The organism is Methylobacterium sp. JK268, from assembly GCF_054052225.1.
This window is the reverse complement of the sequence record NZ_JBSVZN010000037.1, coordinates 1-56945: the sequence shown is the minus strand read 5'-3', so window position 1 is coordinate 56945 and position 56945 is coordinate 1. Positions and strand designations below refer to the sequence as shown.

Below are 56945 nucleotides of genomic sequence, written 5' to 3'. Positions count from 1 at the left end.
GCCTGCGCAGCGGCGCATGTTCCCGGGCGTGGAGTCGCGCGGGATGGGCGATTACGGGTCAGCGGAGAACGCTGCCCGACCGAACGGTGCCGGCGCCTACGCCGCGTCCGTGAAGATGGCCCACGCCGCCAACACCACGAACGCCTACGACAACCGCCGCACGATCACGAGCTCCAGCGAGACGAGTATCGGCACGATCAACGTGCACACCCGGGCGACGGACGCCAGCGGGATCGCGCGGGATCTGGAGCCGGCGCTGCGGCGGGGCGGGCACGCCAACGCGGCGCAGTACGGGATGGCGTGAGGGTGCGCTCACAGCAGAGGCTGCAAACCCCCTGAGGTTGGTCGAACAGACCTACCTACTACCGCTCCGCGGCTTGGGGGGCGTAGGCGGCTTCGGTGGAGGCTTTGGGGTTGGTTTAGAGTCGGTTCCGATCCGGCTGCCGTCTTTCGTCCCAGTCGGGCGATCTTTGGGTTGAAATTCTAGAGGAGGGTGCATGCCCGATATCGTCCGCGTACTTCAGAGCGCCGATACTGCCACGCTGGATGAGATCCGACGAGGCTCCGAAGCGCACCTCGCCGCACAACTCACAGTCGCTCTCGCGGGCAACCAGCGCGCAATGACTTTCTTCGGCTTTCTCGCTGCCGCCTCTGCGGTTATCGCTGGAGCAAGCGTTACTGCAATCGCAACAGTGTCGCCGCTGGCGCCTCTTGGGTACGGCGGCTTGATTGTTGTGGTTGGCTTCCTGATCTCAATGGCAATGGCCAACTTGGCTGCACTGCCAGATGCATTTGAATATGTCGGCAACACACCGTCATCTTGGCTCGATGACATTACAGGTGAGAAATCTCTTAGTTTATCTCGTGCCGAAATGCTAGCACAAGATGATCGTTGCATCGCGCATAACCATTCGGTGCTGAAAAGAAGTGCGAGGTTCACTAAATTCGCGATGTGGACGGCTTGGTCAAGTCTCGCATCCGGATTATGTGCGTCTGTATTTGCTTATGGCCTCACCCACGCCTGAAGTTCAATGAGGGCAGCTTGTTTTTACCTTGTTCTGCCACTCATGTATCCTCCGAGGAACGTTAGCGATGACACCACAAGACCACCAAGTGTTTTTATCAAATCAGCATCTTGCAATTGACTTGTATGCGGCACAAAAGCAACCAAGATAATCCCTGTCATGCTCATCAGAACGATGGCCGCAGCAATATACACCGGTGCATGGTCTCTGTCACCAAATAAAGTACCTAATAAACCGAGTTGTTGACTTTGCCATTTCAAGTCATTATCAGTCTTTGGAGTATTGGGAACACCGCCAGGGTTATTTTTAGGCGTTATGGCCATGTCACTTGGCCTTTCTTGTGACAGTAATTGCTGCAATTTTTGTATAAAGATCTATTTTTCCAGCGAATGCTACAGCGCAGTCAAAATAATATTCGTATTGGTCGTCGCTGGCAAAGTTGAAATTAGGGCCTGTTGCCCCAAAACCAAACGGTGTAAAGAACACCTCAAAATACAATTCAATATTATTTTCGGGACCGCTTGAAGACCAAGAGCGTGTAGGCTTATTAGTTTCGATGGGAATAATATTAATGTTCACGCGATATTCAGCGTCCCGCTCAAATGGATATAAACTGATAGCAGCATCCATATGCGATACAATCACACCAGAATAAACAATCTCCCGACTACCTATATTAATTTTCAAATTCGCCATCGCGCATTTCCTCAACGTATAACCGATTTTCCGCGCACAATCGCCTGGTTAAATTCGTTGAAAGGACGCCAACCTCAAGGGCTCGACTCTGATCAGCTATACCCTCATTTCAGGTAGCCCTTGGCCTTGAGGTGCTCGGCAACCGCCTCGCGAATTGCTTCCGGGCGGGAGGGCTTCGGCTCAGGGTGATCAGCGATCCAAGCATCAAGAGGCATGAGGTGCTCAGGCGGCATCCGCAAGTGCACCGACGTCGCGTCGGTCCGCGGTCGCCCCCTGCCTCTTTTTTCGGTACGTGATATTGACGACGCCATGATTATCACGTACCTGAAAAAGCGTCGGGCCGCAACGGTGCTGCGAACACCGCGCGGCCCTGACCACAACCGCTGTAGGACCGATCATGGCTACCCTCACCCCTACACCACCGGCCCGCGCCGGTGAACGCTCCCGCTCGCCCTCCGCACAGGTGGAGCCCGTCACGGGCGCGATCCGCGCCGTCCGGGCCGACGAGTTGGCGGAGGCCCGCGACGCCCTCGCCGACCTTCGCGCCGCGCTGGCGGAGTACTTCGCGAGCATCGGCGACCCAATCGACTTCGACGCCCCGATCCCCACCGCCCTGCCCATCGTGCGCAAGGCCATTGCTGACCGGATCGAGGCCGACATCGCGCTCCTCGACCTCCTCGACGGCGACCCCGACCGCGAGGACGGCGGCGACCTGGAGCCGAGCCTGTGCGGCCTCACGGTGTCGTGGCCGAGCCCGGAGGATCGCGAGATGGGCGACGACAACGGCATCGCCGACGAGGGCGGCCTGTTCGAGCAGTTGAAACGGCACGCCGCGCGCGGCGGCCGTGCGCCGGGATGGACGGCATGAGCGCGCCCGCTTCCCGCCGCGGCATCCTCCGCGGCCTCGCCACGCTGCCGCTCATTGGCGGCGGCGTGACGCTCATCGGCCGACCCACGGCCGCCGCCGTACCCGTCACGGGCGGCATGCTGGCGACGTACACCGCCTGGCTGCACTTCGAGCTGCGCGCCGCGTCGGAGGCCTTCAGCGCCCCCTACGCGCCACACGCAAAAGGGTTCATTCCCTGTATGAACCCGGGCGCCTTGTGGCACGACTTCGGCGACTGGGAGGGGGAGAAGCAGCGCGCGCGGCTGCGGGCTCCGGTGATCCTCTCGGCCGCGGGCGTGCCGCTCACCAGCCGCGAGGCGGACTGGATGTGGGGAGGGCTGGCCGGATGAAGGACAGTCCCCTCTCTGCCGCTCAGGACATGGAGCCGAGCTTCCTGCGCATCGCGGCGCTCGCGCAGATGCTGGTGTGCTGCGGGACACCGTCGACAGTGCCGCCGCCCGAAGCGGTCGCGACGGTGGGCGCCGTCATCGCGGAGACGGCTGACGCCCTCCGCGAGGAGTGGCGGGCGCTGGTGGCACAGCTGGGAGGCCTCCCATGACCCTGCTGCGAATCCTTCTCGCCCGCTGGGCGCTCCGGGCGGGGCGCCGCGACATGGAGCGCTCCAACCGGATCTGGGCGCGGGCGGAGCGGCGGATCGCCTGGGCGGGCGAGATGCTGGAGGTCGCTCAGCGGGGGAGGGCCTAGCCCGATTCCACCGCATTCCACGACGGCTTATTGGCCATTCGTTGGACAGGAGAGAACCGCAAATCGGCTAAGTCATTGAGGCGGTTGGCGCACCCGACACGATTCGAACGTGTGACCTTTGCCTTCGGAGGGCAACGCTCTATCCAGCTGAGCTACGGGTGCTGACCGCGGCCCCTCAGTAGCGCAGGTCGGGGTGGGGCGCAACGGGGTTCGGACCGTCGGACTCACGCGAAGCGGGCTCCACGCGCAGGCCTCGAGCCAGCGCCGCCCCGCCCGCGGCCTCATCCCAGACCATCGTCCCCGCCCCGACGGCCCGCGCCCGACCAGCAGACCCCGCGATCGCGCCCCGCGGCGACGCGCCCTCCAGGCTCCGCCCCCACACCGCCCCAAGATCTCCCGCCCCGGCGACCCGGGCGGAGCCCGTCCCGCCATGATCTCGCCCAATCCGGAGCCTCCGCGACGCAGTAGCCGCCGAAGCTCGACCAATGTAACCTGCGTCCGTGCCGCAGGCGGCGGCGCGGTTTGGCGAGCATCCACGGTGTGCCGGGAGAGAACGCGCCCCCTTCAGGTTCGGCCGGCGGCCAAGGCGCGCCGCCGCATGGCCGGCCGGGCGCGGTGACCGCATGCGGCGGCGCGATCTCCTCGGCGGCGGCCTCGCCGCCCTGGCGTGGCCCTCCGCGGCCCGGGCGCAGCTGGCCGCGCGCCCCTGCGCGGTCGGGTTCCTCACGCCCATCGGCCTCGAAGCGCCGACGACCCCCCGGGGCAGCCTGCTCGTGCGCGCGCTCGAGACCCGCGGCTACGTCCTCGGCCGCACCCTGAGCCTCGTCGCCCGCGCCGCCGAGGGCCGGCTCGATCGCCTGCCCGCCCTGGCGGACGAACTGGCGGCCGCGAAGGTCGACGCCATCGTGACGATCGGCTTCCCGGCCGCCCTCGCGGCGAAGCAGACCGGCGTGCCGACCGTGGTCGCGGTCGGGGCCGGCGATCCGGTCGCGACCGGGCTCGTCGCCAGCCTCGCCCGCCCCGGCGGCACCGTGACGGGCATCTCCGACAACGATGTCGACCTCTCGGTCAAGCGGCTGGAACTGCTGCGCGACCTGCGCCCGGCGCTCCGCCGCTTCGCGATCCTCTACAACGCCGACGACCTCGGCATGACGCTGCGCTACCGGGTCTGCGCGGCGACGGCCGAGCGACTCGGCCTCGGCGTCGAGGCCCTCGGGGTGCGCGAGCCGGACGACTTCGCCTCCGCCTTCCGCGGCATGGACGAGCGCCCGCCCGAGGCCATCCTGATGGTCACGGACGCGCTCACCAACCTCAACCGGACGCGCGTCTTCGCCTATGCCCGCGCGCACCGGATCCCGGCCATCTACGAGCAGCGCCCCTTCGTGCGCGAGGGCGGGCTGATGGCCTACGGCTCGGACGAGACCGAGGCCTTCGACCGCGTCGCCGGGATGATCGACCGCATCGTCAACGGCGAATCCCCCGCCGACCTGCCCTTCGAGCAGCCGACCCGCTTCACCTTCGTGATCAACCTCGCGGTGGCGGCCGCCATCGGCGTGACCGTGCCGCCCACGCTGCTCGCCCGGGCCGACGAGGTCATCGAGTGAGCGGGGCGGCCACGGCCCCCCTGGCCGCCGAGGCGGCCGCGTCGCGCGCGCCGGCCCGGGCCGCGCGCCGGATCCCGCTCGCCGTCAAGCTCGCCATCGCCCTCGTCGGGCTCGTCACGGTGGTGCTCCTCGTCGACGGCGCCGTGAACCTCCTCCTCAACTTCGACGAGGCGAAGCGCACGGTGGTGCGCGTGCAGCAGGAGAAGGCCCGCGCCGCCGCCGAGCGCATCGACGGCTTCGTCTCGGAGATCGAGGGCCAGATCGGCTGGACCACCCGGGCGGAGTGGCGCCGCGTGCCGGTGGAGCAGCAGCGCTACGACTTCATCCGCCTCCTGCGGCAGGCGCCCGCCATCACGGAGGCGGTCTACATCGATCCGGCGGGCCGCGAGCAGCTCAAGGTCTCGCGGCTGGAGCCGGACGCGATCGGGAGCGGGCGCGACCTCTCGGGGGATCCGCGCTTCGTGCGGGCGGTCGCGGACGGGCTCTGGCTCGGCCCCGTCACCTTCCGGCGGGGCTCGGAACCCTACATGACCATCGCGGTCGCCCATGCGGGCCGGACCCCCGGCGTCACCGTGGCGGAGGTCAACCTCAAGCTCGTCTGGGACGTCATCTCGGCGATCCGGATCGGCGAGCGGGGCTACGCCTTCGTGGTGACCGACACGGGCCGGCTCATCGCCCATCCCGACCTCAGCCTGGTCCTGCGGGACACGGACCTCTCGGGCGCGCCGCAGGTGGCGCGGGCGCTGGCCGCCCGGGGTGCGCCGGCCGGCGGCACCACCTCCGAGATCACCACCGACATGCAGGGGCGGGAGGTGCTGAGCGCCCACGCGCCCATCGCCCGCGTCGGCTGGATCGTGTTCGTCCAATCCCCCCTCGGCGAGGCCTTGGCGCCCGTCTACGCGGCGCTCACCCGGTCGCTGATGCTGCTCGGCCTCGGCCTCCTCCTCGCCACCGTGGCCGGCACCTTCCTGGCGCGCCGGATGGTGGTGCCGATCCGCCGCCTGCAGGAGGGCGCCGAGCGGCTCGGCGGCGGCGACCTCTCGCAGCGCCTCGCCATCCGCACCGGCGACGAGATCGAGACGCTCGCCGACCGCTTCAACGTCATGGCGAACCGGCTCCAGGAGAGCTACGCCACCCTCGAGGCCAAGGTCGCGGAGCGCACGCGCGACCTCAACGAGAGCCTGGAGCAGCAGACGGCCACCGCGGAGGTGCTGCAGACCATCAGCCGCTCGGCCTTCGACCTGGAGGCCGTCCTGGGCACGCTCGCGACCTCCTCGGCCCAGCTCTGCGCGGCGGACCAGGGCATCCTGTTCCTCCGCGACGGCGACCTGTTCCACCCGCGCGCCACCTTCGGGGCCACCCCCGGGCTGCTCGACCAGCTGCGCGCCAACCCGCGGCGGACCGGCGACCGGACGACGATCGCCGCGCGGGTCGCGCAGTCGGGGCGCATCGAGCACGTCCCCGACAAGCGGCTCGATCCGGGCTACGCGCCGCCCGCGGGCGAGACGGCGCTCAGCGACACGCGCACCCTGCTCGGCGTGCCGCTCCTGCGGCAGGGATCGGTCGAGGGCGTGCTCGTGCTCATGCGCGTCGCCTGCCACCCCTTCACGCCGCGCCAGATCGAGCTGGCCCAGACCTTCGCCGACCAGGCGATGATCGCGATCGAGAACGCCCGGCTGTTCGACGAGGTGCGGGCGCGGACGCGCGACCTCACGGACGCGCTGGAGCAGCAGACCGCCACGAGCGAGGTGCTGCAGACGATCAGCCGCTCGGCCTTCGATCTCCCGGCGATCCTGACCACGCTGCTGCACTCGGCGACGCGGCTCTGCCGGATCGAGACCTCGGCGCTCTACCTGCTGCGCGAGGGCTGCCTCCACCTCGAAGCCTCGACCGTCAACCGCCCGGAATGGGTGGAGTACAAGCGCGCCCATCCCCAGCCGCTCAGCCGGGACGTGCCGAGCAGCCGCGCCGCCGTGAAGGGCGAGATCGACCACGTGCCCGACATCCTGGCCGACCCGGAGCTCACCAGCGCCCCGGACCTGCACCGCATCGGCGGCTACCGGGCCACGCTCAACGTCCCGCTGATGCGGGAGGGGGCGGTGATCGGCGTCCTGAGCCTCGCCCGGAACGCGCCGGGCGCCTTCGCCGAGCGGCAGATCGCCCTCGCCAAGACCTTCGCCGACCAGGCGGTCATCGCCATCGAGAACGCCCGGCTGTTCGAGGAGGTGCAGGCGCGCACCCGCGAGGTGTCGGAATCGCTGCGCCAGCAGACCGCCACCGCCGAGGCGCTGCAGGTGATCAGCCAGTCGGCCTTCGACCTGGAGACGGTCCTCGCCACGCTCATCCGCTCGGCCACGGACCTGTGCAAGGTGAGGAGCGGCATGATCTTCGTGCGCGAGGGCGGGGTCTGCCTCCTCGGCGCGGCGATCGGCATCGAGGCGGCGACGGAGCGGTTCTTCCGGGAGACGCCCCGCACCCCGGGCCGGGGCTCCATCGTGCCCCGCGTGATGCTGTCGGGGGCGGTGGAGCAGATCCCCGACATCCTGGCCGACGAGGAATTCGCGCTGGCGCACGTCAACGACGACTTTCGCGGGCTCCTCGGGGTGCCGCTGATGCGGGACGGCGAGGTCAAGGGCGTCTTCGTGCTGATGCGGCCCGAGGCCGGCCTGTTCTCGGACCGCCAGGTCGAGCTGGTGCGCACCTTCGCCGACCAGGCCGTGATCGCGATGCAGAACGCCCGGCTCCTGTCCGAACTGCAGGAGCGCACGCGCGACCTCCAGGCCTCCCTCGACGACCTGCGGGCGACCCAGGACCGCCTCGTGCAGTCCGAGAAGCTCGCCTCGCTGGGCCAGCTCACCGCCGGCATCGCGCACGAGATCAAGAACCCGCTCAACTTCGTGAACAATTTCGCGGCCCTGTCGGCGGAGCTGATCGACGAGCTGAACGCGGCGCTGGCCCCGGCCGCCCTCGACGGCCCGGTCCGCGAGGAGGTGGACGAACTGACCGGCCTGCTGCGCGGCAACCTGGAGAAGGTGGTCCAGCACGGCCGGCGCGCCGACTCGATCGTCAAGAACATGCTGCTGCATTCCCGCGAGGGCTCGGGCGAGCACCGGCTCGTCGACGTCAACGCCCTCGTGGAGGAGAGCCTGAACCTCGCCTATCACGGCGCCCGGGCGGAGAAGCCGGGCTTCACCGTGACGCTCGCGCGCGACCTCGATCCCGGCGCCGGCAGCGCGGACCTCTACCCGCAGGAGATCACGCGGGTGCTCCTGAACCTGATCGCGAACGGGTTCTACGCCGTGGCCAAGCGCGCCGCGCAGGCGGCGGAGGCCGGCTACGAGCCGCGCCTCCTCGCGGCGACCCGCGACCACGGCGACCGGGTCGAGATCCTGATCCGCGACAACGGGACGGGCATCCCCGACGCGGTGCGGGCGAAGATGTTCAACCCCTTCTTCACGACGAAGCCCGCCGGCGAGGGCACCGGGCTCGGCCTGTCGCTCAGCCACGACATCGTGGTGAAGCAACACGGCGGCACCATCGAGGTCGAGACCGAGCCGGGGGCCTTCACGGCCTTCCGAATCGTCCTGCCCCGCGGCGGACCCGCCCACCCGAGGAGCCCCGCATGAGCGTCCTGATCCTCGTCGTCGACGACGAGCCCGACGTGGCCGACCTGTTCCGGCAGCAGTTCCGGCGCGAATTGCGCGCGGGCCGCTTCGCGCTGACCTTCGCGCACTCGGCCGACGAGGCGCTGGAGCGCCTGCGCGCCCCGGGCGAGGAGACTCTCATCCTGATCTTCTCGGACATCAACATGCCGGGCATGACCGGCCTCGAACTCCTGCCGCAGGTGCGCAGCGCCCGGCCCGACGTGCCGGTGATCATGATCACCGCCTACGGGGACGCCGAGACGCGCCGGCGGGCGGCGGAGGGCGGGGCGGCGGGCCTGCTCACCAAGCCGATCGACTTCGCGGCCCTCCGGGCGGAGGTCGACCGGCGCCTGGCGGAACTCGGCCGGGCCGCATGAGCACCGAGACCGCACCGACCCGGGTCCTCGTCGTCGACGACGAGCCCGACCTCGAGACCCTGATCCTGCAGAAGTTCCGCCGCCGCATCCGCGAGGGGACCGTTGCCTTCCTGTTCGCCCGCGACGGCCTGGACGCGCTGGCCCTGCTCGCCGACCATCCCGACGTCGACCTCGTCGTCTCCGACATCAACATGCCGCGCATGGACGGGCTGACGCTCCTGGCGCGGCTCCAGGAGGCGGACGACAAGCTCTCGACCGTGATCGTCTCGGCCTACGGCGACATGGCCAACATCCGCACGGCGATGAACCGCGGCGCCTTCGACTTCCTCACCAAGCCGATCGACTTCTCCGACTTCGAGACCACCCTCGACCGGACCGTGCTCCACGTCCGCGCCCTGCGCGAGGCGCGCCGACGGCAGGTCGCGGCCGAGCGGGCGCATGCCAGCCTGTCGCGCTACTTCTCGCCGAACCTCGCCGAGCGGCTGGCCGCGGATGCCTCGGCCCTGGTGGCGGGCGGGCACCGGCGCGACGTGGCCTCCCTGTTCACCGACATCGCCGGCTTCACCACCCTCGTCGAGAGCCTCGATCCCGCCCTCCTCACCGAACTCCTGAACGGCTACCTCGCCGAGATGACCGGCATCGTCTTCGCGCACGAGGGCACGGTGGCGAAGATCGTCGGCGACGCGATCCACGTCCTGTTCGGGGCGCCGGGCGAGCAGCCGGACCACGCCGCGCGGGCGGTGGCCTGCGCGCTCGCCCTCGACGCCGCCGCCGAGGCCTTCCGCACCCGCTGGATGGCGCGCGGCGCGGCGCTGGGGGTGACCCGCATCGGCGTCCATGCCGGGCCGGCCATCGTCGGCAATTTCGGCGGCGGCCGCTTCTTCGACTACACGGCCTACGGGGACACCATCAACACGGCGGCGCGGCTCGAGGCCGCCAACAAGGCCCTCGGGACGCGGCTCTGCGTGAGCGCGGCGGTGGCCGAGCGGGTCCCGGCGTTCCGCGGCAGGCCCATCGGCGACCTCGTGCTGCGCGGCAAGGCGGAGGCCCTGCGCGCCTTCGAGCCGCTCACCGAGGCGGCCTTCGCGGATCCCGGGACCGCGCGTTACCGCGAGGCGTTCGAGAAGCTCGCGGCGGGCGATCCGGGCGCCCTGCCGGCCTTCGCGTCGCTCGTCGGGCTCAACGCCGACGATCACCTCGCGAGCTTCCACCTGCGGCGGCTCCTCAACGGCGGGGCGGGGACGCGGATCGACCTGCGCGCCCCCTGACCGGCGGACGCGCGCCGCCGCACCTCGCCGAAGGAGGCCCGGCCCCCTATGCTGACGGGACCGACCCCCGAGACGGCTGACAGCGACGTGCCCCTGACCCAGATCACCCATCACGACCTCGACGGCTACGGCGCCTCCACGGTCGCCGCCGCCCTCGCGGCGCCCGAGCGCGTCGTGCACGTGCCGCGCTACGCGGATGTCGGGCCGGTGGTGGATGCGGAGCTGAAGCGGCTCGGCCGGGCGCCCGCCGCCGAGACCCTGCTCGTCACCGATCTCGGGCTGGAGGAGGCCTCGATCGCCTTCCTGCGCCGGTTCGCGGCCCTGAACCGGCGGCGCGGGCCGGACGCGGCGCATCGCCTGGTCGTGCTCGACCACCACGCCTCCTCGGTCGAGCAGCTCCGGCGCCAGGGCGTGGAGCCCGAGGCCGAGCCCGGCGCGCCGGGCCTGCTGCGGTTCGGCTTCGACGACCCGAACCTCGTCGTGCTGATCGACGAGGGCGCGAGCGCCACCCGCATGACCCTCCGGCACCGCGCCCTCTTCGCCGACGGCGCGGGGGAGCCCGCCCGCGCGGACGACCTCGCCGTGCTCGTCGACGCGGTGGACGCGCTCGACCTGTGGCGCAAGGACGACCCGCTCTTCGCGGCCGGGCTCGCCCTCGACGAGGCGTTCTGGGACAACGTCGCCACCCTGGTGCCGGCCGGCCACCCGGATCACGACCGAGTCGTCTCCGGCCTGCTGCTGGAGGCCGCCGCCGCCATCCGGGCCGGCGCGACGCCCGCCGCGCTCGAACGCGCGGTCCCGGAGATCCGGCGGCGGATCGTCGACGACCTCCTGCGGGCCGACCCTGAGGACGACCCCGCCCTGACCTCCCGGATGCGCGTGGCCCGCCTGCTCGCCCGGTCCGACGCGCTGTTCCACGCCCTCCCGGACGGCACGCTGCTCTCCTTCGGCCTCGATCCCGGCACGTTCCAGCGCGTCTCCGACCTGATCATGGCCGCCGGGCGGGCCGCCCGGGTGGTGAACGCCCAGCGCACCGGCACGCTGTCCTTCCGCTCGATCGACGGCACGGCGCTCGCGGGGGCGCGGCTGTTCCGCGGCGGGGGTCATCCGGACGCCGCCGGGGGCAAGCTGCCGAGCGGATCGGCCTTCTCGCTCCCGGACGCGGTGAGCCAGATCGAACCGCTGCTGAGCCCGCCCGCGCCGGCGGACAGCCCCTTCGCGGCTTTGCGGAACTGGAAGGGCTGAGCCCAGTCCCAAGCAGCGCGGCGACCCCTCCGGCCGGCATGATGCCCTTACGGCAGATCGAAGTCAGCGTCATCGATCAGATGCGCAACGATAAGGGGCCACGCATTCAACGTCAGGACATCGATTGTAAGCCGGCATATTCGTTCGGATTACAGGCGAGCACTGGAGATGTTCAGAAAGCGTTAGTGAGGCGCATGGTTTGAAGTGGGAGAGACGCCCCAGAGCCGAAGCCGGTCATGCGCGACACCTTTCCCCCTGCCGCGGCGAACAAGGATCGCCAGGGATCCGTTGCCACGCTGGCCGCCCGCTGGTGGGCGGCGCGCCCGAACGGCGCGACGCTGCCGCCCTACGAGGAGATCGCGCTCGGCAATCTCGGGCGCTTCGCCGACCGGACCGCCATCCTCCGCCGGGAGGAGGAGGTGGCGATCGTGCGCAGCGCCCCCGGTTTCGACGCGTGGTTCCACGACGAGGCCGAGGATGGCGGACGCGCCGAGCGCAGCGATTGCCGCCGGGTCGTGGACAACGCCGTGGCCCGCGCCCTCGACCGGGGGGAACCCGACCTGCAGACCGCGAGCCGCGTCGAGCGCGGCATCGTGGAGGTCTTCGACATCCTCGCGCTGCCGCTCCGAACGAGCTGGGGCTTCCCGGTCGTGCTCGTCTACGTCGGCGATTCCCTCGGCCGGTCGAGCCTGGTCGAGAAGGTCTACCAGTCGACCCGCGAGGGCATGCTCGCCCTGGCGCCGGTGCGCGACGCGGCCAACCGCGTGCTCGATCTCCAGATCGTCAGCCTCAATGCCGGGGCCGGGCGGCTGATCGGGGCCGGCACCGCCGCGCTGCTGTGGCGCGCGCTGTCGTCCCTGCGGCTCGGCCGCCACGCCGAGCGGATCATGGCCGGCTTGCTCGCGGTGCTGGAGAACGGGCAGGAGGCGGATTTCGAACTCGACTACAGCGACACGCCCGCCGCCGCGGCCGCCCACCTGAAGGTGTCGGCCACCGCCGCCGGCGACCTCGTCATCGTCACCCTGGTGGACATCTCGGAGGTCAAATCCCGCGAGGCCTCGTTCCGGATGATGTTCCAGGCGAACCCGGTGCCCATGTGGGTCCTGGACGCGCAGACGCTGCGCTTCCTCGACGTCAATGAGGCGGCGGTGGCGCATTACGGCTATGCGCGCCAGACCTTCCTCGCCATGACCGCCCTCGACCTGCGGCCGGAGGAGGAGCGCGAGGCGCTGCGGGCGGCGATCGGCCGGCCGGGGGCGGTCTATAACGGGGAGCGCGCCTGGGCGCATCTGCGCGCCGACGGCTCCCGGATCCTGGTGCTGCCCTATAGCCGGCCGCTCACCGTCGCCGAGCGCCCGGCCGTCCTCATCGCCGCGATCGACATCACCGCCCGGCACGAGGCGGAGGCGGAGGCGCGCCGCATCGGCGCCTTCCTCGACACGATCGTGGAGAACATTCCGGCGATGCTGTTCGTCAAGGACGCCGCCGACGACCGCTTCGTCCTGATGAACCGCGCCGGCGAGGACCTCCTGGGGATCGCCCGGGCCGACCTGATCGGCCGCCGCGCCGACGAGGCGGGCGTTCCTGCGCTGGCGGAGGATCCCGCCCGGCCCGCGCCCCCGATGGCCGCGGTGACGGTCGGGGCGGTGACGGTCGAGGAGAGGGTCATCGAGACGCGCCGCAACGGCGCCCGCACCGTCCACCTGAGGACCCTCGGGGTTCCCGCCGAGGATGGCGGGCGGGGCTTCCTGATCGGGATCGCCGAGGACATCACGGAGCGCCGCGCCATCGAGGCGCGCATCGCCCACATGGCCCACCACGACGCCCTCACCGACCTGCCGAACCGCCTCCTGTTCTGCGAGCGGCTCGACGCGGCCCTCGCCGGACCCCGGCGCGCGGGCGCCGCGGCGGCCGTCCTGTGCCTCGACCTCGACCAGTTCAAGCACGTCAACGACACCCTCGGCCACCCGGCGGGCGACGAGCTCCTCCGGCAGGTCGCCGCCCGCCTGCGCGAGGCCCTGCGCGAGGGCGACACGGTGGCGCGCTTCGGCGGCGACGAGTTCGCGGTGCTGCTCGCCGCGCCCGTCCAGCCCGAGGAGGCCGGGGCCACCGCGTCCCGCATCATCCGCGCCCTGGCCGATCCCTTCACGGTCCACGGGCAGGACCTCGCGATCGGGACCAGCATGGGCGTGGTCCTGGCGCCCGGGGACGGCGACACGACCGACATCCTCCTGCGCAACGCCGACCTCGCCCTCTACCGGGCCAAGGCGGAGGGGAGGGGGACCTTCCGGTTCTTCGAGCCGGAGATGAACGCCCGGCTGCAGGCGCGGCGGAGCCTGGAGCGGGACCTGCGCCAGACCTTCCAGGACGGCGGGCTCGACCTCCACTACCAGCCGCTGTTCTCCGCCTCCGCCGATCGCCTGAGCGGCTGCGAGGCGCTCCTGCGCTGGCTGCACCCGGAGCGGGGCTTCGTCTCGCCCGCCGAGTTCGTGCCCCTCGCCGAGGAGAGCGGCCTCATCGTGCCGATCGGCGACTGGGTGCTGCGGCGGGCCTGCGCCGAGGCCGCGACCTGGCCGGACCCGATCAAGGTCGCGGTCAACCTCTCGCCCGTGCAGTTCCGCGGCCGCCAGCTGGTGAGCAGCGTCGTCTCGGCGCTGGCCGCCTCGGGCCTGCGGCCGGACCGGCTCGAACTGGAGATCACCGAATCGATCCTGCTCGCCGACAGCGAGGCGAATCTCAGCGTCCTGCACCAGCTGCGCGACCTGGGCGTGCGGATCGCCCTCGACGATTTCGGCACCGGCTACGCCTCGCTGAGCTACCTGCGCACCTTCCCGTTCGACAAGATCAAGATCGACCAGTCCTTCGTGCGCGAATTGCGCGACAACCGCCACTGCCAGGCGATCGTCCAGGCCGTCACGGGCCTCGGCAGCTCGCTCGGCATCGCCACCGTCGCGGAGGGCGTCGAGACCGCCGACCAGCTCGCCTGCCTGCGCGACCGCGGCTGCGACGAGGTTCAGGGCTACCTGTTCAGCCGGCCGCTCCCGTCCGGCGAGCTGCGCGCCCTGCTGCACCAGCGGGCCGGGCGCAGGACGCAGGCCGCCTGACGAGGCCCGCCGTCAGCGGGTCCCGGCGACGCCCGCCAGGACCGCCAGCCCGACGACCAGCCACGTGACGTAGTCGCCGATCAGGCCGCTGTGCAGGGCGTTGAGCAGCCGCGTCGGCCCGGTCGGCGCGCGCCGGATCCCGCGCGCGACCAGGGCGGGAAGGTGCTCCCGGAACAGGTCGAAGGCCGCGACCGCGAGGGCGAGGGCCACCCCGGCCCAGGCGATCACGCCCGGTCCCTCCGGCAGCGACGCGGCGGCGCCCCGATGCGTGAAGAGCGGCAGGACCGCGGTGGCCCGGCGCACGAGGCTCCCCGCCGGCGCCAGCAGGTCGAGCCCGAGCAGCAGGGCGCAGGGCGCCAGCATCAGCCAGAGGGGGCGGTTCGCCTTCTCCTGCTCGTCCTCGCTCGGGGCCTGCGCCTCGTCGCCCGGATCCGGCCCCCAGCCGAGGAAGATCCGCCCCGCTGCGCGCAGCACCGCCGCGCCGGTGAGGGCGGCGCCGAGGAGAGCCGCCGTCGCCGCGAGGTCGTGGCCGCCTGCCGCGAGTGCCCCGTGCAGCAGGCGCGTGCCGCGATCCATCAGGCCGAGCGGCAGCCCGGCGAGCAGCAGCCCGCCCGCCGCCATGGCGAGGCCGGCCGGGGCGATCCCGCGCCCGAGGCCCCGCAGGTCGATCTCGTCGATGCTGGCGCGGGTGGCGAGCAGGATGCCCGCGACCATGAACAGCGCGCCCTTCACCAGCCCGTGGCCGACGAGGTAGACGAGGAGCCCGGCCGTGCCCCCCGGCGCGAGGGCGCCGAGGCCGGCGAGCATGATCCCCGAATGCGCGATGGTCGAGAAGGCGAGCATCCGCTTGAGGTGGCGCTGGAGCAGCGCCATCCAGCCGCCGACGAGGGCGGTCGCGGCCCCCGCCGGGATCGCGAAGGCGGCGAGCGCGGCGCGCAGGGGCTCGGCGCCGCCGAACACCACGTGGGCGAGCTTGGCGAGGCCGAACAGCCCGAGCGGCACCATCGCGCCCGAGAAGATCACCGAGACCGGGCTCGGCGCCACCGCGTGCGCGTCCGCGAGCCAGAACTGGAACGGCACCACCGCGGCCTTGATCATCAGCGCCGCGGCGACGAGGCAGAAGGCCCCCGCCACCACCGGGTCGCCCTGCGCTCCCGCCACCGCCCGGCCGAGATCCTCGAAGTCCAGCGCCCCGGCGCGGGCGTAGATCAGCCCGATGCCGCCGAGCATCAGGAAGCCCGCGAGGCTGTTGGTGACGGTGAAGTTCAGCGCCCCCGCGATGGCGGATTCGTCGAGCCGGTAGGCGGTCAGCGCGAAGGCCGCGACGCTCATCACCTCGAACCAGACGAACAGGTTGAACAGGTCGCGGGTGAAGCAGAACCCGACCATCGCGGCGAGGAACAGCAGCATCAGGACGTGGAAGTGTCCGTGCGTCTCCTCGAAGAAGCCCCAGGCGAAGACGAAGCTCGCGGCGAACAGGACGCCGATGAAGGCCGCCACGGATCCGCTCGCCGGATCGACCGAGAAGCCGATGCCGAGGGCGTGTCCCTCGCGCGGGACCCAGCCGCCGAACCACGCGACCAGCGGGCCGGCGCCGGCCCGCGACGCGGCGAGCGCGCAGAGCCCGGCGACGGCGAGCGCGGTCAGCCCCGCCAGGATGTCGGGCAGGCGCCGGGGCAGGTGGTGGGCGGTGGCGAGGAGGGCGGCGCCGACCACGAGGGGCAGCGCCACCGGCAGCGAGACCAGGGCGGCATCCGGCAGGGCGGCGAGCGGTCCCGGCATCAGGACCGCGCCCCCGGATCGGGGTTCGGGCCCTTGTTGTGCATTGGCCGCAGGGCCTGCGGGTCGAGGGTGCCGGTGCGCTTGTGGATCTGCAGCGCCAGGATCAGCATCAGGGCGGTGAGCGTCGCCCCGACCACGATGTCGGTGAGGACGAGGGCCTGCACCACCGGGTCCACCGCCTTCGTGCCCGGCGGGTGGTCGTAGAAGATCGGCGCGATCGCGTCGAACCGGTAGCCGACCGCGAGGAGCAGGACGTAGGTCGCGGACTGGCAGACCGAGAGGCAGCCGACGAGGTGGATGGCGTGGCGGCTCGTGACGATGCCGTAGATCCCGATGCCGAACAGCCACGCGGCGACCCAGAAGGGGAGGGTGCTCATGGTTCCTCCGCGGGCGCGTCGGGCTGATCATCGGCGGGATTCTTCGGGGCGCGGGTCTCCTCCATGAATTCGAGGAAGAGCTGCGTGAAGCCGCCGGCCACCGCCGCAGCGACCCCGAGATTCTCCACGAGCATCAGCCCGCCGGAGAACAGGTCGCGGAAGCTGCCGAGCGGCAGGCGATTCTCCATGAACCCTAAGCCGAACAGCATCGGGACGAGGCCGCAGAGCGCGAAGAGCAGCGCGCCGCCGCCCTCCAGGGCGTCGAGCCAGGCGCTGCGGACGCTGTCGCGCCAGCCCGCGTAGCCCTCGCCGCAATAGGTGAGGAGCGTCGCCGAGGCGAGGATCACCCCGCCCTGGAAGCCGCCGCCCGGGGTCACCGTCGCGTGGAGCACGACGTAGAGGCCGTAGACGGCGGTGAGCGGGCCGGCGATCCGGCAGGCGAGCACCACCGCCTCGGCGCGGCCCGCCTGCGGCCGGCCCGGCAGCCGGATGGCCTTGTCGGCGATGCTCTCGCCGCGCCGCCCGCGCAGCAGCACCACGCTGCCCGTGATGGCGGCGAGCAGCATGAATTCCTCGCCGAGCGTGTCGAGGCCGCGGATGTCGAAATTGACCGCGCTCACCATGTTGGCGACGTGCCGCTCGGCCGGCGCGATGGCGTTGATCCGCAGGCCGTATTCGGCGGTCTCGGCGCCGAAGGGCGGCAGCGCCCCGATCACCCGCGCGACGGGCAGCGCGAGCGCCAGGGCGGCGAGACCCAGGACGACGAGGCGCAGGCGCGGGCTCACGGCTCCTCCTCCGGCTCCGCCTGTTTGGGGACGCGCACGACGCTGAGCGCGATGAAGAACAGGAGCGGCACCGCCGCCGTGCCGACCGCGAGTTCCGACAGGGCGACGTCCGGCGCCTGCAGGGCGGTGAACAGCAGGGTGAGCGCGAGCCCGTTGAGGGCGAGCGGCACGATCTGGCGGCGCGGGTCGCGGGTGAGGACCACGGCGGTGCCGGTCACGGCCGCCAGGAGGAGCAGGAGGACGAGGATCGCGCTCACGCGGAGGGTCCCTCGCGCAGCAGGAGGGCGCGGCCGCTCGCGTGGGAGAGCACGGCGCCCCACAGGATCTGGAGCCCGACGAGGAGCAGCACCTTGAGGGAACGGCTCGAGACCCCGTCCGCGAGGAGCGCGGCGGCCGCCACCGGAAGCCCGGCCGCGACGCCGACGAAGGTCACGGCGTGCAGCCGGTCGAGGGCGCGGGGCAGCCGCAGCGCCCCGAGGCCGCCGAGCCACGCGGCCGCGACCGCCAGCGCGAGGAGCGTGCCGATGCCGATATCGAGGAGAGTCACAGCCAGCGCTCCAGGAACAGGCTGAACAGCAGGGTCCCGGGAAGGCCGAGGAGCACCAGGGTCAGGGCGAGGTCGGTGTTCGACGGCTGGTCGGTCGCGAAGGTGAGGAGCACCAGCGCCAGGACCGCGATCGAGGAGGCGACCTGGACAGCGGCGAAGCGCTGCCCGAGATCCCCGCGCAGGGCCGCCAGGACGGCGAGGCCGAGCGCCGGCAGCAGGGCCGCCGTGGCGATCGCCCAGACGCTCACGGGGCGGCCTCCGGATCGAGGACGTGCAGGGTCACGGCGTCGCGCGTCGGATCGAGCCGCAGCACGAAGGTCCGGGGCGCGAGCGAGGCCGCCACCGTGCCGACCGCGCGCTCGCCCGCCGCCGCCGCCGCCGGATCGGCCAGGGAGAAGCGCGACACGGCGGCGGCGGGACCCGGGACGACGCGCCCGCGCAGGTCGCCGCGCCGTGCCGCACGGGCGAGCGCCCGCGCGACGGCGGCGGTCTCCCCCGGCAGGCCGGCCAGCGCGTGCCCGAAGCGGCCGAGGGCGGCGGAGACCGGCGGCCGAATCGGGCCGAGACCGCGGGTTCCGGTCTGGTGGCTCCACAGGGCGCCGAGAGCCCCGCAGACCAGGGAAGCGCCGATCTCCGTCGCGCCGAGCGTGCCGGCGAACAGGAGGTAGGCCGCGGTCAGCCCGAGCCAGAGGAGCGCGTATCGGATCATGGATCGGCCGGCCCGCGTCGATGGTGCCGATCAAGCGCCGCGCGGCCAGGGTGGTTCCGGCCGCCCTGCGCCCGACGGCGCTCCCGTCCGGCTGCCGTCGACTCCGGAGGGCCGTGTTGCCGAACCCAACGATGATGGTCGCGCGGCCGTGCACGGCTTCGATTCCGGAGCGAATGTTCATCCGCCCGTGCTATCGGACGCCGTCGGGGCGCGACGCGACGCGAGGCCCGCCGGTCCACCGCGGACGGGGCTCCCGCCGGAGGGATGAATGGGCGACGGCAGAGGGATTCGGTGGCGGGCCAGCCTGCTCCTCCTCGGCCTCGCCGCGCCGGCGGCCCGGGCGGACGATCTCTCCGCGCTGTTCGAGCCGGGCACGGTCCTGTCGGTCGGTGCCCTGGCCGGCGTCGCACCGCGCTTCCAGGGCGCCCGAAGCCTCGGTCCCTGGGGCGTGCCCGTCCTGTCCTTCCGGAGGGGCGGCGAGGCGCCCGCGTGGTGGTCGCCGGACGACGCTCTCGACGCCGCGCTGATCGAGGCCGGGCCGGTGGAGGCGGGCGCGGCGCTCGATCTCCGGGACGGACGCTCCCGCCGCGACACGCGCCCGCTGGGCCTGCCCCCCCTCCCGGCGACGGTCGGGCTCGGGGCCTTCGCGGATGTCTGGCTGGTTCCGGAGCGGCTGCGGCTGCGGGCCGAGGTGACCCAGGGCGTCCGCCCCCATGACGGGATCGTGGCGAAGCTCGGATCGGACCTCGTGGGCCGCTTCGGGCGCGTCACCCTGAGCGGCGGCCCGCGGCTCGTTCTCGCCGACGCGGCGGCCCAGCGCCTGGATTTCGGCGTCGGACCCGGCGGTGTCCTCCCGGTCCACCGCCCATCGGCGGGCGTGCGGGCGGCGGGTGCCGCTGCCGCCATCGGCTACGAGGCCTCCGACGCGTGGCAGGTGATCGCCTACGCGCGCTACGACCGGCTCCTCGGCGCCGCCGCGGCGAGCCCGATCGTGCGCCGGCTCGGCACCGCCGACGGCCTTACGGTCGGGATCGGAACGGTCTATTCCTTCCGGGTCGCGCCGTGATCCGGCCCCGGGCCCCATCCCGGACGAAGGGTCACACGTCGGGTCCCGCCATGCCGGTCGGGCGGCCGGGGCAGGGCGGGGATTTACAAGCGGGCAACATCTCGCTCCTGCCACAGATCGGGTGTAAGGCTGCGCCCCGGGGAACCAAGGCGGGGGCTGTGCGTTGACGAGAGTTTTGCTGACGGGTGCGACCGGGTTCCTCGGGGCGGCCGTGCTCCACCAGGCCCTGCGGGGCGACGACGGCGCGGAATGGGTCTGCCTCGTGCGCTGCAGCAGCGTCGAGCAGGGCCACCAGCGGATCGCGGCGCGCCTCTCCCGCTTCACAGATTCGTTCACGGCGCACCGCCTCGCCCGCAAGGTCGTCGTGGTGCCGGGGGATTTCACCCGGGCCGACGAGGAGTGCGACCCGCGGCTCGACGACGTGACCCATATCCTCCACCTCGCGGCGGACACCTCCTATCGCGGCGACGAGCGGGTGTTCCGCACCAACCACCTCGGCACCCTGGCCCTGGCGCGGCGCGCCCGCGCCATGCCGGGGCTGCGCCGCTTCCTGCACGTCGGCACCGCGATGAGCTGCGGCGCCGACGCGCCGCGCCTCGTGCGGGAGGAGGCGCCGCGCCCGGAGGACCGCCACCTCGTGGCGTACACGGCCTCGAAGGCCGCGGCCGAGACCTCGCTCGCCGCCGACTTCGCGGACCTGCCGCTGGTGGTGGCGCGCCCCTCGATCGTCGTCGGCCACACCAGCCTCGGCGCCGCCCCGAGTTCGAGCATCCTCTGGCTGGTGCGGGCGGCCGACCGGCTCCGGCTCCTGCCGGCGGAGACACCGACGGGCATCGACATCGTGCCGGTGGACTGGGCGGCCTCCGCACTGCTCGCGCTCCTGCGCAAGCCGCACCTCGCGCACAGCCTCTACCACGTCTCGGCGGGGGAGGACTCGCTGACGCGCTGGCCCGACCTCTTCCGGGCCTTCGAGGAGGCCGATCCGGCGGGCGGACCGCGGCACGTGGACCGCTTCCCCTTCGCCGACCGGGCGGTCCTGCGGGACCGCTTCGCCGCCACCTTCGGGCTGGACGGCCCGCTGAAGCTCGCCATGCTGCGCGCCACGCGGGCCTACTACATGTTCTGTGCCCTGGACCTCACCTTCGCGAACGACCGGCTGCGGGCCGAGGGGATCGCCGCGCCGCCCTCCCTGCCGGACTATCTCGCGACCTGCCTCGCCACCTCCGGCGACATCGTCGAGCAGTTCGTCGACGACCTGGAGATGTTCGCGGCGGCGCCGGTGCCCGATCCGCTGCCGCTGAGCGCGACCGCGTGACCGCGTATCTCACGCTGGCGGTGGCGATCCTGGCCGAGATCACCGCGACGCTCGCCCTCAAGGCGGCCGACGGCCTCACGCGGCCCGGTCCGACCCTCGTGATGGCTTTGGGCTACGGCACCGCCCTGTGGCTGATGTCGACCAGCATGGACGTGCTGCCGATCGGCGTCGTCTACGCGATCTGGTCGGGCGTCGGGATGATCGGCGCGGCGCTCGGCGGCGCCGCCCTGTTCGACGAGCCGGTCACCCCGGCGACGCTCCTCGGGATCGGGGTGATCACCGCCGGGATCACGATCCTGGCGATGGCCCACGCACGGGCCTGACGCGCCATCCGCGCGGCGGAGTCTGGCGGCTGAAACCAGGAGACGCCTTCACCTCGTGTCAAGCTGACCTTTTCCGGACGAGAGCAGCGACAGCGGAAGGAGATCCGGAAACCAGCACGGGAATCGCCGCGAAGCGGCTCCGAATGTCAGCAGCGGTGTTGAAAAGCGGACGCTTCGACGCGTCTTGCGCTGGTTTCCGGGTCGCATTCCGCTGACGCTGCATGCGCCCTGAAAAGGGGGAGCTTGAAGCGAGCCCGCTTGCCGTCTGACGGCCCGGCGAGCCGGTTCCTCCGAGACCCGCGCCGTCACCCCGCCGGCCGCTCCGGCGCGCCGCCGGCCAGGAACGGCGTCACGACCTCCAGGAACCCCTCCGGATCCTGGAGCTGCGGGACGTGCGCGCAGCCCGCCAGCATCATCAGCCGCGCGTCGGGCAGCCCCCGGGCCAGTTCCTCCGCCATGGCGGGGGGCGTCGCCTCGTCCTCCTCGCCCACCAGCACCAGCGCCGGAGCGGTCACGCCCGCGAGATCCGGCCGCAGGTCGAGGCCCGCCAGCGCCTCGCAGGCGGCGCGGAACACCACCGGGTCGGTGCGCAGGAAGGCAGCGCGGCGGTCCGCCATCAGGGGCGCGTTCGCGGCCTGGAAGGCCGGCGCGAACAGGCGCCGCATCGCCGTGTCGGTGAGGGCCGGCAGGCCCTTCTCTCCCGAGACCGCCGCCATGGTCCGGAAGGCTTGCCGCCCCGGCTCCGAGAAGCAGGCGCCGCAATCGGCCAGCACCAGCCGCGCGGCGAGGCCGGGATGCCGGATCGCCGCCTGCAGCGCCACGAAGCCGCCGTAGCCGTTGCCGAGCAGGGTCGGCGCCTCTCCTCCAAGGTCGCGGACCGCCTCCGCCACCCGGTCGGCCACCGCGGGCAGGCCGCCCTCCACGGGCGTCGAGCCGCCGAAGCCCGGCAGATCGAGGACCACCACGCGGAACCGGGCCGCGAGGGGCTCGCGGATCCGGTCGAAGCTCGCCGCGTCCGACAGGAGCGAGTGCAGCAGGACGAGGGGCGGACCCGCCCCGGCCACCTCCGCCGAGACCCGTCCGTCCGCCAGTGAGATCCGCATCGCGCCCTCCCTCCGACCCCGCGAGGCCGCTGAAAACCCGTTGACGTGATATTTCACGGCTGCGATGTTGGCGCAACCTGAACGAGTCACAGCCGTGCTTCTCCGCGACACGCTCTACGAGGCCATCCGGGCCGAGATCCTCACGTGCCGCATGCCGCCGGGCGCGGACGTGCGCGAGCAGGAACTGGCGGAGCGCTTCGCGGTCAGCCGCCAGCCGGTGCGCGAGGCGCTGCTGCGGCTGGAGCGCGAGCGACTTGTCACGGTTCATGCGCGCCAGGGATATCAGGTGAACCCGATCTCCGTGGCGGATGCCCGCGACCTGCTGGGCTTCCGCCTCGTCGTCGAGCCCGCCTGCGCGGGCGAGGCGGCCGAGAACGCTCCCGCCGTCCTGCTGGCCGGCCTCGACGCGTTCCGGGCGCTGCCGGAGGACGGCGACTTCATCGCCTACAACCGCGCCTTCCACACGGCGCTCGCCGAGGCCTCGGGCAACCGGCGCATGGCCGCGGCGGCCCGCGACCTGATCGAGCAGGCCGACCGCCTGGTGCGGGTCAGCCTCGCGAATATCCGCGGCCGTGACCCGGCGCAGCTCGTCGCCGAGCACGCCGTCATCGTGGACGCCGTGCAGCGGCGCGATGCCCGCGCCGCCCGGCGCCTCGTGCGCGACCATGTCGCCCGGGCGGAGCGGCGCATCATCCCGGCGCTCGAGCGCAGCGCCGTCGTTCTGTAAGGGAGTCTACGCCGTGAACATGGTCTCCAGACCGGACCTCGCCGTCGAGACGCGGGGCAACTTCGTCGACGGGCGCGAGGTCGAGGCGGGCGACGGCACGCTGATCGACGTGCGCAACCCGGCCACCGGCGCCATCATCGCCCGGATCCCGAACTCGACCGCCGCCGATGTCGACCGGGCGATGCGGAGCGCGCGGGCGGCCTTCGAATCCCGCGAATGGGGCGGGGTGGACGTCCGCGCCCGGGCGAGGCTCGTCAACCGCCTCGCCGACGCCTTCGAGGCCAATCTCGACACGCTCTACCGCCTGGAGACCCTCAACAACGGCCGCCCGGTCAACGAGACCCGGGCGCAGCTCGCGCGGCTGCCCGACTTCTTCCGCTACTTCGCGGGCCTCGCCCTGTCGCGGCGCGACGCGGTGATCCCGGTCGAGGGCAGCTACCTCAACTACACACGGCGCACGCCGATCGGCGTGGTGGCGAACTGCACGCCCTTCAACCACCCGCTGATGATCCTGTGCAAGTCGCTGGCGGCGGTGCTCGCCTCGGGCTGCACCACGGTGGTCAAGCCCTCCGAGTACACGCCGCTCACCACCCTCAAGCTCGCCCAGATCTTCACGGAGGCCGGGCTGCCGCACGGCGTGTTCAACATCGTGCTCGGCCTCGGCCCGACCACCGGCCGCTTCCTGTCCGAGCATCCCGACATCGACAAGCTCGTGCTGACCGGCGGCACCGAGGCGGGCCGGATCGCCGGCAGCGCCGCCGCGAAGGTCTTCGCCCACCAGACCATGGAGCTCGGCGGCAAGACGCCCGTGATGGTCTTCGACGATTTCGACCTCGACCAGGCGGTGAACTACGCGGCCTTCGGCGCCTTCATCGGCGCCGGCCAGACCTGCGTCTGCGCGAGCCGCCACCTCGTCCAGGACACGATCTACGACGCGTTCGTGGAGAAGCTCGCCGCCAAGGCCAAGGGCATCCGGGTCGGCGACCCCTTCGACCCCGCGACGCAGCTCGGGCCGGTGATCTCGGCCAAGCAGCGCGACCGCGTGCTCGCCTATGCCGGCTACGGCCGCGACGAGGGCGCCCGGGCGGTGGCGGGCGGGCAGGCGGCCCGGGTCCCGGGCCACGAGGAGGGCTTCTTCGTCGAGCCGACCGTGTTCGCGGACGTGCGCGCCGACATGCGCATCTTCCAGGAGGAGGTGTTCGGGCCCTTCACCAGCGTGACACCGTTCCGCGACGAGGCCGAGGCCCTGCGGCTCGCCAACGACTCGCCCTTCGGCCTCGCGGCGGCGGTGCGCACCCGCGACGTCGCTCGCGCCCACCGGGTCGCCGCCGCCGTGAAGGCCGGGATCGTCTGGATCAACGACCACCACCGCCTCGACCCGGCCTCGCCGTGGGGTGGGGTCGGCGACAGCGGGCTCGGCCGCGAGTGCGGGACGGAGAGCTTCGACGACCACTTCCACACGAAGAGCATCATGGTGGCGACGCACGACACGCCCTTCGACTGGTACCGCGACACGGCCGGCCAGCGCCGCCTGAACTGACCGCCCGACGACCCGGAGGGCGCGACACCCCGCGGCAGACGGGGCGCCCTCCGACACAGGCCCGCCATCCCCGGAGGAAACGCCATGACCACGCCCGTCAACGCGGGAGGCCGGCTCGACCGGCTGCCGATCGGCCCGTTCCACTATCGGATCATGTGGCTGATCGGCATCGGGATGTTCTTCGACGGCTTCGACATCTACATCGCCGCGACGGTTTTGGGCGCGACGCTCAAGAGCGGCTTCTCGACCCTGCCGGAGAACGCCCTGTTCGTCTCGGCGACCTTCGTCGGGATGATGCTGGGCTCGTTCCTGACCGGCTTCCTCGGGGACCGCTACGGCCGGCGCTTCACCTACCAGGCGAACCTGCTGATCTTCGGCCTCGCGGCGATCGGGGCGGCCTTCGCGCCGAGCATGGCGGTGCTGATCGGCCTGCGCTTCCTGATGGGGGTCGGGCTCGGGGCCGAGAACGTAGTCGGCTACTCGACCATGACGGAGTTCGTCCCGGCCCGCTCGCGGGGGCGCTGGCTCGGCCTGATGGCGGTGTTCGTGGTGACCGGCCTGCCGGTCGCCTCGCTGGTCGGCTATGGGGTGATCCCGCTCTTCGGATGGCGGGCGATGTTCGTGCTCGGGGGCCTGGGCGCGCTCGCCGTCTGGTACCTGCGCAAGCGCCTGCCGGAATCGCCCCGCTGGCTGGAGGCGGTTGGGCGCGGCGCGGAGGCCGAGGCGCTGCTGCGCGAGATCGAGGCCGAGGCCGCCCGCGGCGGCCCGCTGCCCGCCCCGTCGCCCGTCGCTGCGGCGCCGCAGGTCGCCTTCGCGACCCTGTTCCGGCCGCCGCTGCTCGGCCGGCTGGTGGTCGGCTGCCTGTGCCTGATCGTGATCAACACGCTGCTCTACGGCTTCGTGACCTGGCTGCCGACCTTCTTCATCAAGCAGGGCCTCTCCGTCGCGACCTCCTTCGGCTACTCGCTGCTGATGGGGCTCGGCGCCCCGGTCGGCAGCGCCATCGGGGCGCTCACGGCGGACCGCTGGGGCCGCAAGCCGACCATCGCCGGGGCCTCGGCGGCGGCGATCCTGTTCGGCCTCCTCTACCCGATGACCTCCGACCCGGTGCTGCTGCCGCTCGTCGGCTTCGGGCTCACGGTGCCGATCTACGTGCTGGTGGCGCTGCTGTTCGGGATCTACATCCCGGAGCTGTTCCCGACCGAGGTGCGGCTGCGCGCCTCCGGCCTCTGCAACACCTTCGGCCGCGGCGCGACGATCGTCACACCGTTCATCGTGGTGGCGCTGTTCCAGACCTACGGGATCGGCGGCGTCATGGCGCTGATGATCGGGCTCCTTGCGCTCCAGATCGTCACGGTGCTGGCGCTCGGCGTCGAGCCGAGCCGCCAGAGCCTGGAGGAGATGAAGCCCCGCGAGGTCGGCGGCCCGGAGGGGCCCGTGGCGGCGGTGTCGCGGGGAGTGGCGTAGGGGGCCGGCCGATCCCCGCCACGATCAGCGACGTGGCGCATTCATCATGTGCCACGCCCTCTTTTCCCGGACGAGAGCAGCGATAGCGGAGGGAGATCCGAAAAAGGGTGGGGATCCGGCGGCATTCCGGCACCCTCACACCTCCACTTCGGCCCCCACCTCCATCACCTGCCGGGTCGGGACGCAGAAGTAGCTCGCGGTCTCCTCGGCGTTGCGCTGCATCAGCGCGAAGATCTCCTCCCGCCAGCCCGACAGGCCCGGATGCTGCTCGGAGGGGACCACGGTCTCGTGGCTGATGAAGTAGGTGAGCCGGTCCGGGTCGATACCGGGGAGCTGGCCCGCCGCCACCGCGGCCCGCAGGGCCTGCGGGACATGCGTGCCGTCCATGAAGCCGTAGCGCAGGATGATGCGGGTGACGTCCGCGGTGATCGGGACGACCTCGAAATGCTCGGCGGGGGGCACCCGCGGGACGTCGAGCGTGTGGATCGTCACCAGCAGCACCCGCTCGTGCAGCACTTTGAGGTGGTGCACGAAGTTCATCAGCGGCAGCGGCATGCCGTCCTGGCTTGAGGTCAGGAAGGCGGCCGTGCCGGGAATGCGCGGGATGTGCTTGGCCTCGATCCGGCGCAGGAATTCCTGCTCGGGCAGCCGCGTCTGCACCCGCGCCTCCTCCATCAGGATCGTGCCGCGCCGCCACGTCAGCATCAGGAAGGCGACGCCGGCGGCGAGCAGGAGCGGGAACCAGCCCCCTTCGAGGAGCTTGAGGCTGTTCGCGCCGAAGAAGGTGAGGTCGATGAGGAGGAAGGTCCCGTTGGCCGCGAGCACGAGCAGCGGGTTGAAGCCCCAGCGCAGGGCGATGAGCGCCGCCAGCACCGTGGTGATCACCATGAGCAGCGACACCGCGATGCCGTAGGCGCCCGCCAGCGCGTCCGAGGAGCCGAAGGCCAGCACCGCCCCGAGGGTGGCCACGGCGAGGAGCCAGTTCACGATCGGGATGTAGATCTGCCCGACCTCGTGGCTCGACGTGTGGACGATGCGCATGCGCGGGAAGAAGCCGAGCTGGATCGCCTGCTGGGTGAGCGAGAAGGCCCCCGAGATGATCGCCTGCGAGGCGATGACGGTGGCGAGCGTCGCGAAGGCGACCAGCGGGTAATGCGCCCAGGCCGGGGCGAGCTGGAAGAACGGGTTGTCGGCGGCCGCGGGGTCCTGCAGCAGCAGCGCGCCCTGGCCGAGATAGTTCAGGACGAGGGCCGGCAGCACCACGGAGAACCACGCGAGGCGGATCGGTCCGCAGCCGAAATGGCCCATATCGGCGTACATCGCCTCGCCGCCGGTGACGGCCAGGAAGGCCGCGCCCAGCATGGCGAAGCTGACCGGCAGGCCGGCGGTCACGAGGAAGTGGGCGGCGTGGTAGGGGTTGAGCGCCGCCAGGATGCGCGGGTCGCCGAGGATGCCGCCGATCCCCGTGAGGGCGATCGCCGCGAACCACAGCAGCATGACCGGGCCGAAGATGCGGCCGATGAAGCCGGTGCCCCGGCGCTGGACCGTGAACAGGCCGATCAGGATCACCACGGTGATCGGCACCACGAAGGGCGTCACGGAGGGCGCGTCGACCTTGAGGCCCTCCACGGCGCTGAGCACCGAGATCGCCGGGGTGATGGCCCCGTCGCCGTAGAGGAGCGCCGCACCGATCAGGCCGACGACGAGCAGCGTCGCCCGCCAGGAGCGGGGCGGGGCGTGGCGGGCGCCGAGCAGCGCCAGCATGGCGACGATGCCGCCCTCGCCCTTGTTGTCGGCCCGCATGATCAGGATGGCGTATTTCACCGCCACGATCAGCACGAGCGCCCAGATGATCAGCGAGACCGAGCCGATCACCGCCTCGGCCTGCGGGGCGCCCCCGGAGGACGCCGCCTTGATCGTCTCCTTGAGGGCGTAGAGCGGGCTCGTGCCGATGTCCCCGTAGACGATGCCGAGGGCGCCGAGGGCGAGCGCGGCCGAGAAGCGGGGATGGGCGTGACTGGATTCCAAGGTCGCTTCCATTTCCGCCTCCCGTAAGGACGGCCGCCGCACCGTTCCGGTGCAATCGAGAACGGCGTAGGCTGTCTTCGGATCCGGGTGGAGGGGGGCAACGAGAATGATTGTTGATCGTGTTGCCGAAAACGCAGGATCGGGCGGCCGGTGAGCGGTGCGCGTCCGCAGCAACCCGTCTTCTCCGCGGATCTGCGGCCTCACCCGCCCGGTCGGGCGCATCCCCTCTCCCCGCGTGCGGGGAGAGGGGGATTCCGCGCCTCATCCGGCGATCGCGGCAACCGGACCCCGCCGAAGGGGGCGCGCGGCGGCCCTACCGCAGGGCCGCCGTCTCCTGCACCTCGCCGTCCGGCGAGAGGCTGACCGTGTCGCCCTCGCGGCGGAGCACGATCGCCCGGGCGGCGGTCCCCTCCTGGCGGGGCGTCGAGACGACGAGGCTCTGACCGTCGGTGAGAACGCCCTCGAACCGCACCGCCGCCGCCGCCGCCCGGGGAGCGAGCGTCACCACCACGCGGTAGCCGGCGGGCTCCGCCGTGTAATAGGCCACGCCCGCGAGCGGGCCGAGATCGAGGCTGCGGGCGGCGGCCGGCTTGACCGGCTCGGCCCGCGCCGGGACGAGGGGCGAGAGCGCGGCCGCAGCCGCGACGAGGATCGTGCGAAGCGTCAACATGGGGAGACCTGTCGGGTTGGCGGGGTTCCTGCCCCGCGTCTGGACCCCATATGCGCTGCGCTGCAGCATGGATCAAACAGATCGCATTGATAATGACTATTGATCACATCGATTTGGCGCGGATCGATCTCAACCTCCTCGTCGCCCTCGACGCGCTGCTCGCCGAGCGCAGCGTGACGCGGGCCGCGGCCCGGACCGGGGTGGGGCAGTCGGCGATGAGCAGCAGCCTCGGGCGCCTGCGGACCCTGTTCGACGACGAGTTGCTGACGCGGGCGCCCGAGGGGATGCGGCCGACCCCGCGGGCGCTGGCGCTGGCCGAGCCGGTCCGCGCGCTGCTGCGGCAGGCGCAGTTCCTGGTGCGGCGCGAGGAGGCCTTCGACCCGCGCACCGTCGAGCGGACCTTCACGATCAGCCTGCCGGATTCCACCGAGGTGCTGCTCGGGCCGGCGCTGCTCGCCTACCTGCGGGCCGAGGCGCCGGGCATCAGCCTGCTGCTGCGTTCGGTCGACCGCGCCCACATCCTGCAGGAGATCGACGCCGACCGGATCGACCTCGCCATCGACCTCTCCTTCCGCGGTCAGCAGCACCACAAGCAGCGCCTCCTCTACCGCGACGCCTATGTGTGCCTGTTCAAGGCCGACCTCGTCGGCCTGACCCCGCCGATCTCCCTCGACGACTACCTGCGCTTTCCCCACGTCCTGACGAGCCTGCGGGAGACCGCGCACGGGGTGGTGGACGATGCCCTCGCCAAGATCGGCCGCAGCCGCACCCTCGCGGTGACCTCGCCACGCTTCCTCGCGGTGCCGTTCCTGGTGCGCAGCGCCCCGGTGCTGACCACCATGCAGGCGCGGCTCGCCCATCTGTTCGCCGACGCCCTGGGACTCACCGTGAGCCCGGTCCCGGTCGCCCTCGACGAGGTCGCGATGGCGATGCTGTGGCACGCCTCCTACGACGACGATCCGGCTCATCGCTGGCTGCGCACCCTGCTGCGCCGCCTCGCGGCCGGAGCCGAGGGCGCGGCGCCGGTCCCGGACGCTCACGACGCGGCGTAAGGCGGTCTGCGCTTGGTCGAAGCGGAAGGGCGTATCAGCCGGTGATCGCGGAGTCGGCCATGCGGGCATCCATGGCGAACACCAGGCCGTCCGGGCGGTAGTCGATCCCGGCCGTCCCGCCGAAGGACGAGCGCAGCGAGCGCTCGATCAGGGTGGTCCCGAAGCCGCGCCGCGTCGGGCTCGCGACCGGCGGGCCGCCGCTCTCGCGCCAGTCGAGGTGGAAGCGCGCCTCCGCGCCCTCACCTCGCACCCGCCAGGTCACGTCGACGACCCCCGCGTCGTTCGACAAGGCCCCGTACTTGGCCGCGTTGGTCGCCAGTTCGTGCAGGGCCAGCGCGAGGGCGATGACGACCTGAGGCTGCAGGGTGATGTCGGGCCCATCGAGCCGGAGGCGCTGTCCGATCCCGCCATGCGGGCCGAGCACGCAGTCGATCAGCTCCCGCAGATCGGCCGAGCGCCAGGAGGCGTTGGTCAGCACGTCCGTGGCCGCGCCCAGGGCGACCAGCCGCGCCGACAGGGTCTCGCTCGCCGTCCGCACGTCGGAGGCGTTGCGCAGGGTGTGCCGGGTGACCGACTGCACCACGGCCAGCACGTTCTTGAGCCGATGGGCCAACTCGCCGTTGAGAAGCCGCAACTCCTCCTCGGCCTGCTTGCGGGCGCGGAAGTCGCGGGTCACCATGCCGTAGCCCGCGATCCGCCCCTCGGCGTCGGTGACCGGGAACATCGCGTGCAGGACCGGGATCAGCTCCCCCGTCCGGACGTGGCGGAAGGTCAGCTCGCCCGACCAGTGGCCGTCGCGGTCCACCGCCGGCAGCACCTCGGTCGCGACCGTGGCGGCCTGGTCGGGCAGGAGGAAGTCGGCGAGGGTGAGGGCGGTGAGATCGGCCCCGTCGAGGCCGACCATCCGCCGGGCGGCATCGTTGACGTAGATGACCCGGCCGTCTTTCCGCACCATGCCGATGAAGTCGGTGCTGTTCTCGGTCAGGCGCGCGAAGCGGTCGCGCTCGTCCTCGCTCTCGCGCAGGGCGGTGATGTCGCGCGAGACCGACAGGATGGAGTCGAACGTGCCGTCCCGGTTGCGGATCGGGCTGAGCGCGACGTGCCACCATCGGGGCGTCCCGCGCATCGTGCAGGCGCGGCCGACGAAGCTCTGCGCGCGCCCCTCGCGGGCGGCCGCCAGGGCGGCCACGGCGTCGGCGTGACCCTGGCCCGTCCAGAAATCGGGCCAGTGGCACCCGGCGATGGCGTTGAAGTCGCTGACCTCCATCACGCGCTGGCCGCCCTCGGACATGAAGGTGAGCTGCCCGTCGAGGTCCAGCACCTTGATGCAGTCCGTCGAACTCGCGAGCACGCTGAGCAGGAAGGCCTCCCGATCCTCGGCCGCCGCCGTGCTCCGCATCACCGTCGCCCGGGACGTCTCCGCCTCGATCAGCGCCTGCCGCAGGGCGACGACCAGACCCACCAGGCCGGCCGTGGTGACGGTGAAGATCGCCGTTGCCATCCAGTGCCGGAGCGACACCACGTCGGCGGGGGGCGCGCTCACCAGCACGGAGCCGGCGCACAGGGCCGAGAGAAGCATGGCCCACAACCCGGCGCCGCCCCCGAGCAGCAGCGCGACGAGGACGACCGCGGGCGTGAAGAGGAACCACGGGGCGAACTCGGTGACCAGCGCGGCGCGCAGCAGGGCGATGCCGCCGACCGCGCAGGATGAGAGGCCGTACCGCACCAGGAAAGGGGGGCGCTCCTTCACCACGAAGGCGCGAAGCCGGCTGAGAACGCGCCCGGCGCCTCCTGTCGTGCGGCCGGCCGGGACCACCGTGTCATCGACCTGGGATCGCCTGAACTCACGCAATTGCCATCGTTCCCGTCGCCATGATCGAGCCCCATCGGCGCGAATCCGGGCTTCTCTCCCAGCGTACCGGGACGCAGAAGCAGGCATCCCGACGTCGTCCGGCCGTTTGCGCGGCCCAGCCGATCCTCCGGGATGATCCAGTCAGGCGGATGGGACGGCGATGGCGGGTGAACACCTGCCCGCCGTATACGATAATCGCGGAGCGAAAGGGTGGGAATTGTGGCGCTGTCCACGTCTCCGCGGATCGCGCGGTCGGATGCTCGGCTCCTCGAGCGAGCGGCGCCCGGCCGACTTTCCGGCTGTTACGGCAGCGCGCCGTCCCGATCGCCCGCCGGCCTCACGCGAGCGGCCAGACGAGGAGGATCAGCGGCACGCCCGCCACCAGCACGAGGAGCGACAGCGGCGCGCCGAGCCGCGCGTAGTCGCCGAAGCGGTAGCCGCCCGGCCCCATCACGAGCGTGTTGCACTGGTGGCCGATCGGCGTGAGGAAGTCGCAGGCCGCGCCGATCGCCACCGCCATCAGGAAGGCGTCGGGCCGGTAGCCGAGGGTCTTGGCGAAGCTCGCGGCGAGCGGGGCCATCACCAGCACGGTGGCGGCGTTGTTGAGGAAGGGCGTCACCGCCATGGCGGCGAGCATGATCAGGGCGACCGCTCCCCAGCCGGGAAGCAGGATCCCGACCTGCGCCAGCCAGCCGGCGAAGAGGTCGGTGGCGCCGGTGGTGCGCAGCGTGTCGCTCACCGGGATCAGCGCGCCGAGCATGACCAGGATCGGCCACTCCACCGCGTCGTAGGCCTCGCGGGCGGGCAGGGTGCGGAACAGGATCACGCCCACCGCCGCGGCGAAGAAGGCGACCGGCACCGGCACGAGGCTCAAGGCCACCGCGGTCACCGTCGCGGCCAGGATCGACAGGGTGATCCAGCCCCGCCGCGCGCTGCCGAGGGGCAGCGACCGGGCGGCGAGCGGCAGCAGGCCGAGGTCGCGCAGGCGCGCGGGCAGGGCCGCCTCCCGTCCCTTCAGCACCAGCACGTCGCCCGTGCGGAGCCTGATGTCCCGCAGACGCTCCGTGAAGCGCTTGCCCGCCCGGCTCACCGCCAGCAGGGTCACGTCGAAGCGGTCCTGCAGGGCGATCCCGGCGGCGGACTGGCCGGCGAGCACCGAGGTCGGGCCGATCACCGCCTCGACCGTCCCGGTCTCGGCCTCCGCGTCCTCCGGCGCGCCGCGCGGCCGGTCCGCCGCGTCGAGGAGGAGCCCCGCATCCCCCACGAAGCGGTCGAGGGCGGTCGGGTCGCCGCGCAGGATCACCCGGTCCTGCGGGCGGAGCACCGCGTCGGGCAGTGGCACGGTGTGCTGCGTCTTGCCGCGCACGAGGCCGGTCACGGTGACGTCCCCGTCCGCACGCGCCGTGAGCGCCGAGAGCGGGCCGCCGACGAAGCCGGATTTCGGCGGCAGGCGCGCCTCCGTGGCGTAGTCGCTGATCGCCAGCGCCTCGTCGAGGCCGGCCGAGCCGCGCCGGTCCCGCGGGAGCAGCCGGTAGCCCAGGCACAGGAAGGCGACGCCCGCCACCGCGAGCCCGATCCCGACCGGCGCGAAGTCGAACATCCGGAACGGCGTGCCGGTGAGTTCCCCGCGCAGGCGCGCCACGATGATGTTCGGCGAGGTGCCGATCTGGGTCACCAGCCCGCCGAGCAGGGCCGCGAAGGACATCGGCATCAGGAACACCGAGGCCGAGCGGTTGCCCTTGCGGGCGAGCTGGAATGCGATCGGCAGCATGATCGCCAGCGCCCCGATGTTCTTGATGAAGGCGGAGAGGAGAGCCACCGCGCCGACCAGCACCACGACCTGCGCCTGAGTGCTGCGCAGGCGCGGCGCGATCGGCCGCAGGGCCGCCTCGACCGCGCCCGAGCGCGCCACCGCGGCGCTGACCACCAGCGCGCTCGCCACGATGATCACGATGTCGTCCGAGAAGCCCGTGAAGGCCTCCTTGGCCGGGACGAGGCCGGTGGCGAGCCCGCCGAGCAGGGCGAGCCCCGCCACCACGTCGTAGCGCAGGCGCCCCCAGGCGAAGAGCCCCATCGTGGCGGCGAGCAGCCCGCAGGCGAGGATCTGGCCCTGCGTCATCGCGGCGACGCCGCGCGCGGTCGGCCGGCGGCGGGATCGGGGGCGGTGGGGAGCATGCGCCTCCTGCCAGGGGGATCTCTGGCGGCGGGAAAGGGCTGGGAGAACCCGGGGCGTGGGTCCGCTGTTCCTCGGCCCGCTCCCGCGGGACCGGCCGTCGCGATTGTCACCGCGATTGTCATCGCGATTGTCATCGCGATTGTCCTGGGGACGACGCCGCCCGGTGCGAGAACCGCCCGGTGCTCCGGGACGTTGTTCGCCCCGCAAGGGTCGGAATGGTCCACGGGAGTATCATGGCGAAGCGTCGGAGCCGCGTGGCGGCGCAGAGCTGGGCCGAGGGCGCGGCGCCCTCGCTCCCCGACGGGGCGCTCGCCGCCGCGCTGCTGGCCCTCGCGGAGGAGGCCGGGCCCCTCGTCCTCGTCCTCCGCGACGGCCGGCGCCTCGACCCGCTCGCCGCCATCCTGCGGGCCTTCGCGCCCGGGCGCGGCGTCGCGGTCTACCCCGAGTGGGATTGCCTGCCGGGCGACCGCACCTCGCCGTCGCGGGGCGCCATGGGCGTGCGGGCGGGCGTGCTGCGCTGGCTCACGGAGCCGCACCCGCCCGAGATCCTCCTCACCACGGCCCCCGCGCTGATCCAGCGGGTGCCGCCGCCCGAGACCTGGCCGGAGGCCCGGGTGACGCTCAGGGTCGGCGACCGCTTCGACCCGGAGGCGCTCAGCCGCGACCTCGGGCGCCTCGGCTACATCCTCGACGAGCGCGTCGACGAGCCGGGCGAGATCGCCCTGCGCGGGCGCACCTTCGAGGTCTTCCCGGCCGCCGCCCCGACGCCCTGCCGGGTCGAGCACGCGGAGGGCCGCGTCACCGCGATCCGCGCTTACGACCCGGTGACCCAGCGCTCGCTGGCCGAAACGCCGGAGCTGCTGATCGACCCCGCCACGGAGCTGATCCTGGGGCCCGACGCCCCCGAGCCGCTGCGGCCCTTCACCGGCCAGGAGCACCGGCTGCCCCGCCTCTATCCCCGCCTCGCGACCCTCCTCGACGCGCTGCCCGACGCCCGGCTCGTGGTCGAGGCCGGGGTCGAGGAGCGGGCGAGCGCCTTCTTCGAGCAGGTGGCCGAGGGCGGCGGGGGCGGGGGCCTCTACCTCGCCCCGGCCGAGTGGGAGGCGCTCCTCGCCGGGCGCCGCCTCGCGCAGGCCGCGCCGGGCGAGGATCGTTCGGTGCCCGCCTTCGTGCGCGAGCGCCGTCCGGGGGCGGCGCTGGGCCGGTTCCTCGCCGAGCGGATCCGGGCCGGGGACCGGGTGCTGCTGACCGGACCCTCCCGCGCCCTGCGGCGCCTCGCCCGCGAGGCGGTGGGGCGCCTGGGCCGCAAGCTCAGGCGGGCCCGCGACTGGTCCTCGTTCCGCACGGCCCCGCCCGGCACCGTGGCGCTGCTCGACGCGCCCGTGGGGGCCGGTTTCCGGGTGCCGGAGGAGGGGATCACGGTGGTGGCCGCCGCCGACCTCCTCGGCGCGCAGGCGGTGCCGGCCCGGGCGGGCGCGCCGGCCGTGCTGCCCTTCGCGGAGCCCGACCTGCACCGGGGCGACGTCGCGATCCACGAGGATCACGGCCTGTGCGTGTTCGAGGGGCTGGAGACCCTGGCCGGCGCCGGCGGCGAGGCCGGCGAGGCGGTGCGCCTGCGCTTCGCCGACGAGGGCGTGCTGCTCGCGCCCCTCCACCAGGCCGACCGGATCTGGCGCTACGGCGGCGAGGCCGAGGCGGTGACGCTCGACCGCCTGGAGGGCGGATCCTGGGACAAGCGGCGGCGGGAGGTCGACGCGGCCATCGCGGGAAGTGCCCGCCGGATGCTCGCCCTCGCGGAGGAGAGGGGGCGGGCGCGGGCGCCGCGCCTCGTCGCGCCGGAACGCCAGATGGAGCGCTTCGCCGCCGGCTTCGGCTTCCCGCTGACGCAGGACCAGGCGGCGGCGATCGACGCGGTGCTGGCGGACCTCGCCGCGGGCCGGCCGATGGACCGGCTCGTCTGCGGCGATGTCGGCTTCGGCAAGACCGAGGTGGCGCTGCGCGCCGCCGCGGCGGCCCTGTTCGCCGGCCGGCAGGTCGCCGTGGCGGCCCCGACCACGCTGCTCGCGCGCCAGCACCTCGAGACCTTCCGGCGGCGCTTCGCCCGCTTCGGGATCGTCCCGGCGCAGCTCTCGCGCCTGACGCCTCCCGCCGAGGCGGCGCGGGTCCGGGCGGGGCTCGCGGATGGCAGCCTGCGCCTCGTCGTCGGCACCCACGCGGTGGCGGGGCGGGCCTTGCGCTTCGCCGATCTCGGCCTCGTGGTGATCGACGAGGAGCAGCGCTTCGGCGCCGCCCAGAAGGCGCAGCTGCGCCGGGCGGCCGCGGGCGCCCACATCCTCACGCTGACCGCGACGCCGATCCCCCGCACCCTGCAGACGGCCCTCGTCGGGATGCAGGATCTCAGCGTGATCGCGACGCCGCCGGTGGTGCGCCAGCCGATCCGCACCGTGCTGGCGCCCTTCGATCCCGAGACGGTCCGCGCCGCCCTGATGCGCGAGCGCCGCCGCGGCGGCCAGAGCTTCGTGGTCTGCCCGCGCATCGCCGACCTCGCGCCGATGCGCGAGCGCCTCGCCGCGATCGTTCCGGACCTCACCGTGACGACGGCGCATGGGGACCTGCCCCCGGCCGAGATGGACGATTCCATGGTCCGCTTCGCGGCGGGCGAGGGGGATGTGCTGCTCGCCACCACCATCATCGAGAGCGGGCTCGACGTCCCGCGGGCCAACACGATGCTGGTGGTGCATCCGGAGCGGTTCGGCCTCGCGCAGCTGCACCAGCTCCGCGGCCGGGTCGGGCGCGGCCAGCGCCGGGCCGCCGCCTACCTGCTGACGGAGCCGGGGGCGTCCCTGCCGCGGGCGACCGAGGCGCGGCTGCGGGCGCTCGTCGCCCTCGACCGGCTCGGCGCCGGCTTCGCGCTCAGCGCCCGCGACCTCGACCTGCGCGGGGCCGGCGATCTCTTCGGGGAGGAGCAGGCCGGGCACGTGCGGCTGATCGGCCTCGGGCTCTACCGCGACCTCCTGGAGCGGGCGGTCCGGGCCGCGCGGGGCGAGGTGCCCGAGGCGCCGCCCGCCGAGATCCGGCTCGGGACGGCCGGGCGGATCCCGGAGGGCTACATCCCCGAGCCGGAACTGCGCCTGAGCCTCGGCGCCCGGATCGTCCGCCTCGCCGAGGCCGAGGCGGTGGAGGCCCTGCGCGGGGAGATCGAGGACCGGTTCGGCCCGCTGCCGCCCGAGGCCGAGACCCTGCTGACGCAGGCGGCCCTGCGCATCGCCTGCCGGGACCTCGGCATCGCGCGGCTCTCGGCCGGACCGCAGGGCCTCGCGGCGGATTTCCTGCCCGGCCGGGCCGACGCGGTGGTGCGGGCGGTGGCGGGGGTGGAGCGGCGCGGCGACCGGCTGGTCCTGCCGCGCGCCTGCGGCGACGCGGTCGCGTGCGGGCGGCTGGCGCGGCGGTTCCTGGGCGCGCTGGAGCGGGCGCGGGGATGAGGCGGGGTCTTCGAGAGGATTTCGGTTGTCTCGGTCCCCCTTTTCCGGACGACTGAAGCGTCAGCGGAAGGAGATCCGGAAACCAGCACGAGACTCTGCCGCGAAGCGGCTCGATCTACCAGCAACGATGCTGACAATCGGACGCTTCGCGTCTTTTCTCGCTGGTTTCCGGATCTCCTTCCACTTCGTTACAGTCGTCCGGAAAAGGGGAGCTTCCATGGAAGCGCTCGCCCTATATTGTCATCCACCCGGGTCGGTTTCTCCGGTGGAAACGCTACGCCATCCGCTTCGATGACGTGGACGGCGGCTCACTCCGCCGCCGCGAGGCTCGACTCCCCGTCGTCCAGCGGGAAGGTGCAGGTCACCCGCGTGCCCTGGCCGGGCGAGGACTGGATCTCGATCCGGCCCCGGTGCAGCTCCACGAAGGAGCGCACGATCGACAGGCCAAGGCCCACCCCGCGGTGGCGCGTGCCGAGCGTGTGGCTCTCGAAGCGCTCGAAGACCCGGGCCACCACCTCGGGCGGCATGCCGCGGCCATGGTCGATCACCGCGAAGGTGATCTCCCGCTCGTCCTTGCGGGCCTGGACCACCACGGTCTGGCCCGGCGCCGAGAAGCCCACCGCGTTCGACAGGAGGTTGAACAGGATCTGGCGGATGCGCTTGCCGTCCGCCACGAAGCCCCCGATGTCCGAGGGCACGTCGAGGTCGAGGGTGATCGCCGCCTCCGCGAGGCGGTCCTCGACGCCGCGCACTGCCGCCGCGATCGTCGCCTGCACGTCCACCACCTCGCGCGTCAGCTCCATCGAACCGGCATCGATCGAGGCGAGGTCCAGGATGTCGTTGATGATGACGAGCAGCGCCGCCGAGGAGCGCATGATGTGGTCGGCGTATTCCCGCTGGCGCGTGTTGAGCGCCCCCACGGTCTCGTCGCCGAGGAGTTCCGTGAAGCCGATGATGTTGGTGAGCGGCGCGCGCAGCTCGTAGGAGACGTGGTGCACGAACTCGTCGCGCAGCCGCGCGGTGCGCTCCAGCGCCTCGTTCTTCTCGGTGAGCGCCCGCTCGACGTTGACGCTCGCGGTGACGTCGATGTGGGTGAGGAGCGTCGCCCCGTCGGGCAGCGGCTGGGCCGCGCAGTCGAGGACGGTGCCGTCCTTCAGCTCCAGCCGGCAGGCGAGCGCCTGGCGCACGTCCATCAGCCCGGTGACGGCGCCGCGGATCTCGGTCCAGGGCTCCTCGGTGGCGCTGAGCGAGCGGCACAGCCCGATGATCTCGTCGATATGCGGCTGGGCCGCCACGGCCTCGGGCGCGATCCGCCAGGTTCCCGTGAAGGCGCGGTTGGCGAGCTTCAGCCGCCCGTCCGAGCCGAACACCGCCACCGGCTCCCTCAGCGTGTCGAGGGTCTCGCTCTGGACCCGCATCAGGGCGTTGTACTGCGATTCCAGGTGGACGCGCTCGGAGACGTCGTCGAACAGGTAGGTGAGGCCGCCCTGGGGGTTCGGGTCGGCGACGACGCGGAGCGAGCGCCCGTCCGGCAGGTGCCACCAGTTCTCCTGCGGCTCCGGCGCCCGGTAGGCGGACAGGAACCCCGCCTTCCAGGCGCGGAAATCCGCCTGCTCGGGCAGCTTGCGGGCGTTGCGCAGGGTGTCGAGGATCTCGCCGTCGAGGGGATTGCCGTCGAGGAAGGCCGGGTCGAGGTCCCAGAGCTGCCGGTAGGCGGCGTTGTGGAAGATCAGGCGCTGACGGGCGTCGAAGATCGCCACCGCGGTCGGCAGCTGGTCGAGGGTGCGGACATTCGCCTCCATCTGACGCTGCAGGTCGGCGCGCACGCTCTCCAGCTCAGACACGTCCAGGGCGATGCCGACGCTGCCGCTCTCCAGCGCGGCCTCGGTGACGTCGAGGGTCCGCCGCGCCCCCGCGACCACCGCCGAGACCCGCAGGGGGCCGATGCGGCCGGCGAGGCGGCGGCGCTCCGCCTCCTCGCGGGCGGCGCGGTCGAGGAGTTCCGTTCCCTCGGCCAGCGCCCGCTCCCGGTCCCCCGCCTCCACGGCCGCCACGTAGGCGGCGTTGGCCCAGAGGAGCCGCCCGTCGCGGTCCCGGCGCCAGATCGGCTGCGGGATCGCGTCGAGGAGGGCAGTCAGCACCGCGAGGCTGCCGCGCGCCTCCTGGAGGGTCGCCCGCAGCTCCACCAGCTCCTGGCGCTCGCCCGTGATCTCGCGCAGGCGCAGCAGCGCCCGGCCGCCCACCGCCTGGCCCTGCGCCTCGACGGTGCGGCCGTTGAGGGTTCGCGCCGTCAGGCGGAAGCGCTCGCCGCGGCCGAGAAGCGTCTCCACCGCTGCGTCCAGGGCGGCGGCGTCCGCGGCCGAGAGCCAGGTCCCGAAGGCCAGCACCCGCCGCGGCGAGGCCGAGCGGCTCCCGTCCATGGCGAGGCTCGCGTCGCCCTCGATCAGCGGCTCGCCGCGCCCGCTCCACACCACCACGATCTGGCGCTCCGAGCCCAGCAGCAGGGCGGCGCGGTCGTGGGCGCCGCGCAGCTCCGCGATCTCGGCGGCGAAGGCCCGCTCGCGGCGTGCCCAGCGCCCGCGCTCGCGGATGTGGAGCAGCGACAGGATGGTCGAGAACACGATGAGGCCGATCAGCAGGGCGAGCGCCATGGCGCTGTGCGCCATCCCGCCCGCGGGGACGAGGCCCTGGGCCTGCGCGGAGCCCTCGGGCCCCACCGCGACCGCGACCCCAACCGCCCACGCGCCCGCGATCGCGCCGGCCGTCGGCCGGCGGCGCAGCGACCTGCTCACCCCCATCACACGTCCTGTTCCCGCTGGGCCGCCGTGCCTTCGGCGTCCCGCCCTCGCCGGCCGCCCGCGGCGACTCGGGGCCACTCATCAGAATCACCCCGACTCTACCGCGCTCCGGAATCTCCCCGGAAGCGAAATCGCGGGGCCGCCGCGGCGCGCCGGGCGCGTCGCCGCCGCCGGGCACAGAAATGCCACACCTGCGGCGGAACAGAGGTGGAACAAGGGCGCCGGATGCGCGACGAGCCCGGCCGGGGGGCCGGGCTCGCGCGAGGGACGGGGCAAGGGGGGCGGCCTGCCGCCCCGCGCTGGTCAGTAGCGGTAATGCTCGGGCTTGAACGGCCCGGTCTCCTTGACGCCGATATAGGCGGCCTGGTCGGGGCGCAGCTTGGTCAGCTTCACGCCGATCTTCTCCAGGTGCAGGGCCGCGACCTTCTCGTCCAGCGCCTTGGGCAGCGTGTAGACTTGGCGGTCGTACTTGCCCTGGTTGGTCCAGAGCTCGATCTGGGCCAGCGTCTGGTTGGTGAAGGAGGCCGACATCACGAAGGAGGGGTGCCCCATCGCGTTGCCGAGATTCACCAGGCGGCCTTCCGACAGCAGGATGATGCGGTGGCCGTCCGCGAACTCGATCTCGTCGACCTGCGGCTTGATGTTCTGCCACTTCAGGTTCTTGAGACCCGCGACCTGGATCTCGTTGTCGAAGTGGCCGATGTTGCAGACGATGGCCCGGTCCTTCATCGCCCGCATGTGGTCGAGGGTGATGACGTCCTTGTTGCCGGTGGCGGTCACGAAGATGTCGGCGCGCGGGGCCGCGTCCTCCATGGTGGTGACCTCGTAGCCCTCCATGGCGGCCTGGAGCGCGCAGATCGGGTCGACCTCCGACACCATCACGCGGCAGCCGGCATTGCGCAGCGAGGCGGCCGAGCCCTTGCCGACGTCGCCGAAGCCCGCGACCATCGCGACCTTGCCGGCCATCATCACGTCGGTGCCGCGGCGGATGCCGTCGACGAGCGACTCGCGGCAGCCGTAGAGGTTGTCGAACTTCGACTTGGTGACCGAGTCGTTCACGTTGATCGCCGGGAAGAGCAGCTTGCCCTCCTTGGCGAGAATGTAGAGGCGATGCACGCCCGTGGTCGTCTCCTCGGAGACGCCCTTGATCGACTCGGCGAGGCCGGCGAACCAGCCCTTCGGCTTCTCCTTCAGGCTGCGCTTGATCAGCGCGTAGAAGATCTCCTCCTCCTCGGAGCCGGGATTGTCGAGGAAGGCGGTGTCGCCGCGCTCGGCGCGCAGGCCGGCGTGGACGAACATCGTGGCGTCGCCGCCGTCGTCGAGGATCATGTTCGGCATGCCGCCGTCGTGCCACTCGAACAGCTTGGCGGTGTAGTCCCAGTACTCGGTCAGGGTCTCGCCCTTGATGGCGAAGACCGGGATGCCGGCGGCGGCGATCGCCGCGGCGGCGTGGTCCTGGGTCGAGTAGATGTTGCAGGACACCCAGCGGATGTCGGCGCCGAGCGCCTTCAGCGTCTCGATCAGCACCGCGGTCTGGATCGTCATGTGCAGGGAGCCGGCGATCTTGGCGCCCTTGAGCGGCTGGCTCGCGGCGTACTCCGCGCGCACGGCCATCAGGCCGGGCATCTCGGTCTCGGCGATCGCGATCTCCTTGCGGCCGAAATCGGCGAGGCCGATGTCCCTGACGATGTAATCCTGCGTGCTCGGCATCCTGGTGCTCCTTCGCGGCGCCTCGCGGTGGCTGATAGCAGGAGGCCGCGCGGGAAGCAATCAAGACATAAAGATGTCTTTATGCGATGGCGGCGAGGCCGGGCTTCGGGGCGCCGCCTTGATGTGGCGCAAGGCGGGGGCGCTCGGAGGAGGGCCTGCGGGTCCGGTCTCGCGCAGGGCGTTGGGACATGCCCGTCCCGGATGATCGCCCGCTGGACTGCCTCTTCGACTGGGTGGTGGCCCCGCTGACCGAGTGGGCGCGGCTCGCCGCCGGCCGGGAGATCCGGAGCGTCGACGACGAGGGCCTGCGCGTGATGCTGGGGGAGCGGCTCGGCGTCGCGGTCACGTCGGAGAGGGCGCTGGGCTCGGAGCCGATGCTGCGCGCGCTCGATCTCGACCCGGCGGCGATCCGTACCGCCGCCCCCGGCGCGATGGCCGGGATGGAGCAGGCCTGCGCGGGTGCCGCCACCGCAGCCGCTGCGACCGCGACCTCGCCGCCGGGGTGGCCGCCGTGAGCGACGCGGAGTTCTGCCCGAACGCCGCGCGTCTTGAGGCGCTGGTTCGAGAGGCCGCCGCGGCCGCGTAGGCGAGGCCTGACCGAGGCGGTGATCTGCCGTGAGAAGCACCGCGGTATGCCGTGAACGAGCCGTCCTCTGATGAGACACACCGTAAACAAAATAGCGTATTGTTTTGAGACGACTAAGTTCTTTCTAGCTGGCGCGGGATGTCCTCTCCCGATTGGGCTACCGTGTCTACACAGCGTTCGAAAAATTTTACGCGGCAATCGTTTGTTCAAGCGCATGACTCGGCGAGCCCGGCGCGGGGAACCCCTCTCCCGTGCGGGAGAGGGGCAGGGGTGAGGGTCCCGGACCCTTCAGGATTAAGCTTCGAGCACCGTGCTGGCAGCGGGGCGGTTCAGTTTTCTTGCTGAACCACCTGGACCCTCACCCCTACCCCTCTCCCGCACGGGAGAGGGGATCCCGCGATACACCTTGAAATTACCTGTAACGTTCTGCGGTAGAGGGCTTTTCTGCTCTCACGAGAGATGTGTGCACACGGTAGCTCGATTGGGAGAGGGGTAGGGGTGAGGGTGGCTCGGTTTCAGGATCGATGTGGACCGTCGAGCTGCCGGCGGCATAGTTTCGTCTTCTTCCTAACGGCGAGCCACCCTCACCCCCGACCCCTCTCGCCTTTGGAAAAGGGATGAAGGGCCTGACACTGTCCCCGGTGTGCCGTTGATCCGGTCACGTGCGAATGCTTCAGCCCACACGGGGGAGAGGGCCTCGCGGCAGGAATAGGGTTGGGGTTGCCGATCCATGGACCTGCTCTGCGAGACTCCGTGCCATGTCCCTGGCGCGTCGAGTCGGCCGCTGCCGAGAGCCGTGCGACGCGCACGGATTCCGATCGAGGGTAGCCCGACAGATTCATCCGGTCGAACCATGCCGTTACGTCATCTCTGACGCCCCCAGCGGCGCCCCGCCGCAGGGCCCCGGCTGGCATGTTGCATACAACTTGCAGACGCCCGGCCGCACAACCGACGCGGCCGGAAAGGCCGCGCCTCAGCCGGGGCTACCGATGCGTGAGTTCTCTCCATCCCGCCGCCAGTTCGTCGCCGGTGCGGCTGCCCTCGCGGCGATGGGCCCCACCGGGTCGGTGCTCGCCGCGGAGGCGCCGGCCCCCGCCGGCACCCTGACCTACGGCATCTCGCTCTTCGACCTGCCGCTGACCACGGGCCAGCCGGACCGGGGCGCGGGCGGCTACCAGTTCACCGGCCTCACCCTCTACGATCCCCTGGTCGCCTGGGAACTCGACGTCGCCGACCGGGCCGGCAAGCTGGTCCCCGGTCTCGCCACCTCCTGGGAGAGCGACCCGGCCGACCGCCGCAACTGGGTCTTCCGCCTGCGCGAGGGGGTGAAATTCCACGACGGCTCGGCCCTGGACGCCGACGCGGTGGTCTGGAACTTCGAGAAGGTGCTCAACGACAAGGCACCGCATTACGACCAGCGCCAGGCCGCGCAGGTGCGTCCGCGCCTGCCCTCGGTGGCGGGCTACCGTAAGCTCGACCCCATGACCGTGCAGGTCACCACCAAGGCGGTCGACGCCCTCTTCCCCTACCAGATGCTGTGGTTCCTGATCTCCTCGCCCGCGCAGTTCGAGGCTTTGGGCCGCGACTGGAACAAATTCGCCTTCCAGCCCTCCGGGACCGGTCCCTACCGGATGGGCCAGCTCGTGCCCCGCGTGCGGCTCGACCTCGTGCCCAACGAGACCTACTGGGACCGCAGGCGGATGCCGAAGCTCGCGCGCCTGTCGCTCACCTGCATCCCCGACGCCCTGGCGCGGGCCAATGCGCTTCTGAGCGGCAGCGTCGACCTGATCGAGACGCCCGCGCCCGACGCGGCGCCCCGTCTCAAGGCCGCCGGCATGCGGGTCGTGGGCAACGACACGCCGCATGTCTGGAACTACCACCTGTCGATGCTGGAGGGCAGCCCGTGGCGGGACCTGCGCCTGCGCAAGGCGGCGAACCTCGCCATCGACCGCGACGGGGTCGCGGCGCTCATGGGCGGGCTCGCCACCCCGGCCGTGGGGCAAGTGCTGCCGTCGAGCCCCTGGTTCGGGAAGCCCACGTTCAAGATCGGCTACGATCCCGACGCCGCCCGCAAGCTCGTCCAGGCGGCGGGCTACTCGGTGCAGAACCCGCTGCGCACCAAGTTCATCATCCCGACCGGCGGCTCGGGCCAGATGCTGTCGCTGCCCATGAACGAGTTCGTGCAGCAGAGTTGGGCGGAGATCGGCATCGCGGTGGAGTTCCAGCCGGTGGAGCTGGAGGTCGCCTACACGGCCTGGCGCCAGGGCGCCGCCGACCCTTCGCTCAAGGGCGTCACCGGCAGCAACATCGCCTACGTCACCTCGGACCCCTTCTACGCGATCCTGCGCTTCTACGCCTCAAAGCAGATCGCCCCGACCGGGGTGAACTGGAGTCACTACCGCAACCCGGAGGTGGACGCCCTCTGCGAGACGATCCAGGCGAGCTTCGACACCGCGGAGCAGGACCGGCTGCTCGCCCGCGTGCACGAGATCGTGGTGGACGACGCGGTGCAGGTCTGGGTGGTGCACGACACCAACCCGCACGCGCTCTCGGCCAAGGTGAAGGGCTACGTGCAGGCCCAGCACTGGTTCCAGGACCTCACGACGCTCGCCTGAGCGCACCGGCACGGTCCGCGGGATCCTTGACGGAAGGGTCGAGTTAGTGACGAGGAAGCCGGGCCGCCCCACGGTCGCGGCGCCTCAGGAACCGACCCATGAGCACCGAGGGAGCCAGCCCCCGCTACGTCGACCTCGACGCCTGGGACGGCCTCGACGTCCTCAAGGCGCTCTGGGAGGGCCAGCTCGCCGCGGTGGCCGCGGTCGGGCCGGCGCTGCCGGCGATCGCGGCGGCGGCGGAAGCCGCGGAGGCGGCCCTGCGCCGCGGCGGCCGCCTCGTCTACGCCGGGGCGGGCACCTCGGGGCGGATCGGCGTTCAGGACGGGGCGGAATTGCCCCCGACCTTCGACTGGCCGGACGAGCGCCTCGCCTTCGCCATCGCGGGCGGCCACGGCGCCCTGATCCAGGCCGTGGAGGATGCGGAGGATTCGACCGCCGACGGCGCCGCCTGGATCGCCCGCGCCGGGATCGGGCCGGCGGACGTCGTGGTCGGGCTGTCGGCGAGCGGCACCACGCCCTTCACGGTCTCGGCCCTGCGCGCCGCCCGCGCGCGCGGCGCCGTCACGATCGGGCTCGCCAACAATGCCGCCACGCCGGTGCTGGAGGCCTGCGACCACCCGGTGCTGGTCGCCACCGGCGAGGAGGTGCTGGCGGGCTCGACGCGGCTCAAGGCCGGCACCGCCCAGAAGGTGGTGCTGAATCTGCTCTCGACCCTGATCATGATCCGGCTCGGCCGGGTCTACCGCGGGCGCATGGTGGCGATGCGGGCGACGAACCGGAAGCTGCGCGCGCGGGGCATCGCCATGGTGGCCGAACTCGCCGGCTGCGGCTCCGAGGCCGCCGCCCGGGCGCTGGCGGAGGCGGAGGGCGACATCAAGCGCGCCGTGCTGATCGGCGCCGGGGCGAGCCGCGCCGCCGCCGACGCGCTGCTGGCCCGCCACGGCGACAACCTGCGCCACGCGCTCGCCGCCGGGCGCGCGGGCGAGGAGGCGCCGCGATGACCCGGATGGCGCGGGAGATCGCGGAGATCCCGGCGGTCGCCGCGCCCCTCTGCACGGGGGCGGGCGAGGCGGCGGGGATCGGCGTCGCGCTCGCGCGGCGGCGCTTCCCCTTCGCGGTGATCTGCGGGCGGGGCTCGTCGAGCCACGCCGGCATCCACCTGCGCTACCTGATCGAGACCCGGCTCGGGCTCGCGGTCTCGGCGGCCGCGCCCTCGGTCGTCACCGGCTACGACCGCCCGCCCCGGGTCGAGGGCGCGCTGTTCGTGGTGATCTCGCAATCGGGCCGCTCGCCGGACCTCGTGGCCGCGACCCGGGCCGCCCGGGAGGGCGGGGCGCTGACCCTGGCGATCGTCAACGACCCGAACTCGCCCGTCGCCGACACCGCGAGCCTCGTCCTGTCCATCGAGGCCGGACCCGAGCGCGCCGTCGCGGCGACGAAGACCGTGGTGAATTCCCTGATCGCCGGCACGGCCCTGGTGGCCGCCTGGGCGCAGGACAGGGCCCTCGCCGCCGGTCTCGCGGCCCTGCCGGAGCGGCTGGAGCGGGCGCTGTCCCTCGACTGGTCGGCCTGGGGCGACGACCTCGCGGGGGCGAGCGCGGCCTTCGTCACCGGCCGCGGCCACGGGCTCGGCCCGGTCCGGGAGATCGCCCTCAAGCTCGCCGAGACCCTGCGCCTGCCCGCCCTCGGCTACAGCGCCGCGGAGCTGCGCCACGGCCCGCGCGCCGCGCTCTCGCCCCGCACGCCGCTCCTGGCGCTCCGCCAAGCCGACTCCCTCAGCGGCGGCATCGACGACCTCGTCCGGGACCTGCGGTGGGACGGCGTTCCGGTGTGGGCCTGCGGCGGGCCGGAAGCGTCGCTGCCCTGGCTCGGCGAGGGCCATCCGGCCTGCGACCCGATCGCCATGCTGGTGCCCGCCTACCGGGCGATCGAGGCGCAGGCCCGCCGCCGCGGCTTCGACCCGGATTCGCCGCCGGGACTCGCCAAGGTCACGGAGACCCTGTGAGCGCCCCCGCCCTGGCGCTCGCGGCCGACAGGATCTTCGACGGCGAGGCCGAACGCGGTCCGGGCGTCGTGGTCCTGCGCGACGGGGTGATCGCCGACATCGCCCGGGCGCCGCCCGCCGGCCTGCCCTGCATGACGCTGCCCCCGGGCGCGGTGCTGGCGCCGGGCTTCGTCGATTGTCAGGTCAACGGCGGTGGCGGCGCGCTCCTCAACGACGCGCCGACGCCCGCCACCGTCGCCCGCATCGCCGCGGCCCACCGGTCCGGCGGCACCACCGCGCTGCTGCCGACCCTGATCAGCGACCACCGGCCGGTGATCGCCGCCGCGGTGGCGGCGGTGGCGGAGGCGATCGCGGCGGGCGTTCCCGGCATCCTCGGGATCCACCTCGAAGGGCCGTTCCTCAGCCCGCGCCGGCCCGGCATCCACGACCCGGCCCGCCTCGCGACCTTCGCGCCCGGCGACGTGGAGCTCCTGACGGGGCTCGGCTCCCGCGGCATCACCCTCGTGACCCTGGCGCCCGAGGTGGCACCGCCCGGCATCGTGGCGGCGCTGGTGGCCCGCGGGGCGCGGGTGAGCGCCGGCCACACGGCCGATGACGGCACGGCCTTCCGGCGCGCCCTCGACGAGGGGATGAGCGGCGCGACGCACCTGTTCAACGCCATGTCGCAGCTCACCGCCCGCGAGGAGGGGGCGGTGGGCGTGGCGCTGGCGGATCGGCGGGTCTTCGCCGGGATCATCGCGGACGGGCATCACGTGGGCGACACGGCGCTCGCCATCGCGCGGCGGCTGAAGGGGAGGGACCGGCTGATGCTCGTCACCGACGCGATGCCGCCGGTGGGCGATCCGCGGCCGGCGGCGGGTTTCACGCTGTTCGGGCGGGACATCCAACAGGTGGGCGACCGGCTGACCGGGCCGGACGGGACGCTGGCGGGTTCGGCGCTCACCATGGTGGGGGCGGTGCGGCACATGGTGGCGCGGGGCGGGGCCACGCTGGCCGAGGCCCTGACCATGGCCGCGCTCACGCCCGCGCGGTGGCTCGGCCTCGACGATCGGATCGGGCGCGTGGCGCCGGGCTTTGCGGCGGATCTGGTGGTGCTGGACGAGGCGCTGCGGGTCTGGGGGACGTGTGTGGGAGGCGAGCTTGCTGTTCATGACCCGTGATCTCTAGGCTCTCCACCCCTTTTCCGGACGACTGCAGCGTCAGCGGAAGGAGATCCGGAAACCAGCACAATAAGCTGCCGCGAAGCGGCTCACTATTGAGCGAGGTCCCCGCTCAGATCCCGCCACTCCGGGTTCATCTGCTCAATCAGGGCGAGTTTCCAGTCGCGGCGCTATTTCTTGAGCGCGTATTCCCGATGGCGCGCCTCGTCGATGCGGTCGTAGGGCTCGTACCAGACGAGCTTGTCGACATTGTACCGCGTGGTGAAGCCCGGCGTGAGGCGGTGCTGGTGTTCGTGGAGGCGCCGCGCAAGATCAACGGTCGAGCCGAGGTGTAGAGTGCCGTTGCGATCGCTCGCCAGCATGTAGACATAGGCCCGCGTCCGCATGGGAAACCTCCGGCGCGCGGAAGCGTAGCAGGGTTCGGTGCTTCGCAAGATACTGTGCCGGTTTCCGGATCTCCTTCCGCTGACGCTGCAGTCGTCCGGAAAAGGGGAGGGTGGGTCAAGGGAGGAGTGAAAAATCACACAGGGCGTCGGGCGCCCCCCCCGACACCCGCCCCACCCACATGGTTCAATTAAGGTTCCTCGTTTATGACAATCTCCGGCCCGCGGGGCCGGGCGACGAGGATGGGCGGAGTGGACCGGGAGGCGATGGACGCGCGCACACCCTGGGAGATCGTGCTGCCGGACGAGAGCGCGACCGAGGATCTCGGGCGCTTCCTCGCCGAACTGCTCGTGCCCGGCGACCTCGTGGCGCTCTCAGGGGGGCTCGGCGGCGGCAAGACCACCCTGGCGCGGGCGCTGATCCGCGAGCGGACCGGCGAGCCCGACCTCGACGTGCCGAGCCCGACCTTCACGCTCCTGCAGCCCTACGAGGCGCGCGACGGCACCGCCCTCGTGCATGCCGACCTCTACCGCCTGCGCGGCCCCGATGAACTCGTGGAACTCGGCTTCGAGGAGGCCACCGAGCGGGCGATCACCCTCGTCGAGTGGCCCGACCGGCTGCCGCCGCGCAGCGGCCCGACCCTGTTCGTCGACCTCGCCCTCAAGCCCGAATTCGGCGACAGCGCCCGGTTCGCGCGCCTCATCGGCGGCGGCGGCATGGCCGAGCGCCTGCACCGGGCGCGGGCCCTGCGCGCGCTCCTCGACCGCAGCGGCTGGGGCGAGGCCCTGCGCAGCCCGATCCAGGGCGACGCGTCGAGCCGGGCCTACGAGCGGCTGACGCAAGCGGACGGCGCCACCGCGATCCTGATGATCGCGCCGCCGCGCCCGGACGGACCGCCCGTGCGCGACGGCAAGCCCTACAGCGCCATCGTGAAGCTCGCCGAGAGCGTCCACGCCTTCGTGGCCATGGACCGGGGCCTGCGCGCCCTCGGCCTCTCCGCGCCGAAGATCCTCGGCCAGGACCTGGAGGCCGGGCTCCTGATCCTGGAGGATCTCGGGACCGAACCCGTCGCCGATGCGGGCGGGCCGCGGCCCGAGCGCTACGCGGAGGCCGTGAAGGTGCTGGCGCGGCTCCACGCCACCCCGCTCCCCGCGATCCTTCCGGTCACCGAGGGCCTGGACCACCCGCTGCCCGACTACGACCTCGAGGCGCTTGTCTTCGAGACCGAACTCGTCCTCGACTGGTACGCCCCCTCCCGCGCCGGGACCACCCTCGACGAGGCCGCGCGGGCCGGCTTCACGGCGGCCTGGGCCGAGGCGCTCGGCGCCATCCTGCCGGAGCGTCCGACCTGGGTGCTGCGCGACTACCACTCGCCCAACCTGATCTGGCTGCCCGACCGCAACGGTCCGGAGCGGATCGGCCTCATCGACTTCCAGGACGCGGTGATGGGGCACCCCGCCTACGACGTGGTCTCGCTGCTGCAGGACGCGCGGGTCGACGCCACAGCGGAGTTCGAACTGCGGCTGCTCGGCCTCTACGCCCGCGAGCGCAAGCTGCGCGAGCCGGATTTCGACGTGCAGGCCTTCGCCCACGCCTACGCGGTGCTCGGCGCCCAGCGGGCGACCAAGATCCTCGGCATCTTCGCCCGCCTCGACCGCCGCGACGGCAAGCCCGGCTACCTCGCCCACCTGCCCCGGATCGAGGGCTACCTGCAGCGCAACCTCGCCCATCCGTCGCTGACGGGGGTGCGGGCGTGGTATGCGTCCCATCTGCCGCACCTCGTTCCCGCCCCCTGACCGCCCCGATGAGCGACACACCCGAGCGCCCCGCCATCACCCGGGCCTTCGTGCTCGCCGCCGGCCTCGGCAAGCGCATGCGCCCGATCACCGCGACCGTGCCCAAGCCCCTGGTGGAGGTGGCCGGCCGGGCGCTGGTGGACCACGCCCTCGACCGCCTGGCCGAGGCCGGCATCGCGGAGGCGGTGGTCAACGTCCACTACCTCGCCGACCTCATGGAGGCGCATCTCCTGCGGCGGAAAGGGGCGCCGCGGATCACGATCTCGGACGAGCGCGACCGGCTGCTGGAGACCGGCGGCGGCGCCCGCAAGGCCCTGCCGCTGCTCGGCGACACGCCCTTCCTGATCCTGAACTCCGATTCGTTCTGGCTGGAGGGGCCGCGTCCCAACCTCGCCCGGCTGATCGGCGCCTGGGATCCGGCCGCCATGGACATGCTGCTCCTCGTCGCGTCGAGCGCCACCAGCCTCGGCTACGACGGCTACGGCGATTTCCACATGAGCAAGGACGGACGGCTCGCCCGCCGGGCCGAGCGCGAGGTCGCGCCCTTCGTCTTCGCCGGGGTGACGATCGTCTCGCCCGCCTTCTTCGCCGACACGCCCGAGGGCCCCTTCTCGCTCAACCTCCTGTTCGACCGCGCGGCGGCGCGGGGGCGGCTGCACGGCCTGCGCCTCGACGGGCAGTGGCTGCATGTCGGCACGCCCGAGGCGCTGCAGGCGGCCGAGGAGCGGGTCCGCACCAGCCCCACCCAGCCGTGAGCGGGCGGGCCGACCCGCCGCTGCGCGAGGTCCCGGCCGGTCCGGCGACGCTCCCCGGCATCCTCGCCCTCAACGCGGCCCACGCGACCGAGACCTCGGCCCTCGACGCCGCGGGCCTGCGCGCCCTCGTGGAGGCCGCCGTCTTCGCCCGCGCCCTCGTCGCCGGGGCGGAGGTCGCCGCCTTCCTGATCGCCCTCGACCAGGACGCGCCCTACGCGAGCCCGAACTTCCTGTGGTTCCGCGCGCGTCACGACCGCTTCGTCTACGTCGACCGGCTCGTCACGGCGCCGGCCTGGCGCGGGCGGGGCTGCGCGCGGCGTCTCTACGCCGCCCTGTTCGCGCAGGCGGCGCGGGCCGGGCACGATCGCGTCGCCTGCGAGGTGAACCGCGAGCCGCCAACCCGTCTCCGACGCCCTCCACGCGGCGCTCGGCTTCCGGCCGGTCGGAGAGGCGGCGATCCACGGCGGGACGAAGACGGTGCGCTACCTCCTGCGCGCGATCGAGGCGGGCGGGGGTGAGGGGACCTGAGGAATGCCCGGATCTCGGGCGGGTGGAGGTTGCGTTGTCGGCCGAGGTGATATCCTGACAGCGTATGTGATGCCCCGGACCGGATCCTGGCGCGGGATCCCCTCTCCCGGGTGGGAGAGGGGTAGGGGTGAGGGTGGAGACGGTCCCGCAGGAAGGCAGGACCGTGCCGCTGCCAGCTCGACGGTTCAGGACGATCCTGACGCCGAGCCACCCTCACCCCTACCCCTCTCCCACTCGGGAGAGGGGATCCCGCGCCGGGATTGAGCGTCCGACAGCGTGTCGGGCCCCCGACGACGGCGAACAGGCGTGGGACCTCTCGATTGAGCCAGGACCGGATCTTCACCATCCCGCCCGGCCTGCCCTTCCTCGGGGTGCTCGCCGACGCGCTCCTCGACGGCACGCTCGTCGGCCCGGTCGCGGGCGGCCCGCTCGGGCTCGCCGCGGTCACGCTCTACCTGCCGACGCGCCGGGCCGCGCGGGCGCTCGCCGCGGAACTCGCCCGGCGCTGCGGCCCGGCGGCGCTCCTGCCGCGCATGATCCCCCTCGGCGAGGCGGACGAGGCCGAACTCGACCTCGCCGCGGCGCCCGCGGGCGAGCGGCGCGAGGACGTCCTGCACCCGCCGATCCCGGCCCTGGAGCGGCGCCTGATCCTCGCCCGCCTCGTCCAGGCCTGGGCGGCGAGCGTCGACCGGCGGCTCCTGCCCCTCGACGCGGAGGTGCCGTTCCGGGTGCCCTCGTCGCCGGCCGACGCGGTCGGGCTCGCGGCGGATCTCGAAGGGCTGATGGACGCGCTCACCGTCGAGGGCCTGCCCTGGACGGAGCTCGGCCGCGCCGTCGAGGCCGAGTTCTCGCAATACTTCTCGCTCACCCTCGACTTCGTGCACATCGCCGCCGAGGCCTGGCCGGCGATCCTGGCCGAGCGGGGCGTCAGCGACCCCGTCGCCCGCGGCCGCGCCCTGGTCCTGGCGGAGGCCGCGCGCCTGCGGCGGGAGCGGCCCGGCGACCCGATCGTCGTGGCGGGCTCGACCGGCTCGATCCCGGCCACCGCCGCGCTGATCGCCGCCATCGCCGGGATGGAGCGGGGCGCCGTGGTGCTGCCGGGCCTCGACCTCGCCCTCGACGCGGAGGGCTGGGCGGCGATCGAGACCGACGAGGCGGTGGCGCATGGCCATCCCCAGGCGATCCTGCATCGGCTCCTCGGCCCGGGCGCCCTCGATTGCCCGCGCGACGCGGTGCGGCCCCTCGGCGCGCCCTCGGCCGGAGCGCGGGCGCGGGCGGTCCTCCTGTCCCAGGCCCTGCGCCCGGCCGAGACCACCGACGCCTGGGCGGATCTCGACCCGCAGGCGCGGGCCCCCCTCGCCCGGGAGGGGGGCGCCGGCCTGACCCTGATCGAGGCGGCGGACGAGCGCGAGGAGGCGCTCGCGATCGCGGCCGCCCTGCGCGAGACCCTGGAGGCGCCGGGACGCACCGCCGCCCTGATCACCCCCGACCGGATGCTGGCCCGGCGGGTGGCGGCGGAGCTGCGGCGCTGGGACATCGTGGCGGACGACACCGCCGGGCAGCCGCTGGCGCTCGCCCCGGCCGGGCGCCTCGCCCGGCTCGCCGCCGACATCGCCGCCCTCGACGCCAAGCCCGAGCGGGTGCTGGCGCTCCTCGCCCATCCGCTGGCGCGGCTCGGGCTGGCGCGGCCCGACCTCGACCGGGCGGCGACGGCCCTGGAGATCGGGGTGCTGCGCGGCCCCGCCCCGGCGAAGGGATTCGCCGGCATCGCCGAGGCTCTGCGCCTCGCCCGCAGCGAGGAGCGCCCGCACGCCCCCCGCCCGGTGCGCCGGCTGACGGATGCGAATTGGGACGCCGCGGCCGACCTCGTGGATCGGCTCGGCGCCGCCTTCCGGCACTTCCTCATCGACGAGGACGATTCCCCCCTCGACCTCGTCGCCCTCGCCCAGGCGCATCGCGACGCCTGCGACCTCCTCCTCGCCGGCCCGGACGCGGTCGAGGACGACGCCTCGCTCGCCGTCCTCGACGGGCTGTTCGACGACCTCGCGCTCGCCGAGACGGGCCACCTCGGCGGCCGCTTCTCGGACTACCCGGCTTTCTTCACGGCGCTCACCCGCGAGCGGGTGGTGGCCGAGCGGCGCGAGCGGGTGCATCCGCGCCTGCGCATCCTCGGGCTCCTGGAGGCGCGGCTCCTCTCCGTGGACCGCGTGGTGGTGGCCGGCCTCGACGAGGGCGTCTGGCCGCCCAAGGCCGAGACCGACGCCTTCCTCAACCGCCCGATGCGCGGGGCGGTGGGCCTGTCGCCCCCGGAGCGGCGGCTCGGCCAGACCGCCCACGACTTCGTGCAGGCGCTGGGCTGCCCGGATGCGGTGATCACCCGCGCCCACAAGCGCGAGGGCTCGCCCACCGTGCCGTCGCGCTTCCTGCAGCGCCTGCGCGCCTTCATGGGCGAGGGACCTTGGGCCGGCTGCGTCGCGGCGGGCGCCCGGTTCCGGGGCCTCGCCGCCGCCCTCGACCGGGGCACCGAGCCGGTGCCGCCGCGCCTCGCCCGGCCCGCGCCGCGGCCGGACCCGGCCCTGTTCCCGCGGGCGCTCAGCGTCACCGAGGTCGAGACCCTGGTGCGCGACCCCTACGCGATCTTCGCCCGCCACGTGCTGGGGCTCGACCGGCTGGAGCCGGTGGCGGTGCAGCCGAGCGCCAGCGACCGGGGCACGATCGTGCACGACGTGCTCGGCGGCTTCGCGCAGCGCTTCCCCGAGGCGCTGCCGGCCGATCCGGTCGTGCCGCTCTACGACCTCGCCACCAACGCCTTCGCGCCGATCGCGGACGCCTATCCGGAGCTCTACGCCGAGTGGTGGCCACGCTTCGAACGGATGGCCGCCGCCTACCTCGCCTGGGAGGCGGAGCGCCGCCCCGCTCTGGCGCGCGTCCACGCGGAGATCTCGGGCCGCTGGCGCTTCCCGATCGGCCCGGGCGAGGACTTCACCCTGCGCGCCCGCGCCGACCGGATCGAGGCGCGGCGGGACGGCACCCACGTCATCGTCGACTTCAAGACCGGCCAGCCGCCGAGCGCCAAGGAGGTCTTCGCCGGCTTCGCGCCGCAGCTGACCCTGGAGGCCGCGATGCTGCGGGCGGGCGGCTTCCGCGACCTCGGCGCGGCGGCGACGGTGCCGGACCTCCTCTACGTGCGCGCGAGCGGCGGGAAGGTGGCGCTCGACCCGGTGCCGCTCAAGCCGCCCCGGGGCGAGACCCGCACGGTGGAGGATCTCGTGGAGGAGCACGCCCGCCGCTTCCAGGGGCTCGTGGCGCGGTTCCTCACCGGCGAGGCCGCCTACCTGTCGCGGCCCTACCCGAAATACGCCCGGGCCGTCTCGGCCTACGACCACCTGGCGCGGGTGAAGGAGTGGTCGCTGGTGGAGGGGGAGGGGGCGTAGGGGTCAAAACTCGTTCGGCTCGACCGTGTGGTCGGCCGCTGAGGGTGGAAAGCTGACCCCTGATAGGTGAGAAGCGGCGGCTGCGGGGGTCGGGGCATGGGGTTCGCGATTTCACTTCGGAGCGACCATCCGAGCGCAGGCGTCGTTCGTGCGCTGTGGGATGTTGTCCAGCAGTTCGAGGATCGACCCTCAATGGCTCTCCTCGGCTACCCGCCCCACGTTACCCTCGCCATCTACGAGGGTGATGTGGTGGGAGAAAATGAGGTTCGGAGGGCGCTCGATGAAGCCAGCAGAAACCTCGGCGCGCTCACGCTGACCTTTGACGCCATTTGCAGCTTTGATGGGCCGCCGATGGTTCTATGGGCTTCGCCCCGTCCCAGCGTGATCTTGCGAAAAATCCACGAAGCAATTCACGCCACCATCGATCCTACTTCTTGTCGGCCGCATTACCGCCCTGGAACGTGGAAGCCTCACTGCACGCTGGGCACGCGGGTAAAGAATGATCAGCATGAGGCTGCGCTAGAGCGTTTGCCGTTCAGTTAGAAATAGCTTGGCTTGCGGCTCAGTCGGCATCGTAGCCCGACGCAGCGATGATGCGGCCGCACTCCCGTGGCTTGAAGCAGCGCAGGATGCGCTGGACGGCCCGATACAGAGCCTCCTCGCTGCGCGCTGCCGCCTTGCGCAGCAGCGCCTTGATCTTGGCAAACACCTGTTCGATCGGGTTGAAGTCTGGCGAGTAGGCGGGGACATACAGGATCCGCGCTCCCACCTCCGCGACTGCCTCGCGCACCCCCTCCACCTTGTGGGCCGACAGGTTGTCGAGGATCACCGTGTCGCCCGGGCGCAGGCTCGGCGCCAACTCCTCCTTCACGTAGGCCAGGAATGCGGCACCGGTCATCGCGCCGCGGCGCAGATGCGGGGCGACCAGCCCATCGCTGCGCAAGCCCAGCACCAGCGTCGTGCTCGCCCAATGCCCGTGCGGGGTCGCCATCCGGCATCGTTCGCCGCAGGGCGCTCGCCCGCGCAAACGCGCCATCTTGGTGTTGACCCCGGTCTCGTCCACGAACACCAGCCGCTCCGGATCCAGGTCGAGCTGGTCCTCAAACCACGCCTCGCGGACTTCCTTCACGTCTGGGAGTTGCTGCTCGGCGGCATGCGCTGTCTTTTTTTATATGTCAGGCCGTGCCGCGTGAGCAGGCGCGCGATCGCGCTGAGCGAGGTCTTGACCCCGCGCCGGGACAGACGACCCTTCAACTCGGCCAGCGTCAGGTCGGGCGTCCGCGCGACCTGGTCGAGCAGAACCGAGGCGTGCTCTTCGAGATCAGCCGAGCGACGGTCCCCGCCCATGGGGGCAGCTGCTAGCGAACCGTCGCAGCTCAACTGGGTGCGCCACCGGCTGGCACTGGCTGGGCTGACGCCGAACCGCTCGGCGACTTGCGAGCAGGACAAGCCCTGCTCCAGAGCAGCAACGACGCGACGACGAAGATCGACGGACAGGGCGGCAGGCACGGTTCCTCCTCGTGCACCTGAGGATTGATCTCCACCAGGTAACATCCACATAGGAGCGGGACCACGTCCAGCCAAGCGAAGCCATTTCTACCTGAACGATAAATGCTCTA

General features: G+C 72.5%; 47 protein-coding genes, 1 tRNA gene and 1 pseudogene (1 of these 49 running past the window's edge). 30 read left to right on the top strand and 19 right to left on the bottom strand.

What is annotated here, in order from left to right; translation table 11 throughout:
* Together ACW9J6_RS29080 and ACW9J6_RS29075 are read left to right on the top strand one after the other, a co-directional pair.
* A protein-coding gene (locus ACW9J6_RS29080) for a hypothetical protein (RefSeq protein WP_457119832.1) crosses the window boundary here: on the top strand, positions 1 to 304 show its 3' portion. The gene continues 1991 nt to the left of window position 1, outside the view; 304 of the gene's 2295 nt are visible here — the last part of the coding sequence; its start codon lies off the left edge, out of view; it ends in the stop codon at positions 302 to 304.
* Between the two features lie 193 nt (positions 305 to 497).
* Positions 498 to 1025, top strand: a complete 528-nt coding sequence (locus ACW9J6_RS29075) for a hypothetical protein (RefSeq protein WP_457119831.1) — start codon at positions 498 to 500, stop codon at positions 1023 to 1025.
* A 23-nt stretch (positions 1026 to 1048) separates the two neighbouring features.
* Here ACW9J6_RS29075 and ACW9J6_RS29070 read toward each other — a convergent pair whose 3' ends face one another.
* Together ACW9J6_RS29070 and ACW9J6_RS29065 are read right to left on the bottom strand one after the other, a co-directional pair.
* A complete protein-coding gene (locus ACW9J6_RS29070; RefSeq protein ID WP_457119830.1) occupies positions 1049 to 1348 on the bottom strand; it encodes a hypothetical protein in 300 nt (99 codons plus the stop codon).
* 1 nt (position 1349) lies between these two features.
* Positions 1350 to 1721 carry a hypothetical protein gene (locus tag ACW9J6_RS29065; protein ID WP_457119829.1) on the bottom strand — a complete coding sequence of 124 codons (372 nt, stop codon included), beginning with the start codon at positions 1719 to 1721 and terminating at the stop codon, positions 1350 to 1352.
* A 397-nt stretch (positions 1722 to 2118) separates the two neighbouring features.
* Here ACW9J6_RS29065 and ACW9J6_RS29060 point away from each other — a divergent pair, with 397 nt between their 5' ends.
* Genes ACW9J6_RS29060 through ACW9J6_RS29045 form a run of 4 tightly spaced genes read left to right on the top strand, consistent with a single transcriptional unit; the run spans position 2119 to position 3312 of the window.
* Positions 2119 to 2589 (top strand): hypothetical protein, encoded by a 471-nt coding sequence (locus tag ACW9J6_RS29060; RefSeq protein WP_457119828.1) that lies wholly within the window; start codon positions 2119 to 2121, stop codon positions 2587 to 2589.
* Positions 2586 to 2957 (top strand): hypothetical protein, encoded by a 372-nt coding sequence (locus tag ACW9J6_RS29055; protein ID WP_457119827.1) that lies wholly within the window; start codon positions 2586 to 2588, stop codon positions 2955 to 2957. The genes ACW9J6_RS29060 and ACW9J6_RS29055 overlap by 4 nt, the downstream gene beginning before the upstream one ends.
* Positions 2954 to 3166 carry a hypothetical protein gene (locus tag ACW9J6_RS29050; RefSeq protein ID WP_457119826.1) on the top strand — a complete coding sequence of 71 codons (213 nt, stop codon included), beginning with the start codon at positions 2954 to 2956 and terminating at the stop codon, positions 3164 to 3166. Before ACW9J6_RS29055 ends, ACW9J6_RS29050 begins: the two co-directional genes overlap by 4 nt.
* The gene (locus ACW9J6_RS29045) at positions 3163 to 3312 is read left to right on the top strand and encodes a hypothetical protein (RefSeq protein WP_457119825.1); all 150 of its coding nucleotides are present in this window, start codon (positions 3163 to 3165) and stop codon (positions 3310 to 3312) included. Before ACW9J6_RS29050 ends, ACW9J6_RS29045 begins: the two co-directional genes overlap by 4 nt.
* 85 nt (positions 3313 to 3397) lie before the next feature.
* Here the strand turns inward: ACW9J6_RS29045 and ACW9J6_RS29040 are convergent.
* Positions 3398 to 3474 (bottom strand) — tRNA-Arg (locus ACW9J6_RS29040).
* A 461-nt stretch (positions 3475 to 3935) separates the two neighbouring features.
* Between ACW9J6_RS29040 and ACW9J6_RS29035 the strand changes: the two genes are divergently transcribed.
* From ACW9J6_RS29035 to ACW9J6_RS29010, 6 genes are all read left to right on the top strand, one after another.
* Positions 3936 to 4916, top strand: a complete 981-nt coding sequence (locus ACW9J6_RS29035; RefSeq protein ID WP_457119824.1) for an ABC transporter substrate-binding protein — start codon at positions 3936 to 3938, stop codon at positions 4914 to 4916.
* Positions 4913 to 8542, top strand: coding sequence for a GAF domain-containing protein (locus tag ACW9J6_RS29030; protein ID WP_457119823.1), 3630 nt, complete (start codon positions 4913 to 4915; stop codon positions 8540 to 8542). Before ACW9J6_RS29035 ends, ACW9J6_RS29030 begins: the two co-directional genes overlap by 4 nt.
* Positions 8539 to 8937, top strand: a complete 399-nt coding sequence (locus ACW9J6_RS29025) for a response regulator (RefSeq protein WP_457119822.1) — start codon at positions 8539 to 8541, stop codon at positions 8935 to 8937. The genes ACW9J6_RS29030 and ACW9J6_RS29025 overlap by 4 nt, the downstream gene beginning before the upstream one ends.
* Positions 8934 to 10205: an adenylate/guanylate cyclase domain-containing protein gene (locus ACW9J6_RS29020; RefSeq protein ID WP_457119821.1), complete on the top strand. Its 1272-nt coding sequence runs from the start codon at positions 8934 to 8936 to the stop codon at positions 10203 to 10205. Before ACW9J6_RS29025 ends, ACW9J6_RS29020 begins: the two co-directional genes overlap by 4 nt.
* A gap of 48 nt (positions 10206 to 10253) precedes the next feature.
* Positions 10254 to 11450: a dimethylmenaquinone methyltransferase gene (locus ACW9J6_RS29015; protein ID WP_457119820.1), complete on the top strand. Its 1197-nt coding sequence runs from the start codon at positions 10254 to 10256 to the stop codon at positions 11448 to 11450.
* Positions 11451 to 11686: 236 nt separating this feature from the next.
* On the top strand, positions 11687 to 14554 hold the full coding sequence (locus tag ACW9J6_RS29010; protein WP_457119819.1) for a putative bifunctional diguanylate cyclase/phosphodiesterase: 2868 nt from the start codon (positions 11687 to 11689) through the stop codon (positions 14552 to 14554).
* Between the two features lie 12 nt (positions 14555 to 14566).
* Here ACW9J6_RS29010 and ACW9J6_RS29005 read toward each other — a convergent pair whose 3' ends face one another.
* The 7 genes from ACW9J6_RS29005 to ACW9J6_RS28975 are packed head-to-tail and all read right to left on the bottom strand — an operon-like array spanning position 14567 to position 18754.
* Positions 14567 to 16336, bottom strand: coding sequence for a complex I subunit 5 family protein (locus ACW9J6_RS29005; protein WP_457119818.1), 1770 nt, complete (start codon positions 16334 to 16336; stop codon positions 14567 to 14569).
* Positions 16336 to 16713 (bottom strand): sodium:proton antiporter, encoded by a 378-nt coding sequence (locus ACW9J6_RS29000; RefSeq protein WP_457119817.1) that lies wholly within the window; start codon positions 16711 to 16713, stop codon positions 16336 to 16338. Before ACW9J6_RS29000 ends, ACW9J6_RS29005 begins: the two co-directional genes overlap by 1 nt.
* A complete protein-coding gene (locus ACW9J6_RS28995) occupies positions 16710 to 17498 on the bottom strand; it encodes an MnhB domain-containing protein (RefSeq protein WP_457119816.1) in 789 nt (262 codons plus the stop codon). Before ACW9J6_RS28995 ends, ACW9J6_RS29000 begins: the two co-directional genes overlap by 4 nt.
* Positions 17495 to 17755 (bottom strand): hydrogenase subunit MbhD domain-containing protein, encoded by a 261-nt coding sequence (locus ACW9J6_RS28990; protein WP_457119815.1) that lies wholly within the window; start codon positions 17753 to 17755, stop codon positions 17495 to 17497. Before ACW9J6_RS28990 ends, ACW9J6_RS28995 begins: the two co-directional genes overlap by 4 nt.
* Positions 17752 to 18045 (bottom strand): monovalent cation/H(+) antiporter subunit G, encoded by a 294-nt coding sequence (locus tag ACW9J6_RS28985; RefSeq protein WP_457119814.1) that lies wholly within the window; start codon positions 18043 to 18045, stop codon positions 17752 to 17754. Before ACW9J6_RS28985 ends, ACW9J6_RS28990 begins: the two co-directional genes overlap by 4 nt.
* The gene (locus tag ACW9J6_RS28980) at positions 18042 to 18293 is read right to left on the bottom strand and encodes a monovalent cation/H+ antiporter complex subunit F (RefSeq protein WP_457119813.1); all 252 of its coding nucleotides are present in this window, start codon (positions 18291 to 18293) and stop codon (positions 18042 to 18044) included. Before ACW9J6_RS28980 ends, ACW9J6_RS28985 begins: the two co-directional genes overlap by 4 nt.
* On the bottom strand, positions 18290 to 18754 hold the full coding sequence (locus tag ACW9J6_RS28975) for a hypothetical protein (protein WP_457119812.1): 465 nt from the start codon (positions 18752 to 18754) through the stop codon (positions 18290 to 18292). The genes ACW9J6_RS28980 and ACW9J6_RS28975 overlap by 4 nt, the downstream gene beginning before the upstream one ends.
* Positions 18755 to 19022: 268 nt before the next feature.
* On the opposite strand from ACW9J6_RS28975, the gene ACW9J6_RS28970 reads away from it, so the two are divergent.
* The 3 genes from ACW9J6_RS28970 to ACW9J6_RS28960 all read left to right on the top strand — a co-directional run bounded on the left by ACW9J6_RS28970 (position 19023) and on the right by ACW9J6_RS28960 (position 21458).
* Positions 19023 to 19820 carry a MipA/OmpV family protein gene (locus tag ACW9J6_RS28970; RefSeq protein WP_457119811.1) on the top strand — a complete coding sequence of 266 codons (798 nt, stop codon included), beginning with the start codon at positions 19023 to 19025 and terminating at the stop codon, positions 19818 to 19820.
* Between the two features lie 175 nt (positions 19821 to 19995).
* Entirely contained in the window at positions 19996 to 21135 is a 1140-nt protein-coding gene (locus ACW9J6_RS28965) for an SDR family oxidoreductase (RefSeq protein WP_457119810.1), read from the top strand.
* Complete coding sequence (locus ACW9J6_RS28960; protein ID WP_457119809.1) at positions 21132 to 21458, top strand: DMT family transporter; 327 nt, start codon at positions 21132 to 21134, stop codon at positions 21456 to 21458. The genes ACW9J6_RS28965 and ACW9J6_RS28960 overlap by 4 nt, the downstream gene beginning before the upstream one ends.
* A gap of 305 nt (positions 21459 to 21763) precedes the next feature.
* On the opposite strand, the gene ACW9J6_RS28955 is transcribed toward ACW9J6_RS28960, so the two are convergent.
* Positions 21764 to 22561 (bottom strand): alpha/beta fold hydrolase, encoded by a 798-nt coding sequence (locus tag ACW9J6_RS28955; RefSeq protein ID WP_457119808.1) that lies wholly within the window; start codon positions 22559 to 22561, stop codon positions 21764 to 21766.
* A gap of 94 nt (positions 22562 to 22655) precedes the next feature.
* Here ACW9J6_RS28955 and ACW9J6_RS28950 point away from each other — a divergent pair, with 94 nt between their 5' ends.
* The 3 genes from ACW9J6_RS28950 (at position 22656) to ACW9J6_RS28940 (ending at position 26295) form a co-directional block, all read left to right on the top strand.
* Positions 22656 to 23288, top strand: coding sequence for a GntR family transcriptional regulator (locus ACW9J6_RS28950; RefSeq protein WP_457119807.1), 633 nt, complete (start codon positions 22656 to 22658; stop codon positions 23286 to 23288).
* A gap of 19 nt (positions 23289 to 23307) precedes the next feature.
* Positions 23308 to 24828, top strand: a complete 1521-nt coding sequence (locus tag ACW9J6_RS28945; RefSeq protein ID WP_457119871.1) for an aldehyde dehydrogenase — start codon at positions 23308 to 23310, stop codon at positions 24826 to 24828.
* 84 nt (positions 24829 to 24912) lie between these two features.
* Positions 24913 to 26295: an MFS transporter gene (locus ACW9J6_RS28940; RefSeq protein WP_457119806.1), complete on the top strand. Its 1383-nt coding sequence runs from the start codon at positions 24913 to 24915 to the stop codon at positions 26293 to 26295.
* 135 nt (positions 26296 to 26430) lie between these two features.
* Here ACW9J6_RS28940 and ACW9J6_RS28935 read toward each other — a convergent pair whose 3' ends face one another.
* The gene (locus ACW9J6_RS28935) at positions 26431 to 28335 is read right to left on the bottom strand and encodes a potassium transporter Kup (RefSeq protein ID WP_457119805.1); all 1905 of its coding nucleotides are present in this window, start codon (positions 28333 to 28335) and stop codon (positions 26431 to 26433) included.
* A gap of 301 nt (positions 28336 to 28636) precedes the next feature.
* Entirely contained in the window at positions 28637 to 28993 is a 357-nt protein-coding gene (locus ACW9J6_RS28930; RefSeq protein ID WP_457119804.1) for a hypothetical protein, read from the bottom strand.
* A gap of 92 nt (positions 28994 to 29085) precedes the next feature.
* On the opposite strand from ACW9J6_RS28930, the gene ACW9J6_RS28925 reads away from it, so the two are divergent.
* On the top strand, positions 29086 to 30045 hold the full coding sequence (locus ACW9J6_RS28925; RefSeq protein WP_457119803.1) for a LysR family transcriptional regulator: 960 nt from the start codon (positions 29086 to 29088) through the stop codon (positions 30043 to 30045).
* Between the two features lie 34 nt (positions 30046 to 30079).
* Here the strand turns inward: ACW9J6_RS28925 and ACW9J6_RS28920 are convergent, their stop codons facing one another.
* The gene (locus tag ACW9J6_RS28920; protein ID WP_457119802.1) at positions 30080 to 31897 is read right to left on the bottom strand and encodes a PAS domain-containing protein; all 1818 of its coding nucleotides are present in this window, start codon (positions 31895 to 31897) and stop codon (positions 30080 to 30082) included.
* 337 nt (positions 31898 to 32234) lie between these two features.
* Entirely contained in the window at positions 32235 to 34016 is a 1782-nt protein-coding gene (locus tag ACW9J6_RS28915; protein WP_457119801.1) for an SLC13 family permease, read from the bottom strand.
* A gap of 290 nt (positions 34017 to 34306) precedes the next feature.
* Here ACW9J6_RS28915 and ACW9J6_RS28910 point away from each other — a divergent pair, with 290 nt between their 5' ends.
* Entirely contained in the window at positions 34307 to 37555 is a 3249-nt protein-coding gene (locus tag ACW9J6_RS28910; RefSeq protein ID WP_457119800.1) for a DEAD/DEAH box helicase, read from the top strand.
* 308 nt (positions 37556 to 37863) lie between these two features.
* Here the strand turns inward: ACW9J6_RS28910 and ACW9J6_RS28905 are convergent, their stop codons facing one another.
* Together ACW9J6_RS28905 and ahcY are read right to left on the bottom strand one after the other, a co-directional pair.
* Positions 37864 to 40353 (bottom strand): ATP-binding protein, encoded by a 2490-nt coding sequence (locus tag ACW9J6_RS28905; RefSeq protein WP_457119799.1) that lies wholly within the window; start codon positions 40351 to 40353, stop codon positions 37864 to 37866.
* A 303-nt stretch (positions 40354 to 40656) separates the two neighbouring features.
* Positions 40657 to 42063: an adenosylhomocysteinase gene (gene ahcY, locus ACW9J6_RS28900; RefSeq protein ID WP_457119798.1), complete on the bottom strand. Its 1407-nt coding sequence runs from the start codon at positions 42061 to 42063 to the stop codon at positions 40657 to 40659.
* A gap of 188 nt (positions 42064 to 42251) precedes the next feature.
* Between ahcY and ACW9J6_RS28895 the strand changes: the two genes are divergently transcribed.
* The 5 genes from ACW9J6_RS28895 to nagA all read left to right on the top strand — a co-directional run bounded on the left by ACW9J6_RS28895 (position 42252) and on the right by nagA (position 48429).
* Positions 42252 to 42578 carry a DUF6455 family protein gene (locus ACW9J6_RS28895; protein WP_457119797.1) on the top strand — a complete coding sequence of 109 codons (327 nt, stop codon included), beginning with the start codon at positions 42252 to 42254 and terminating at the stop codon, positions 42576 to 42578.
* A gap of 1060 nt (positions 42579 to 43638) precedes the next feature.
* A complete protein-coding gene (locus tag ACW9J6_RS28890; protein WP_457119796.1) occupies positions 43639 to 45264 on the top strand; it encodes an ABC transporter substrate-binding protein in 1626 nt (541 codons plus the stop codon).
* Between the two features lie 98 nt (positions 45265 to 45362).
* The gene (locus ACW9J6_RS28885; RefSeq protein WP_457119795.1) at positions 45363 to 46265 is read left to right on the top strand and encodes an N-acetylmuramic acid 6-phosphate etherase; all 903 of its coding nucleotides are present in this window, start codon (positions 45363 to 45365) and stop codon (positions 46263 to 46265) included.
* A gap of 5 nt (positions 46266 to 46270) precedes the next feature.
* Positions 46271 to 47269, top strand: coding sequence for an SIS domain-containing protein (locus ACW9J6_RS28880; RefSeq protein ID WP_457119870.1), 999 nt, complete (start codon positions 46271 to 46273; stop codon positions 47267 to 47269).
* Complete coding sequence (gene nagA, locus ACW9J6_RS28875; protein WP_457119794.1) at positions 47266 to 48429, top strand: N-acetylglucosamine-6-phosphate deacetylase; 1164 nt, start codon at positions 47266 to 47268, stop codon at positions 48427 to 48429. The genes ACW9J6_RS28880 and nagA overlap by 4 nt, the downstream gene beginning before the upstream one ends.
* A 92-nt stretch (positions 48430 to 48521) precedes the next feature.
* Here the strand turns inward: nagA and ACW9J6_RS28870 are convergent.
* Positions 48522 to 48815 (bottom strand): annotated as a pseudogene (locus tag ACW9J6_RS28870) (GIY-YIG nuclease family protein).
* A gap of 264 nt (positions 48816 to 49079) precedes the next feature.
* On the opposite strand from ACW9J6_RS28870, the gene tsaE reads away from it, so the two are divergent.
* The 5 genes from tsaE (at position 49080) to ACW9J6_RS28845 (ending at position 55869) form a co-directional block, all read left to right on the top strand.
* Positions 49080 to 50609: a tRNA (adenosine(37)-N6)-threonylcarbamoyltransferase complex ATPase subunit type 1 TsaE gene (gene tsaE, locus ACW9J6_RS28865; protein ID WP_457119793.1), complete on the top strand. Its 1530-nt coding sequence runs from the start codon at positions 49080 to 49082 to the stop codon at positions 50607 to 50609.
* An 8-nt stretch (positions 50610 to 50617) separates the two neighbouring features.
* Entirely contained in the window at positions 50618 to 51364 is a 747-nt protein-coding gene (locus ACW9J6_RS28860; RefSeq protein WP_457119792.1) for a nucleotidyltransferase family protein, read from the top strand.
* Positions 51361 to 51882, top strand: coding sequence for a GNAT family N-acetyltransferase (locus ACW9J6_RS28855; RefSeq protein WP_457119791.1), 522 nt, complete (start codon positions 51361 to 51363; stop codon positions 51880 to 51882). The genes ACW9J6_RS28860 and ACW9J6_RS28855 overlap by 4 nt, the downstream gene beginning before the upstream one ends.
* A 330-nt stretch (positions 51883 to 52212) precedes the next feature.
* Positions 52213 to 55326 (top strand): double-strand break repair protein AddB, encoded by a 3114-nt coding sequence (gene addB, locus ACW9J6_RS28850; protein ID WP_457119790.1) that lies wholly within the window; start codon positions 52213 to 52215, stop codon positions 55324 to 55326.
* 96 nt (positions 55327 to 55422) lie between these two features.
* On the top strand, positions 55423 to 55869 hold the full coding sequence (locus ACW9J6_RS28845) for a 2'-5' RNA ligase family protein (RefSeq protein WP_457119789.1): 447 nt from the start codon (positions 55423 to 55425) through the stop codon (positions 55867 to 55869).
* Positions 55870 to 55888: 19 nt separating this feature from the next.
* On the opposite strand, the gene ACW9J6_RS28840 is transcribed toward ACW9J6_RS28845, so the two are convergent.
* Positions 55889 to 56835 (bottom strand): IS630 family transposase gene (locus ACW9J6_RS28840; protein WP_457116050.1). Its coding sequence is split into 2 segments (ribosomal slippage): positions 55889 to 56496 and positions 56496 to 56835, totalling 948 coding nucleotides; the frame shifts between segments, so codons are not numbered across the junction.
* Positions 56836 to 56945 lie beyond the last annotated feature (110 nt).

Coding starts and splice junctions, on each gene's coding strand:
- ACW9J6_RS29075 (WP_457119831.1), top strand. CDS start 498: ATGCCCGATATCGTCCGCGTACTTCAGAGCGCCGATACTGCCACGCTG.
- ACW9J6_RS29070 (WP_457119830.1), bottom strand. CDS start 1,348: ATGGCCATAACGCCTAAAAATAACCCTGGCGGTGTTCCCAATACTCCA.
- ACW9J6_RS29065 (WP_457119829.1), bottom strand. CDS start 1,721: ATGGCGAATTTGAAAATTAATATAGGTAGTCGGGAGATTGTTTATTCT.
- ACW9J6_RS29060 (WP_457119828.1), top strand. CDS start 2,119: ATGGCTACCCTCACCCCTACACCACCGGCCCGCGCCGGTGAACGCTCC.
- ACW9J6_RS29055 (WP_457119827.1), top strand. CDS start 2,586: ATGAGCGCGCCCGCTTCCCGCCGCGGCATCCTCCGCGGCCTCGCCACG.
- ACW9J6_RS29050 (WP_457119826.1), top strand. CDS start 2,954: ATGAAGGACAGTCCCCTCTCTGCCGCTCAGGACATGGAGCCGAGCTTC.
- ACW9J6_RS29045 (WP_457119825.1), top strand. CDS start 3,163: ATGACCCTGCTGCGAATCCTTCTCGCCCGCTGGGCGCTCCGGGCGGGG.
- ACW9J6_RS29035 (WP_457119824.1), top strand. CDS start 3,936: ATGCGGCGGCGCGATCTCCTCGGCGGCGGCCTCGCCGCCCTGGCGTGG.
- ACW9J6_RS29025 (WP_457119822.1), top strand. CDS start 8,539: ATGAGCGTCCTGATCCTCGTCGTCGACGACGAGCCCGACGTGGCCGAC.
- ACW9J6_RS29020 (WP_457119821.1), top strand. CDS start 8,934: ATGAGCACCGAGACCGCACCGACCCGGGTCCTCGTCGTCGACGACGAG.
- ACW9J6_RS29015 (WP_457119820.1), top strand. CDS start 10,254: ATGCTGACGGGACCGACCCCCGAGACGGCTGACAGCGACGTGCCCCTG.
- ACW9J6_RS29010 (WP_457119819.1), top strand. CDS start 11,687: ATGCGCGACACCTTTCCCCCTGCCGCGGCGAACAAGGATCGCCAGGGA.
- ACW9J6_RS29005 (WP_457119818.1), bottom strand. CDS start 16,336: ATGCCGGGACCGCTCGCCGCCCTGCCGGATGCCGCCCTGGTCTCGCTG.
- ACW9J6_RS29000 (WP_457119817.1), bottom strand. CDS start 16,713: ATGAGCACCCTCCCCTTCTGGGTCGCCGCGTGGCTGTTCGGCATCGGG.
- ACW9J6_RS28975 (WP_457119812.1), bottom strand. CDS start 18,754: ATGATCCGATACGCGCTCCTCTGGCTCGGGCTGACCGCGGCCTACCTC.
- ACW9J6_RS28970 (WP_457119811.1), top strand. CDS start 19,023: ATGGGCGACGGCAGAGGGATTCGGTGGCGGGCCAGCCTGCTCCTCCTC.
- ACW9J6_RS28955 (WP_457119808.1), bottom strand. CDS start 22,561: ATGCGGATCTCACTGGCGGACGGACGGGTCTCGGCGGAGGTGGCCGGG.
- ACW9J6_RS28945 (WP_457119871.1), top strand. CDS start 23,308: ATGGTCTCCAGACCGGACCTCGCCGTCGAGACGCGGGGCAACTTCGTC.
- ACW9J6_RS28940 (WP_457119806.1), top strand. CDS start 24,913: ATGACCACGCCCGTCAACGCGGGAGGCCGGCTCGACCGGCTGCCGATC.
- ACW9J6_RS28935 (WP_457119805.1), bottom strand. CDS start 28,335: ATGGAAGCGACCTTGGAATCCAGTCACGCCCATCCCCGCTTCTCGGCC.
- ACW9J6_RS28930 (WP_457119804.1), bottom strand. CDS start 28,993: ATGTTGACGCTTCGCACGATCCTCGTCGCGGCTGCGGCCGCGCTCTCG.
- ACW9J6_RS28925 (WP_457119803.1), top strand. CDS start 29,086: ATGACTATTGATCACATCGATTTGGCGCGGATCGATCTCAACCTCCTC.
- ACW9J6_RS28915 (WP_457119801.1), bottom strand. CDS start 34,016: ATGACGCAGGGCCAGATCCTCGCCTGCGGGCTGCTCGCCGCCACGATG.
- ACW9J6_RS28910 (WP_457119800.1), top strand. CDS start 34,307: ATGGCGAAGCGTCGGAGCCGCGTGGCGGCGCAGAGCTGGGCCGAGGGC.
- ACW9J6_RS28905 (WP_457119799.1), bottom strand. CDS start 40,353: ATGGGGGTGAGCAGGTCGCTGCGCCGCCGGCCGACGGCCGGCGCGATC.
- ahcY (WP_457119798.1), bottom strand. CDS start 42,063: ATGCCGAGCACGCAGGATTACATCGTCAGGGACATCGGCCTCGCCGAT.
- ACW9J6_RS28895 (WP_457119797.1), top strand. CDS start 42,252: ATGCCCGTCCCGGATGATCGCCCGCTGGACTGCCTCTTCGACTGGGTG.
- ACW9J6_RS28890 (WP_457119796.1), top strand. CDS start 43,639: ATGCGTGAGTTCTCTCCATCCCGCCGCCAGTTCGTCGCCGGTGCGGCT.
- ACW9J6_RS28885 (WP_457119795.1), top strand. CDS start 45,363: ATGAGCACCGAGGGAGCCAGCCCCCGCTACGTCGACCTCGACGCCTGG.
- ACW9J6_RS28880 (WP_457119870.1), top strand. CDS start 46,271: ATGGCGCGGGAGATCGCGGAGATCCCGGCGGTCGCCGCGCCCCTCTGC.
- tsaE (WP_457119793.1), top strand. CDS start 49,080: ATGGACGCGCGCACACCCTGGGAGATCGTGCTGCCGGACGAGAGCGCG.
- ACW9J6_RS28860 (WP_457119792.1), top strand. CDS start 50,618: ATGAGCGACACACCCGAGCGCCCCGCCATCACCCGGGCCTTCGTGCTC.
- ACW9J6_RS28845 (WP_457119789.1), top strand. CDS start 55,423: ATGGGGTTCGCGATTTCACTTCGGAGCGACCATCCGAGCGCAGGCGTC.